This is a genomic window from Janthinobacterium sp. SUN137, from assembly GCF_030587265.1.
Taxonomy (GTDB): domain Bacteria; phylum Pseudomonadota; class Gammaproteobacteria; order Burkholderiales; family Burkholderiaceae_D; genus Janthinobacterium; species Janthinobacterium kumbetense.
The window spans coordinates 772718-830388 of sequence record NZ_JAPWHZ010000003.1 but is presented as its reverse complement, the minus strand read 5'-3'; the positions used below and the strand labels follow the sequence as shown (position 1 = coordinate 830388).

Annotated in this window: 41 protein-coding genes (2 of these 41 running past the window's edge); 34 read left to right on the top strand and 7 right to left on the bottom strand. The window is 63.0% G+C overall.

The window, feature by feature from the left end; translation table 11 throughout:
• The 6 genes from O3298_RS18640 to O3298_RS18615 form a co-directional block, all read left to right on the top strand.
• A protein-coding gene (locus O3298_RS18640) for a D-amino acid dehydrogenase (RefSeq protein WP_305060229.1) crosses the window boundary here: on the top strand, positions 1 to 238 show its end. Its footprint begins 1067 nt before the window's first position; only the last 238 of its 1305 coding nucleotides appear in the window; its start codon lies beyond the left edge, outside the window; its stop codon occupies positions 236 to 238.
• On the top strand, positions 235 to 1050 hold the full coding sequence (locus tag O3298_RS18635) for a thiazole synthase (protein WP_305053434.1): 816 nt from the start codon (positions 235 to 237) through the stop codon (positions 1048 to 1050). The genes O3298_RS18640 and O3298_RS18635 overlap by 4 nt, the downstream gene beginning before the upstream one ends.
• An 81-nt stretch (positions 1051 to 1131) precedes the next feature.
• Positions 1132 to 2142 carry a porin gene (locus O3298_RS18630; RefSeq protein WP_099664802.1) on the top strand — a complete coding sequence of 337 codons (1011 nt, stop codon included), beginning with the start codon at positions 1132 to 1134 and terminating at the stop codon, positions 2140 to 2142.
• 225 nt (positions 2143 to 2367) lie between these two features.
• The gene (gene xsc / locus O3298_RS18625; protein WP_305060228.1) at positions 2368 to 4182 is read left to right on the top strand and encodes a sulfoacetaldehyde acetyltransferase; all 1815 of its coding nucleotides are present in this window, start codon (positions 2368 to 2370) and stop codon (positions 4180 to 4182) included.
• 125 nt (positions 4183 to 4307) lie between these two features.
• Positions 4308 to 5309, top strand: coding sequence for a phosphate acetyltransferase (gene pta / locus O3298_RS18620; RefSeq protein ID WP_305060227.1), 1002 nt, complete (start codon positions 4308 to 4310; stop codon positions 5307 to 5309).
• A gap of 1 nt (position 5310) precedes the next feature.
• Entirely contained in the window at positions 5311 to 6072 is a 762-nt protein-coding gene (locus tag O3298_RS18615; RefSeq protein WP_257218679.1) for a sulfite exporter TauE/SafE family protein, read from the top strand.
• Here the strand turns inward: O3298_RS18615 and O3298_RS18610 are convergent.
• Positions 6069 to 7466 (bottom strand): RtcB family protein, encoded by a 1398-nt coding sequence (locus O3298_RS18610; protein ID WP_305060226.1) that lies wholly within the window; start codon positions 7464 to 7466, stop codon positions 6069 to 6071. The two genes, O3298_RS18615 and O3298_RS18610, sit on opposite strands and share 4 nt — an antisense overlap.
• Positions 7467 to 7912: 446 nt before the next feature.
• On the opposite strand from O3298_RS18610, the gene O3298_RS18605 reads away from it, so the two are divergent.
• From O3298_RS18605 to O3298_RS18595, 3 genes are all read left to right on the top strand, one after another.
• On the top strand, positions 7913 to 8800 hold the full coding sequence (locus tag O3298_RS18605) for an RNA ligase family protein (RefSeq protein ID WP_305060225.1): 888 nt from the start codon (positions 7913 to 7915) through the stop codon (positions 8798 to 8800).
• Complete coding sequence (locus O3298_RS18600) at positions 8797 to 9936, top strand: AAA family ATPase (protein WP_305057832.1); 1140 nt, start codon at positions 8797 to 8799, stop codon at positions 9934 to 9936. The genes O3298_RS18605 and O3298_RS18600 overlap by 4 nt, the downstream gene beginning before the upstream one ends.
• Before the next feature lie 219 nt (positions 9937 to 10155).
• On the top strand, positions 10156 to 11064 hold the full coding sequence (locus tag O3298_RS18595) for an NAD(P)H-binding protein (protein ID WP_305060224.1): 909 nt from the start codon (positions 10156 to 10158) through the stop codon (positions 11062 to 11064).
• A 3-nt stretch (positions 11065 to 11067) separates the two neighbouring features.
• Here the strand turns inward: O3298_RS18595 and O3298_RS18590 are convergent, their stop codons facing one another.
• Genes O3298_RS18590 through O3298_RS18580 form a run of 3 tightly spaced genes read right to left on the bottom strand, consistent with a single transcriptional unit; the run spans position 11068 to position 14645 of the window.
• Positions 11068 to 12798: a cobalt chelatase gene (locus O3298_RS18590; protein ID WP_305060223.1), complete on the bottom strand. Its 1731-nt coding sequence runs from the start codon at positions 12796 to 12798 to the stop codon at positions 11068 to 11070.
• Positions 12795 to 13769 carry an AAA family ATPase gene (locus O3298_RS18585; RefSeq protein ID WP_289911903.1) on the bottom strand — a complete coding sequence of 325 codons (975 nt, stop codon included), beginning with the start codon at positions 13767 to 13769 and terminating at the stop codon, positions 12795 to 12797. Before O3298_RS18585 ends, O3298_RS18590 begins: the two co-directional genes overlap by 4 nt.
• 39 nt (positions 13770 to 13808) lie before the next feature.
• On the bottom strand, positions 13809 to 14645 hold the full coding sequence (locus O3298_RS18580) for an IclR family transcriptional regulator (RefSeq protein WP_369811606.1): 837 nt from the start codon (positions 14643 to 14645) through the stop codon (positions 13809 to 13811).
• A 224-nt stretch (positions 14646 to 14869) separates the two neighbouring features.
• On the opposite strand from O3298_RS18580, the gene xsc (O3298_RS18575) reads away from it, so the two are divergent.
• From xsc (O3298_RS18575) to O3298_RS18510, 14 genes are all read left to right on the top strand, one after another.
• Positions 14870 to 16678 (top strand): sulfoacetaldehyde acetyltransferase, encoded by a 1809-nt coding sequence (gene xsc / locus O3298_RS18575; protein WP_249153524.1) that lies wholly within the window; start codon positions 14870 to 14872, stop codon positions 16676 to 16678.
• 198 nt (positions 16679 to 16876) lie between these two features.
• A complete protein-coding gene (locus O3298_RS18570; RefSeq protein WP_305060222.1) occupies positions 16877 to 17284 on the top strand; it encodes a nuclear transport factor 2 family protein in 408 nt (135 codons plus the stop codon).
• Positions 17285 to 17342: 58 nt separating this feature from the next.
• Positions 17343 to 18752 carry an FAD-binding oxidoreductase gene (locus O3298_RS18565; RefSeq protein ID WP_217495227.1) on the top strand — a complete coding sequence of 470 codons (1410 nt, stop codon included), beginning with the start codon at positions 17343 to 17345 and terminating at the stop codon, positions 18750 to 18752.
• Positions 18753 to 18873: 121 nt separating this feature from the next.
• The gene (gene tauA, locus O3298_RS18560) at positions 18874 to 19926 is read left to right on the top strand and encodes a taurine ABC transporter substrate-binding protein (RefSeq protein ID WP_369811605.1); all 1053 of its coding nucleotides are present in this window, start codon (positions 18874 to 18876) and stop codon (positions 19924 to 19926) included.
• Between the two features lie 84 nt (positions 19927 to 20010).
• The gene (locus O3298_RS18555; RefSeq protein ID WP_071324509.1) at positions 20011 to 20826 is read left to right on the top strand and encodes a taurine ABC transporter ATP-binding protein; all 816 of its coding nucleotides are present in this window, start codon (positions 20011 to 20013) and stop codon (positions 20824 to 20826) included.
• A 79-nt stretch (positions 20827 to 20905) separates the two neighbouring features.
• Positions 20906 to 21700, top strand: coding sequence for an ABC transporter permease subunit (locus tag O3298_RS18550; RefSeq protein WP_058049276.1), 795 nt, complete (start codon positions 20906 to 20908; stop codon positions 21698 to 21700).
• 279 nt (positions 21701 to 21979) lie between these two features.
• The gene (locus O3298_RS18545) at positions 21980 to 23413 is read left to right on the top strand and encodes an amino acid permease (protein ID WP_305060221.1); all 1434 of its coding nucleotides are present in this window, start codon (positions 21980 to 21982) and stop codon (positions 23411 to 23413) included.
• Positions 23406 to 24632, top strand: a complete 1227-nt coding sequence (locus tag O3298_RS18540; protein ID WP_305060220.1) for a molybdopterin-dependent oxidoreductase — start codon at positions 23406 to 23408, stop codon at positions 24630 to 24632. The genes O3298_RS18545 and O3298_RS18540 overlap by 8 nt, the downstream gene beginning before the upstream one ends.
• 10 nt (positions 24633 to 24642) lie before the next feature.
• Positions 24643 to 25275: a c-type cytochrome gene (locus tag O3298_RS18535; protein WP_305060219.1), complete on the top strand. Its 633-nt coding sequence runs from the start codon at positions 24643 to 24645 to the stop codon at positions 25273 to 25275.
• A gap of 657 nt (positions 25276 to 25932) precedes the next feature.
• Positions 25933 to 27606: a ShlB/FhaC/HecB family hemolysin secretion/activation protein gene (locus O3298_RS18530; RefSeq protein ID WP_369811604.1), complete on the top strand. Its 1674-nt coding sequence runs from the start codon at positions 25933 to 25935 to the stop codon at positions 27604 to 27606.
• Positions 27607 to 27640: 34 nt separating this feature from the next.
• Positions 27641 to 36187 carry a YDG domain-containing protein gene (locus tag O3298_RS18525; RefSeq protein ID WP_305060217.1) on the top strand — a complete coding sequence of 2849 codons (8547 nt, stop codon included), beginning with the start codon at positions 27641 to 27643 and terminating at the stop codon, positions 36185 to 36187.
• Between the two features lie 155 nt (positions 36188 to 36342).
• Positions 36343 to 37185, top strand: a complete 843-nt coding sequence (locus O3298_RS18520) for a sulfotransferase (protein WP_289911894.1) — start codon at positions 36343 to 36345, stop codon at positions 37183 to 37185.
• Between the two features lie 288 nt (positions 37186 to 37473).
• Complete coding sequence (locus O3298_RS18515) at positions 37474 to 38931, top strand: glycoside hydrolase family 19 protein (protein WP_305060216.1); 1458 nt, start codon at positions 37474 to 37476, stop codon at positions 38929 to 38931.
• A 112-nt stretch (positions 38932 to 39043) separates the two neighbouring features.
• Entirely contained in the window at positions 39044 to 41410 is a 2367-nt protein-coding gene (locus tag O3298_RS18510) for a glycosyl hydrolase family 18 protein (protein ID WP_289911892.1), read from the top strand.
• Positions 41411 to 41489: 79 nt separating this feature from the next.
• On the opposite strand, the gene O3298_RS18505 is transcribed toward O3298_RS18510, so the two are convergent.
• Complete coding sequence (locus O3298_RS18505; protein WP_305060215.1) at positions 41490 to 42758, bottom strand: carbohydrate porin; 1269 nt, start codon at positions 42756 to 42758, stop codon at positions 41490 to 41492.
• A gap of 310 nt (positions 42759 to 43068) precedes the next feature.
• On the opposite strand from O3298_RS18505, the gene O3298_RS18500 reads away from it, so the two are divergent.
• From O3298_RS18500 to O3298_RS18465, 8 genes are all read left to right on the top strand, one after another.
• The gene (locus tag O3298_RS18500) at positions 43069 to 44373 is read left to right on the top strand and encodes a sugar ABC transporter substrate-binding protein (protein ID WP_305060214.1); all 1305 of its coding nucleotides are present in this window, start codon (positions 43069 to 43071) and stop codon (positions 44371 to 44373) included.
• Positions 44374 to 44474: 101 nt separating this feature from the next.
• The gene (locus tag O3298_RS18495; protein WP_305057008.1) at positions 44475 to 45335 is read left to right on the top strand and encodes a carbohydrate ABC transporter permease; all 861 of its coding nucleotides are present in this window, start codon (positions 44475 to 44477) and stop codon (positions 45333 to 45335) included.
• A 10-nt stretch (positions 45336 to 45345) separates the two neighbouring features.
• On the top strand, positions 45346 to 46164 hold the full coding sequence (locus O3298_RS18490) for a carbohydrate ABC transporter permease (RefSeq protein ID WP_034777945.1): 819 nt from the start codon (positions 45346 to 45348) through the stop codon (positions 46162 to 46164).
• Between the two features lie 23 nt (positions 46165 to 46187).
• Complete coding sequence (locus O3298_RS18485; RefSeq protein WP_289916111.1) at positions 46188 to 47237, top strand: ABC transporter ATP-binding protein; 1050 nt, start codon at positions 46188 to 46190, stop codon at positions 47235 to 47237.
• The gene (locus tag O3298_RS18480) at positions 47237 to 48718 is read left to right on the top strand and encodes a mannitol dehydrogenase family protein (protein ID WP_305060213.1); all 1482 of its coding nucleotides are present in this window, start codon (positions 47237 to 47239) and stop codon (positions 48716 to 48718) included. The genes O3298_RS18485 and O3298_RS18480 overlap by 1 nt, the downstream gene beginning before the upstream one ends.
• A 16-nt stretch (positions 48719 to 48734) precedes the next feature.
• Positions 48735 to 49652: an AraC family transcriptional regulator gene (locus O3298_RS18475; protein ID WP_305060212.1), complete on the top strand. Its 918-nt coding sequence runs from the start codon at positions 48735 to 48737 to the stop codon at positions 49650 to 49652.
• 55 nt (positions 49653 to 49707) lie between these two features.
• Positions 49708 to 50634, top strand: a complete 927-nt coding sequence (locus O3298_RS18470; RefSeq protein WP_305060211.1) for an AraC family transcriptional regulator — start codon at positions 49708 to 49710, stop codon at positions 50632 to 50634.
• Positions 50635 to 50706: 72 nt separating this feature from the next.
• Positions 50707 to 52761, top strand: coding sequence for an esterase-like activity of phytase family protein (locus tag O3298_RS18465; RefSeq protein WP_305060210.1), 2055 nt, complete (start codon positions 50707 to 50709; stop codon positions 52759 to 52761).
• An 82-nt stretch (positions 52762 to 52843) separates the two neighbouring features.
• Here the strand turns inward: O3298_RS18465 and O3298_RS18460 are convergent, their stop codons facing one another.
• Positions 52844 to 54928, bottom strand: coding sequence for a prolyl oligopeptidase family serine peptidase (locus tag O3298_RS18460; RefSeq protein WP_369811603.1), 2085 nt, complete (start codon positions 54926 to 54928; stop codon positions 52844 to 52846).
• Between the two features lie 118 nt (positions 54929 to 55046).
• Entirely contained in the window at positions 55047 to 55754 is a 708-nt protein-coding gene (locus O3298_RS18455) for a glutathione S-transferase family protein (protein WP_305060209.1), read from the bottom strand.
• 115 nt (positions 55755 to 55869) lie between these two features.
• Here O3298_RS18455 and O3298_RS18450 point away from each other — a divergent pair, with 115 nt between their 5' ends.
• The 3 genes from O3298_RS18450 to O3298_RS18440 all read left to right on the top strand — a co-directional run.
• Positions 55870 to 56235, top strand: coding sequence for a helix-turn-helix domain-containing protein (locus O3298_RS18450; RefSeq protein WP_099380591.1), 366 nt, complete (start codon positions 55870 to 55872; stop codon positions 56233 to 56235).
• A gap of 61 nt (positions 56236 to 56296) precedes the next feature.
• Complete coding sequence (locus tag O3298_RS18445; protein WP_305060208.1) at positions 56297 to 56893, top strand: hypothetical protein; 597 nt, start codon at positions 56297 to 56299, stop codon at positions 56891 to 56893.
• A 248-nt stretch (positions 56894 to 57141) separates the two neighbouring features.
• Positions 57142 to 57671: the 5' end (the start) of a PAS domain-containing methyl-accepting chemotaxis protein gene (locus O3298_RS18440; protein WP_305060207.1), read on the top strand. The gene runs 1123 nt beyond the window's last position; 530 of the gene's 1653 nt are visible here — the first part of the coding sequence; its start codon is at positions 57142 to 57144; its stop codon lies off the right edge, out of view.

Below are 57671 nucleotides of genomic sequence, written 5' to 3'. Positions count from 1 at the left end.
CTGGGCTGGCCTGCGCCCCCTGACGCCGTCGAACGTGCCCTACATCGGCACCACGCGCTACCGCCAGCTGTTCCTCAACACGGGTCACGGCACCCTGGGCTGGACCATGGGCTGCGGCGCGGGCAGGGCGATCGCCGACCTCGTGTCGGGACGCCGGCCCGACGTCGATTTTGCGTTTTGCGGCGAGCCGCCCCGGCAAGAGACCGCTTTGGTTCAACTTAGGAGAGCACCACGATGAGAGACGACGCCACCCCCAGCCAGCCACCCAGCGGCCTGACCCTGGCCGGCACCACCTACCAGTCGCGCCTGCTGGTGGGCACCGGCAAGTACAAGGATTTCGAGGAAACGCGCCTGGCCATCGAAGAGAGCGGCGCCGACATCGTCACCGTGACGATCCGCCGGGTCAACATCGGCCAGGAAAAGGGCGAGCCGAACTTGCTCGACTTCATCCCGCCGTCGAAATACACGATCCTGCCCAACACGGGCGGCTGCTACAACGCGCGCGACGCCGTCTACACCTTGCAGCTGGCGCGCGAGTTGCTGGGCGGCCACCCGCTATGCAAGCTGGAAGTGCTGGGCGATGAAAAGACCCTGTTCCCGAACATGCCGGAAACCCTCAAGGCGGCCGGGGAGCTGGTGCGCGACGGCTTCCAGGTGATGGTGTATTGCAGCGACGACCCCATCCAGGCGCGCATGCTGGAAGACCTCGGCTGCATCGCCGTCATGCCGCTGGCGTCACTGATCGGCTCGGGCATGGGTATTTTGAATCCGTGGAACTTGTCGCTGATCATCGAGCAAGCCCGCGTGCCCGTACTGGTCGACGCGGGCGTGGGCACGGCGTCGGACGCGGCCATCGCCATGGAACTCGGTTGCGACGGCATTTTGATGAATACCGCCATCGCGGCGGCGCGCGAACCGATACGCATGGCGCGCGCCATGAAACTGGCAGTGCAGGGCGGACGCGAGGCTTACCTGGCCGGACGCATGCCCCGGAGAGCGGACGCCATGAGCGCTTCGCCCTCGTCGCCGATGGCCGGGCTGATCGCCTGAGCGGCCGCATTTGCAGCATTTGCAGCACCGTTGTTGATTCTTGTTGAAGTACCCATAAAAACCACAATACCTGGAGATGACATGAAACACACACTCGTAGCGGCAGCCATCCTGGCTTCCTTTCTTGCCGGCAACGCCAGCGCCCAATCGTCCGTCACCGTGTACGGCTTGCTCGACGCGGGCCTGACGTCCGAACACGGCGGCGCGGACGGTTCCGTCACCAAGCTGGCCACCGGCGTGCAGTCGGGCAGCCGCATCGGCTTCAAGGGCACGGAAGACCTGGGCAATAATTTAAAGGCCAACTTCTTGCTGGAAAACGGCCTCGACGTGGATACGGGCGCCAACCGCCAGGGCGCCTTGTTCGGGCGCAAGGCTTACGTGGGCCTGTCGGGCGGCTTCGGCGCCGTGAACCTGGGCTTGCAGCACAACCCGCTGTTCACCGCGCTGGACAATATCGACCCGTTCGAGACGGGCATGACGGGCGCCTCGATCAACCTGATGAGCGTGGCCAGCCTGCGCACGAAAAATTCCATCATGTACGAGACGCCGAAGGTGAACGGCTTGTCGGCCGCCGTCATGTACGGCCTGGGCGAAAAGCCGGACAGCAACACCCTGGGCCGCACCATCGACTTTTCCATCGATTACGCCAACGGTCCGCTCGTGCTGACCCTGGCCCACGACAACCGCAAGGATACGCCGCTGAACACGGCGAAAGTCACCTTGCTGGGCGGCACCTACGACTTCGGTCCCGCCAAGCTGCACGCCGCGTATGAGACGGACAAGGACGATGCGGGCACGGATTTCCGCAACTACATGCTGGGCGCATCGGCCCCCGTGGGCGCGGCGGGCAGCGTGATGGCTTCGTACATCCGCAAGGATGACCGCACGAATGCGCGCCGCGGCGGGCGCCAGCTGGCCATCGGCTACACGTATGCCTTGTCCAAGCGCACGAATCTGTACACCTCGTACGGCCGCATCAGCAACGATGGCGCGGGTACCAACTTCGTCGGCGATGCATCGAGCGGCGGCAGCGTGCCCTTGCCTGGGCATAACTCGAGCGCCTTTACGGCCGGCATGCGCCTGAAGTTCTAAGCGCGACGGCGCGGCGAGGGATGGCGGCTTGTCTGTTGCGGATAAGCCGCCATTGTTGTTTCAGGAGTGGGGCAAAGTCACGGATTCCGGATTCAGGAATGAAACAGTCCGATTTTTCATGAAATTTCATTGACAGCGCATTTCGCAACCGTTAAATTGAACACGCATTTCAAATATCGGAACAAAATATACCGATTTTTCATAAAACCGTAAGGAGACTGAGCCATGACCGATTTGTCCGACCAAAAAGCCGCCGCCGCAGCGATACCTGTAGGCCCGCAAAAGATGACGCCTTCCGAAGCGTTCGTGGAAACCCTGGCCGCCAATGGCGTGACCGACATGTTCGGCATCATGGGCTCGGCCTTCATGGATCCGATGGATATCTTTGCCCCCGCCGGCATCCGCCTGATCCCCGTCGTGCACGAGCAGGGCGCCGGCCACATGGCCGACGGCTATGCGCGCGTTTCGGGCCGCCACGGCGTCGTCATCGGCCAGAACGGCCCCGGCATCAGCAATTGCGTGACCGCCATCGCCGCCGCCTACTGGGCGCACACGCCCGTCGTCATCATCACGCCCGAGACGGGCACGATGAGCATGGGCCTGGGCGGCTTCCAGGAAGCGAACCAGTTGCCGATGTTCGAGGAATTTACGAAATATCAAGGCCACGTCACCAATCCCGCCCGCATGGCCGAATTCACGGGCCGCTGCTTCGACCGCGCCATGTCGGAAATGGGTCCGACGCAATTGAACATCCCGCGTGACTATTTCTATGGCGAAATCAAGGCAGAAATCCCGAAACCGAACCGCCTGGACCGCGGCGCCGGCGGCGAGCAAAGCCTGAACGATGCGGCGGAACTGCTGGCGAAGGCCAAGTTCCCTGTGATCATCTCGGGCGGCGGCGTCGTCATGGGCGAAGCCATCGAAGAGTGCAAGGCCCTGGCCGAGCGCCTGGGCGCACCCGTCGTCAACAGCTATCTGCACAATGACTCGTTCCCCGCCAGCCACCCGCTGTGGTGCGGCCCGCTCGGCTACCAGGGTTCCAAGGCGGCGATGAAACTGATCGCCCAGGCCGACGTCGTCGTGGCCCTCGGTTCGCGCCTGGGACCGTTCGGCACCTTGCCGCAGCACGGCATGGATTACTGGCCGAAAAACGCCAAGATCATCCAGATCGACGCCGACAACAAGATGCTGGGGCTGGTGAAAAAGATTTCGGTGGGCATCTGCGGCGACGCCAAGGCGGCCGCGAAAGCGATTATTGCCCGCCTGGATGGCAAGACGCTGGACTGCGACGCCACGCGCGACGCACGCTATGCCACCGTGCAAGCGGAGAAGGCCGCGTGGGAAGAGGAGCTGACCAACTGGACGCATGAGAAAGATGCGTACAGCCTGGACATGATCGAAGAGCAAAAGAAAGAGCCGGGCAACTACCTGCACCCGCGTCAGGTCTTGCGCGAGCTGGAAAAAGCCATGCCGGAAGACGTGATGGTGTCGACCGACATCGGCAACATCAACTCGGTGGCCAATAGTTACTTGCGCTTTGAAAAGCCGCGCAGCTTCTTTGCGGCGATGAGCTTTGGCAATTGCGGTTATGCCTTCCCGACCATCATCGGCGCCAAGGTTGCCGCACCGCACCGTCCGGCCGTGTCGTATGCAGGCGACGGCGCATGGGGCATGAGCTTGATGGAAACGATGACGTGCGTGCGCCACAACATTCCCGTGACGGCCGTGGTGTTCCACAACCGCCAATGGGGCGCAGAAAAGAAAAACCAGGTGGATTTCTACAACCGCCGCTTCGTCGCCGGGGAACTCGACAACCAGAGCTTTGCCGAGATTGCGCGGGCCATGGGCGCCGAAGGCATCACGGTCGACAAGCTGGAAGACGTGGGCCCGGCCCTGAAAAAGGCCATCGACATGCAGATGAATGAAGGCAAGACCACCATCATTGAAATCATGTGCACGCGCGAGCTGGGCGACCCGTTCCGCCGCGATGCGCTGAGCAAGCCGATCCGCCACCTGGACAAGTACAAAGACTACGTGTAATCAGTCTGCCCGATCCTTGTATGACCCCGGTAATCGCGCCGGGTTTTATGTGCCGGAATCATGTTTCATATCTCATGCTTCATGCTTGCGTGGTTCCGGCATTTTTTTACCGAATTGGAGTCGCCATGAAAGCCCTGCACCGCATCATCGCGCAAGCCCGCGCCGTGCCGAAAAACATCGTCTTGTGCGAGGGCGGCGACGTGCGCGTGCTGCAGGCGGCCGCGCGTGCGGCCAGCGACGGCCTGGCGCACATCACCATCGTCGGCAAGCCGGCCGCCATCCTGGCCCTGGCGCGCGAACAGGCGCTGGACCTGGATGCCGTGCGCCTGGTCGACCCGGAAACGTCCGACGAGTCGGAACACTATGCCCAGCAATTGTTTGTGCTGCGTCAAGCCAAGGGCATGACGGTGGAGCAGGCGAGGATCGCCGTGCAAGACCCCTTGTGTTACGCCAACCTGATGGTGCGCCTGGGCGACGCGGACGGTTGCGTGGCGGGCGCGGTGCACACGACGGCCGACGTGGTGCGCAGCGCCATCCAGATCATCGGCATCGACCCGGCCTTCAAGCTCGTGTCGAGCTTTTTCCTGATGATGCTGTGCGAGCCGTTCCACAGCCTGAAGGGCGGTTTCATCTTTTCCGACTGCGCCCTCGTCGTCGACCCGAAGGCGGAGGAATTGGCCGACATCGCCATGGCTGCCGCCGACAGCGCGCAAGCCCTGCTGATGGAAGAACCACGCGTGGCCATGCTGTCGTTTTCCACCAGCGGCAGCGCCCACCACGCGGCCGTCGACAAGGTGCATGCGGCCACGGACCGGGTCAAGGCCCAGCGTCCGCTGCTGGCCATCGATGGCGACGTGCAGCTCGATGCGGCCATCGTGGCCGAGATTTCGCAAAGAAAAGTCAAGGATTCCGTCGTCAACGGCCGCGCGAACGTGCTGGTGTTCCCGAATCTGGACGCGGGCAATATCGGCTATAAATTGGCCGAACGCATGGGCGGCGCCGTCGCCATCGGCCCCTTGCTGCAAGGCTTGAACAAACCGGCCAACGACTTGTCGCGCGGTTGCTGCGCCGACGACGTGTATAACGTGATTGCCGTCACGTCCGTGCAGGCCCAGGGTGGGCGCTGAGTTGTTCAGCCTGCCCGTGCTGGCGCTGCTGGGCGTGGTGGCGGCGGGCACGTATTTCCAGACCGTCACGGGTTTCGGACTGGGCATGATCGTCATGGGCGTGGCCAGCGGCCTGGGCCTGGCGTCCGTGCCCGCGCTGGCGGCCCTCGTCAGTTTGTTGTCCCTGGCCAATTGCCTCGTGGCCTTGCCGGGCGCCTTGCACCACCTGGACTGGCGCGCCATCCGCGCCGCCAGCATCGGCTTGCTGCCGGCCATGGCGGCCGGTGTCTTGCTATTGGGATACCTGGACCAGGCGTATGCGCCCATCCTGAGACTCTTGCTGGGCGCGGCCATCGTGTATGGCGGCGTCAGCATCCTGCTGCAGGCGCCGCCGGGACCGGGCGCGGCCGACAAGCGCAGCTTTTTCATCAGCGGCGTGTGCGGCGGCCTGTTCTCGGGCCTGTTTTCGCTGGCGGGACCGCCGCTCGTGTACCAGTTTTATCGCCAGGAAATGAGTCTGACCACCATCCGCTACAGCCTGATCTTCCTGTTCGCCATCAGCGCGGGCGGGCGCTCGCTGATGGCGGGCAGCCAGGGCCAGCTCGATGCGAAAGTCTTGCTGCTGTGCACGCTGGCCTTGCCCGTGGGCGTGCTGGCCACGATGGCCGGCAAGCGCTATCCGCCACCGATCGCCCAGCGCGGCATGCGCCGCATCGCGTTCGCCGTGCTGACCGCCATCGGCATTTCGCTGATGGCGGCGGCCGTGCCGCAATTGCTGGCCTAGGCCTTGAACGTCAATAAAGGTTTCAGGCGGGCCACCGATTGCAGCAAGCCCGCTTCCTCCTGCGCGGCGATGACGGGACCGATCTTTTTATACGCCCTCGGCGCTTCCTCGACGCGGCGCTCTTCGCGCAAAGTCACGCACTGGAACGCCATTTCGTCGCCGCCCACCGTGGGCCGCATGGCGCGCATGGCCTGGCGGCGGATGCTGCGTCCCGCGCCGTGCGAGCACGACCACAGCCAGTCGGGATTGCCCATGCCCGTGGCCACATAGGAATAATCGCCCATGGAACCGGGGATCAGCGCCAAGTCGCCTTCGCGCGCGGGCGTGGCGCCCTTGCGGTGGATGTTCATGCCGTGCTCGCGCAGGATGACGTTGTGCGGCACGTCCACCACCAGGCGGGATTGATCCTGCGCAAACACCTGCGCCAGGCTGTCGCGCACCAGCTCGGCCAATACCATGCGGTTGACCCAGGCATAGCGCGACGCCACGCCCATGGCGTCCATGTATTCGCCGGCCAGTTCGCCCGTCAAGCCGTACAGGCCGGACTTCGGGTGGCGCACGCCTGCCGGCCACGCTTCTTTGGCGCGGTCCATCCAGCGGCTGCCGACAAAAAAGCCCACGTCGCGGCTGCCGCTGTGGATCATGACGACCACTTCGCCGGGCACCAGTCCGTGCCGGTACGCGGCATGGCGGTCCATGACGGCATCGACCAGCTGGATTTCCACGAAGTGGTTGCCCGATCCCGTGGTGCCCAGGCTGGGATCGCGTATCACTTCGCGCGTGCCCACCAGCGCTTCGGGCGCATGGCGCAAGCCCCCGCCCAGTTCGCGCAAGGCGATGCAATCGTCGAGCTCGCGCAACAGGCGCTGCTTGTCGACGCGTGGCCACAAGCCATCATTGTGCAGGCTGTCGATGAACGCTTCCGGCCCCACGTCGAACAGGGCGGCAAACGCTTTCGAGCGCAGCGGCACGTTGCGGCCGTCTTCCAGCAGCACATGTTTGAGCTTGGCGAGCAGCTGCGGCTTGCGCGCCTCGAACTGCGCCAGGGTCAAACCCGTCGTGATCAGGCGCATGCCGCAGGCGATGTCCGTGCCGGGGATGGCGGGGATCACCATGTCGGGGCTGGTGGCAACGATGCTGCCCACGGGGGCGATGCTGCCCGGGTGAAAGTCGGGCGTGGCGCACGCTTTGCACACATGGCCATCCTGGCCGGGCACGGCGACGGCGGCAAACTCCATCAGCTGGCGCACGGCTTTTTCCTCGAGGGGAAAGTTGTGGGGCAGCAGCACGGACGCCTGGGCGTGCGGATTGCTGAGTGTATAAATGCCGTCGGCATAGGCGACAGCGATGCCCTGGCGGCGCAGGGCTTTTTGTAATCTGGATAGGGGAAACACGATTCTGCTCCGGAAATAACGAATGCACGGCCCTTTTGCAAGGGCCATGTTTGTTTTCCACGCAGCAGCGACAGGAAGTGCCGCCAGCTTAGCAAACTTTGTGCCGCTTGCAAAGCCGCCGGCCCCGACAGTGCACACAAGAGTGCGCACGATACGCAGCGCCACTTGCAAAATAATCAAACAGCCTTTATATTCGCGGTTCTTTCTCGAACCTCTTCCTTATTGGAGCCAAAAGTGCCTCGCTTCTTCGCCATCACCTGCTAACGCTGACGAAATGCTCTCTGCAGCATCGTTCGGCGCGTTGATGCCCCCGATTGCTGCGGCACTGTTTTTGCTCTCTCCGCACACGTATCCAGGACCACCGTCCTGATCGTCCACGCCCGAACACGTCGTCAGCACCCCTGACCCTGTATGGACACGCCCCGGTGAACGCGGCGTGGGACGCTATGTTTTTACAATCTTTGCCCTTATTTAAATACCCGCGCACGCCGCACCTGGAAGGTTCGCGCCTGCAGGATGGCGACGACAGTTCCGACCAGATGCCCCTGAAAAAGCTGGCCGGCCAGTACGTCGTCATCGAGGAAAAAATCGATGGCGCCAACTCCGCCGTGTCGTTCAGCGACGCGGGCGAGGTGCTGCTGCAGTCGCGCGGCCACTACCTGGCGGGCGGCGGCAGCGAACGCCAGTTCAACCTGTTGAAACCGTGGGCGCATGCGCATGAACACGCCTTGCTGCACCTGCTGGAAGATCAATTTGTGCTGTTTGGCGAATGGTCTTACAGCAAGCATTCCGTGTTTTACGACCGCTTGCCCCATTACTTCAACGAGTTCGACGTGTATTGCCGCCGCACGCAGATGTTTTTGTCGACGGCGCGCCGCCACGCCATGCTGGCCGGTTCGCCCGTGCTGTCCGTCCCCGTGCTGTATGCGGGCAAGATGCCCGCGTCGCCGAAACAGCTGTGGCAGCTGCTGCGCCATTCGCTGGCCAAGTCCCGCCTGTGGCGCGACGCTTTCGAAGGCGTGGTGGCGCGCGAACGCCTGCCGCTGGACCTGTGCTGGAAGCAGACGGACAAGTCCGACCATGCGGAAGGCTTGTACCTGAAAGTGGAAGACGACGAGCAGGTGCTGGCCCGCTACAAGCTGGTGCGGCATGACTTTACGCAAACCATCCTCGACAGCGGCTCGCACCACAGCACGCGTCCATTGATCCCGAATCTGCTGGCCGAGGGCGTCGACCTGTACGCGCCGCAGCCGCTGGTGACTTGGGAGAGCCTGGGCTTGCACACCTGCCAGTCGCTGGACGAACTGGCAACATTTTCAAGGAGTACTAGATGAACTGGAAACAGTTACAACAACTGGTGCCGCCAGCGGGCCAGTCGCCCGATTTCAACGCCTGCCTGGCCGCCTTCCCGCAGCTGGAGCTGGCGAAGACGACGCCGCAAAACCCCGTGTACCACGCGGAAGGCGATGTGTGGACGCATACGATGATGGTGGTGGAATCCCTGCTGGCCATGCCCGACTACCAGCAAGCCACGCGGGCACAGCAGGAAATCGTGTTCCTGGCCGCCTTGCTGCACGATGTGGCCAAGTGCAGCACCACCGTGATCGACCCCGTCACGGGCGCCATCGGCCAGCCCGGCCACTCGCGCAAGGGCGCCCTCGATGCGCGCATCGCCCTGTGGGATGTGGACGTGCCGTTTGCCGTGCGCGAGGAAATCTGCCGCCTGATTAACGTCCATCAAGTGCCGTTCTTTGCGCTGGAAACTTCGCGGCGCGGCGTGACGCCCGAATTCACCGTGCGCGAACTGTCGTGGCAAGTCGATATCCGCTTGCTGGCCATGCTGGCCGAGGCCGATATCCGCGGCAGGATCTGTCCCGATCCGCAGCGCATTTTAGATGCCATCGAGCTGTTCCGCGAACTGGCGCGCGAGGAGGGCTGCTATGGCCAGCGCAGGGTGTTTGTCGACGATCACACGCGCGTCAAATACTTTCGCGGCGCCGAGGCGCATCCCGATTATTCCCTGTTCCAGGAGCCGGGCTCGCACGTGATCGTCATGTCGGGCTTGCCCGCGTCCGGCAAGAATACGTGGGTGGACAAGCACCATCCGCGCTTGCCCGTCGTCTCCTTCGACGATGCGCGCATCGCCTTGGGCTTGAAGCACGGTAAGAACGAAGGGCAGGTGGGCGACTATGCGGAAGAGCGGGCGCGCGAGCTGCTGCGCAAGGGCGAACCGTTCGTGTGGAACGCCACGCATCTGTCCAAACTGATGCGCGAAAAGACGCTCAACCTGCTGTACAAATACCATGCGCAGGTGGAACTCGTGTACCTGGAGCAGCCGCGCAAGGAGCTGCTGCGGCGCAACGGCCAGCGCGACACGTCGCTCAGCAACAAGAAGTTGCAGTCTATGCTGTGGAACTGGGAAATCCCGCTGCCCATGGAAGCGCATGCCGTGCGTTACTGCGTCGACTAGCCCTGCCGCCGTCAAGCGCTCCGAAAGCGCTTGACCGGGCGGGCGCCACGCGCCATGCTGGGCGCATGACACTTGTTTCCCCTTCTTTCCTATAAGCCAGTCGCAGTTTCGCCCCGCAAGGGGCGGGCTGCCGCATGGCCGCCTTTGATTCCCCTACATCATCGTCGCGCGTTGCCGCCCCATCCGGGGTGTGCCTGCGTGCGCCACAAGGAAAAGAACATGAAAACAATGCATCTCGCCGTCGCCGGCGCCTCCGGCCAACTGGGGTCCCTCGTCGTCAATGAGCTCATCGGGCATCGCGCCGGCCGGCCCGGCATGGCCCTCACGGCCATCACCCGCACGCCAGGGCGCCACGCGGCGTGGCAACAGCAGGGCGTCGGCGTGCGCTGCGGCGACTTTGACCAGCCGCAAGGCCTGGCTAGCGCCTTCCACGGCGTCGAGCGCCTGTTGTTGATCAGCACGAATACCCTCGACGGTACGGGCCGCCGCGTGGCGCAGCACCAGCACGTGATCGAGGCGGCGCGCCAGGCGGGCGTGGCGCATATCGTCTACACCTCGTTCCTGCAGCCGCAGGAGGGCAAGCACTCGCTGCTGAACGACGACCACCGGGCTACGGAAGCGCTGCTGGCCGGCAGCGGCATAGCCCATACGATCTTGCGCAACGCGTTTTACCAGGATTTGCTGCTGGTGGTGCTGGGCACTGCCGCCGTGGATGGCCGGCTGCAAACGGCCATGGGAACAGGCCATGTGTCGTACGTGGCGCGCGAGGATTGCGCGCATGCGGCGGCTGCGGCGCTATCGGATGGCTATCTTGGCAGCCGCATCTTGGACATCACGGGGCCTGCAGCCCCCGATGCGCCGGCGCTGGCCACCATGGCCGCCTTGCTGTCTGGCAAGCCTGTCGAGGTCGTGAATCTCGATGCGGAGGAACGGGCGCGCCATTTCATCGCCACCGGCATGCCGGCGCCGATGGCGCAGATGCTGGCAGGCATCGAGCGCTGGCTGGCCACCGATGCGATGCACATCGTCAGCGATGACTATCGCGCGCTGACAGGCCGGCAGGCGTCACCCGTGCCAGCCTTCCTGCACGCGCATCGCCGCCAGTTGCTGGCGCTTCCGCCGGCATAGCGACTACTTTTTGCGTCCACCGAGCAACTGCGCGATCTCGCTGAACAGCTCATTGTTCAGCGAGGCGGGCAGGGTGGTGGCCAGGCTGCGGCTGTAGTAGGCGCCCAGGTCCAGGCCCAATCCCAGCCCGCAGATTTCCACCGCGCCCTGCGCTTCGCGGCGCGCCACCACTTGCTTTAAATGTTGCGCCAGATAAAACTCGTCGTTGGCCAGGTTCGTGGCTGTATCCATCGGGCAACCGTCGGATACGACGAGCAGGATGCGCCGCCGTTCCGGGCGCGCCAGCATGCGCGTGCACGCCCAATCCACGGCTTCGCCATCGACGCCTTCGCGGTACAGGTCCGCTTTCAGCAAGGCCGCGATGTCGGGCCGCGCGCGGCGCCAGCTCGTATCGCCATCCTTGAAGACCATGTGCACGAGTTCGTTCAAGCGGCCCGGCTGGGCGGGCGAACGGGCGCGCATCCAGTCGCGCTTGACTCGTCCCCCGTTCCACGCGCCCGTCGTAAAGCCCAGCAACTCCGTGGCGATGCCGGCCTGGTCCAGCGCGCGCAGCAGAATGTCGAGCAGCACGGCCACGGATTCCGCATGCGTCTTCATGGAGCCGGAACAATCGACGAGGAAGGTGACGAGGCAATCGGCTTGCGGCAGGAATTGTTCCTTGCGGAACAGCCGGCGTTCGGACGGCGAACTGATCAGCTGAGCCAGGCGCCGGCCATCGATATAGCCCTCTTCCTCGCCGAACGACCAGCCGTCGCGTTGCGGCACGGCCAGCAATTGAGTGAAACGCCGCGCCAGGCGGGCCGTGTTGATGCCCAGGCTGGCGATGCGCGCATCCATGCGTTCGCGGTATTCGAGCAACAGGGCGCGGCGCACCAGTTCGCCCGCTTTTTCTTCGCGGTCATATGCCGTGGAGTACGCCTTGTAGGCGCCCTTGCCATCGCTGAAGGTGCGGCTGTCGCCCAGCGGTGCGGCATCGGGCAGGTGGTCGTTGTCGCTGTCGAAATCGAGCAGCAGCTTGAAGGCCGCCTGCGCCCTGGCGTCGCCGGCGTCGTCCTGGTCGCCTTCGCGCTTCGCCTGCGCGTCTTGCAGCATGGCGTCGACGGCGTGGGCGATGGCCAGCGCGTGGCGCGCAAAGGCCGCCTGGTCCGTTCGGTGGCGGCGCAAGCCCGCCAGGTCGCCGCTCAGTTGCGAAGACACGGACCAGCGCGTGGCCTCGATGAAATCTTCCGTCCTTTCCAGCACGGGTCTGGCCGTCAGGCGCGACCAGCACATTTGGAACACCGTGTACAGCAGCAAGCCCGACACGCCTTCGGCCAGGCCGGAATCGTAGAACGCGTGTGACCAGGCCGTGAAACGGTGGCGCAGGTTGTGCGCCACGCCCGCATGTTGATCTGGCGCAAGCGTTTCCACCCTGAGCTGTTCCAGCAATTCGAAGACGAGGCGCGCCACGGGTTCCACCGGACACAAGGACTTGTGCAGGGCCGCATCCGTGTGCAGCAGGCGCAGGGCCACGCTGTCGGCCGCGCCCCGCAGCGATGGCAAATCCTGCAGCGCGGCATCGGGCTGCAGATGGGCGGAGTGGATGGGCAGGGGGCGGTGGCCGTCGTGCAGGCGCCGGCCCCGGTAGCGGATGGAGGCAACGCCGCTCAGCGCGCGGATGGCGCCCGCGCACAACTCGTCCGTTTCCTGCTGCTCGCGCGTGTAGGGCGCAGGCGCGGTCGTTTCCGTGCTCATGCCTGGCTCGCCAGCAATTCCTCATTGAAACAGCGCTGGTAATACTCGGCCACCATGGGGCGCTCGGCCTCATCGCATTTGTTGAGGAAGGACAGGCGGAAGGCCAGCGCCGGGTCGCGGAATATCTGGCAATTTTCCGCCCAGGTAATCACCGTGCGCGGCGACATCAGGCACGCCAGGTCGCCCGCCGCATAACCGTGGCGCGTCAGGCTGGCCACGGCCACCATGGCGGCTGCCAGCTGGCGGCCCGCCTCGTCGTTCATGGCGGGCACCCTGGCCAGCACAATCTCGGCTTCCTCCGCCTGCGGCAAATAGTTCAGGGTGGCAACGATGTTCCAGCGGTCGATCTGCGCGTGATTGAGTACCTGCGTGCCGTGGTACATGCCGTTCAGGTTGCCGAGTCCCACCGTATTCGACGTGGCGAACAGGCGGAAGTGGGGATGCGGCGTGATGACCCGGTTCTGGTCGAGCAGGGTGAACTTGCCGTCGCGCTCGAGGATGCGCTGGATGACGAACATCACGTCGGGCCGGCCCGCGTCGTACTCGTCGAAGATCAGGGCCACGGGGCGCTGCAGCGACCAGGGCACGATGCCTTCCTGGAATTCAGTCACTTGCTGCTGTTCGCGCAGCACGATGGCGTCCTTGCCGACCAGGTCCAGGCGGCTGATGTGGCCATCGAGGTTGACGCGCACGCAAGGCCAGTTCAGGCGCGCCGCCACCTGCTCGATATGCGTGGACTTGCCCGTTCCGTGCAAGCCTTGCACCATCACGCGGCGGTTGTGGGTGAAGCCGGCCAGGATCGCCAGGGTGACATCCTTGTTGAAGCGGTAGGCGGGGTCGATGTCGGGCACGTGCGGGTCGCGTTCCGTGAAGACGGGCACGAGCAGGTCGCTGTCGATGTGGAACAGGCTGCGCACGGACTGCAAGGTTTGCGCCGCTGCGGCGGGGGGATGTTGGCGTGAATCTGGCACCTTGTTCTCCTGTGATACCGCAGCGGGGGCGCTACGGGGTTATGAATTACCTGCCTGCAATGCGTCGTCGTCCCCGCCCGTCGTCGGCATGGTTTCCGATTCGATGGCGGCCAGGGCTTGCGCCGCGCGTTGCAATGCTGGCAAGAAATGTAAAGCCTTGTCGTGCGTCAAACGGATGATGGGCGCCTGGATGGCCACGGCCAGGTTCGAGCGGCCGTTCGGGTTCGGCACCAGCACGGCCACGCACAGCAGGCCGGGCAGGAATTCCTCGTCGTCCAGCGCATAGCCGTTGCGGCGCACCAGTTCCAGTTCGCGTTCCAGCTTGACGGGGTCCGTTTCCGTCTTGTCCGTAAAGCGCGTCAATTCCATGTGACCCAGCAGGCGGCGCCGTTGCACGGGCGTCATTTGCGCCAGGAACAGCTTGCCGCTGGACGAGCAGTGGGCCGGCACCCGCGAACCGGGATGCAGGTAGAAGCGCAGCGGGGCCGCCGTTTCCACCCGGTCCAGGTACACGACTTCGCTGCCGCTGAAGGCCGTCAGGTTGCAGCTCTCGCCCACTTCCTCGACCAGCTGGCGCAAGACCATGCGGCGGGCGCCATGGAAAGTGTTGTTAATCAGTAGGTTCGATGCGAGGCGGCGCAGGCGCACGCCCGTGCTGTAGTGGCGGCCATCGCTTTCGCGCTGCAGCACGCCCACGCTTTCCAGCTGTTGCAGCATGCGGTGCAGGGTGGGCTTCGGCAAGCCCGTTTCTTCCACCAGCGCTTGCAGCGACAGCAACTGGTCTTTTTCGGCAATCACTTCCAGCAAGGCAAACAAACGCATCGTGGGCGTGTCGCCTTCCAGTTTTTCCGGCTCAAGTTTTGGGGATGAAATCATGTCCATGGTGGCCTCGGTTGGGTAGCTCTGAGTGTGACGTCAGCTTATTTCATTTTCGAACTCAAATTGTACCGTTTCCTTGAAAATCTGTTTGACTTTTGATTGCTGAACGCTTAAATTGAATTGTATATCAAATTTCGGAACAAAATATACCGATTTTTGATAAATTATTTGATAATTCGCTGCACTTCATCACCACAGACCAGGAGACACCCATGAATGACATGACCGAGCAAAAAGCCGCCGCCGCAGCGGCCATCCCCACCGGCCCGCAAAAGATGACGCCTTCCGAAGCGTTCGTGGAAACCCTGGCCGCCAATGGCGTGACCGACATGTTCGGCATCATGGGCTCGGCCTTCATGGACCCGATGGATATCTTCGCGCCCGCCGGCATCCGTTTGATTCCCGTCGTGCACGAGCAGGGCGCCGGCCACATGGCCGACGGCTATGCCCGCGTTTCGGGCCGCCACGGCGTGGTCATCGGCCAGAACGGCCCCGGCATCAGCAATTGCGTGACGGCCATCGCCGCCGCCTACTGGGCGCATACGCCCGTCGTGATCATCACGCCGGAAACGGGCACCATGAGCATGGGCCTGGGCGGCTTCCAGGAAGCGAACCAGTTGCCGATGTTCGAGGAATTTACGAAATATCAAGGCCACGTCACCAATCCCGCCCGCATGGCGGAATTCACGGGCCGCTGCTTCGACCGCGCCATGTCGGAAATGGGCCCGACGCAGCTGAACATTCCGCGCGACTATTTTTATGGAGAAATCAAGGCGGAAATCCCGAAACCGAACCGCCTGGACCGTGGCGCCGGCGGCGAGCAAAGCCTGAACGATGCGGCGGAATTGCTGGCGAAGGCCAAGTTCCCCGTGATTATTTCTGGCGGCGGCGTCGTCATGGGCGAAGCCATCGAAGAGTGCAAGGCCCTGGCCGAGCGCCTGGGCGCCCCCGTCGTCAACAGCTATCTGCACAACGATTCCTTCCCCGCCAGCCATCCGTTGTGGTGCGGCCCGCTCGGCTACCAGGGGTCCAAGGCGGCCATGAAACTGATCGCCCAGGCCGACGTCGTCGTGGCCCTCGGTTCGCGCCTGGGACCGTTCGGCACCTTGCCGCAGCACGGCATGGATTACTGGCCGAAAAACGCCAAGATCATCCAGATCGACGCGGACAACAAGATGCTGGGCCTGGTCAAAAAGATTTCGGTGGGCATCTGCGGCGACGCCAAGGCGGCCGCGAAAGCGATTATTGCGCGCCTGGATGGCAAGACGCTCGATTGCGACGCCACGCGCGAGGAGCGCTACGCCACCGTGCAAGCGGAGAAGGCCGCGTGGGAAGAGGAATTGACGAACTGGACGCACGAGAAGGATGCGTACAGCCTGGACATGATCGAAGAGCAGAAGAAAGAGCCGGGCAATTACTTGCACCCGCGCCAGGTCTTGCGCGAGCTGGAAAAAGCCATGCCGGAAGACGTGATGGTGTCGACCGACATCGGCAACATCAACTCGGTGGCCAATAGTTACTTGCGCTTCGAAAAGCCGCGCAGCTTCTTTGCGGCGATGAGCTTTGGCAACTGCGGCTATGCCTTCCCGACCATCATCGGCGCCAAGGTTGCCGCGCCGCACCGTCCGGCCGTGTCGTATGCAGGCGACGGCGCCTGGGGCATGAGCTTGATGGAAACGATGACGTGCGTGCGCCACAACATTCCCGTGACGGCCGTGGTGTTCCACAACCGGCAATGGGGCGCAGAAAAGAAAAACCAGGTGGATTTCTACAACCGCCGCTTCGTGGCAGGCGAGCTGGACAACCAGAGCTTTGCCGAGATCGCACGGGCCATGGGCGCCGAAGGCATCACGGTCGACAAGCTGGAAGACGTGGGCCCGGCCCTGAAAAAGGCCATCGATATGCAGATGAATGAAGGCAAGACCACCATCATCGAAATCATGTGCACGCGTGAGCTGGGCGACCCGTTCCGCCGCGATGCGCTGAGCAAACCGATCCGCCACCTGGACAAGTACAAAGACTATGTTTAATTAAGTGAGCCAGCCTGTGGGAATGGGCTGTGACCAAATTCTCACAGATTGTCACGAAAGCATCATAATTTCATTAAAGAATACAAGGCGTCCCGTTTTTTGAATTATTTGATTTGACAAGGCCATGCTTAAGGCTTAAATTCAATAAAAGACAAAAAACGGAACGTAGCGTATCAAAAACGATTTACGGAGACAACCATGAACCACCCTGTACCGCACACTGACGCCGTCACCACGGACTTCCTGCAAGCGTTCGGCGATGCCTGGAACCGCCACGATATCGAGGCCCTGATGGCCGCCATGGCCGACGATTGCGAATTCCACGCCGTCGCCGGTCCTGAACTGCTGGGCAAGAGCTTCATCGGCCGCGACGCCGTGCGCGCCGGCTTCGAGCTGGCCTGGCAAACCTTCCCCGACGCGGCCTGGCTCAACCCCGTGCATTTCGTCAGCGGCGAACGCGGCGTGACGGAGTCGACCTTTGCCGGCACCAAGGCGGACGGCATGCGCATCGAAGCGCGCATGGTCGATATCTTCACTTTCCGCGACGGCAAGATCGCAGTCAAGAATGCTTTCCGCAAGGATCGCCCACCCGTCGTCACAGTCTGAGCCAGCACGTTCACCAGGAATGACCATGAACAAACCTGTCGACACCCCGCCTGGCGTAATGGGCAACAACAGCACCGCCGCCCGCACGCCCTACGACCCCGCCTTCGATCCGCTGGTGGCCCAGCGCCCCGGCCATGGCAATGCCTACGCGCCCACCTACTGGATCGGCACGGCCGGCGAGCCGCCCGCCGACGACGGCCCCATCACGCATGACATCGACGTCGACGTGGCCATCATCGGCTCGGGTTTTACGGGCCTGTCCTGCGCCATTTTTTTGGCCCAGGAACACGGCATCAAGGCCACCGTGCTGGAAGCGAACCGGGTCAGCTGGGGCTGCAGCACGCGCAACGGCGGCCAGGCCCAGTGCACGACGGGCCGCCTGAAGCGCTCGCAGTGGATAGACCGTTATGGCCTGGACACGGCCCTGAAACTGCACGCGGAAGTGTGCGACGCAATGGAAACGTTCAAGAAGATCACGGCCGACATCGATTGCGACCCGCAGCCGGGCGGCCACCTGTACATCGCCCACAAGGCGAAAGCCATGCCTGCGCTGGAAAAAGAAGCCAAGGTCATGCGCGAGATCTTCAAGTACGACGCCCGCATCCTCGACGCCGACACCGTCAAGCGCGAATTCGTCGACGACAAGGAAGCGGCCGGCGCGCTGCACGAGCCGGAAGGCATCGGCATCCATGCGGGCAAGCTGGCCTTCGGCTACCTGCGCAAGGCGCGCGCGCTGGGCGCCAAGGTGCATCCGTCCAGCCCCGTAATGGGCTGGGAAACGCGCAATGGCGTGCATTATCTGCAAACGCCGGGCGGCGTGGTGCGTGCCCGTTCCGTGGCCGTGGCCACGGGCGGCTACACCTCGCCCCATCTGCATCCGCAAGTGAAGAACCGCTTGCTGCCGATCCTGTCGAACTCGCTCGTCACGCGCCCGTTGACCCCGGCGGAAATCGAGGCGTGCAACTTCCGCACCCATCAGGTGATCACGGATACGCGCATCTTGCGCCACTACTACCGCTTGATGCCGGACAACCGCGTGCAGATCGGCAGCCGCAGCGCCATCACGGGCGCCGACGCGCCGGACGACAAATACAAACAGTTTTTGATCAACGATCTGCACCGCAAGTTCCCCGCGCTGACGGGCATCGGCATCGATTACTCGTGGTGGGGCTGGGTCGACGTCAGCCACGACATGATGCCGCGCATCGTGCAACCGGACCCGAAGCAATCGATCTTCTATTCGCTCGGTTACGGCGGCAACGGCGTCATGTACTCGGCGCAGGCGGGCCGGCGCATGGCCGAGCGCATCGCGGGCAAGGCCAGCGACACGGGCTTGCCGATCTTCAATTCCAAACTGCCGTATCCCAACATGATGGAACTGGTCGAGTCGCAAGCGTTCGCCCCGTTCCGCCGCCTGGGCCAGCGCTTCCTGTACCGCTGGTATCACCTGAAGGATGAAGTGTTTTAAATAGTAATAGCAGTAGCCGTACTAAGCCGCCGTATGAGTTGACATAGAGCAACCAACGGCGCCTCCCGCAAGGGATGAGATTGCCCGCACGTTCACACATAACAATAACTTGGAGTGAGACATGAACACATACACGAGCAAAAACACGGTATTTTCAACGATGCGCCGCGCCGTCCTCGGCACCCTGGTGCTGGGTGTCGTTGCCGCCTCCAGCGGCACGGCCTTCGCGCAAGGCAAGGAAGTGACGATTGCCTACCAGGAAATCAACGGTCCCTTCCTGGTGGCCATCGCCAGCGGCGAAGTGGAAAAAACCACCGGCTATAAAATCAACTGGCGCAAATTCGATTCGGGCGCCAAGGTGGCCACCGGCATGGCGTCCGGCGACGTGCAGATCGGCGTCATCGGTTCCAGCCCCCTGACGGCGGCCGTCAGCCGCGGCGTCGACCTGCAGCTGTTCTGGATCATCGACGACATCAACGAAGCCGAAGCGATGGTGGCGCGCAACGGCGCCGGCATCAGCAAGCCCACGGACTTGCGCGGCAAGAAGATCGCCGTGCCATTCGTTTCCACCACGCACTTCCACACCATGTTCGCGCTGGAAACGTGGGGCATCAAGCCCACGGAAGTGAAATTGCTGAACATGCAGCCGAACCAGATCGCCGCCGCCTGGGAGCGGGGCGACATCGACGCGGCCTTCGTGTGGGACCCGGCCTTGAGCAAACTCAAGCAAAACGGCAAGGTGCTCGTCACTTCCGGCGAACTGAGCAAGAAGGGCAAGGCCACGTTTGACGGCATGGCCGTCGAGCGCGCCTGGGGCGAAGCGAACGCGGACTTCATGGCCAAGTTCGTCAAGGTGATGGCCGCTGCCGACGCCGACTACCGCGCCAATCCGAAGGCGTGGACCATCGATTCCCCGCAAGTGAAAGCCAACGTCAAGCATTCGGGCGCGGCCGCCAAGGACGTGGCCGCTTCCGTGGCCCTGTACGCCTACCCCTCGCTGCAGGAGCAGGCGTCGCCGGCCTGGCTCGGTGGCGGCGCGAAGGGCGGCGTGGCGCAAGCCTTGCTGGCCACGGCGCAATTTTTGAAGGGCGAAGGCAAGATCGACACCCTGGCAAGCGATTACGCCAAATATGTGACACCCAAGTATGCACAGGCCGCCGGCCTGCTGAAGTAAACGTTGTGCGATGGCGCGCCTGCGGGCGCGCTGACTGAACAGAATGCGTTGAACTGAAGTGACTACACCTATGCGGGGCACACGATGGAAAATCTCTACGTCAAGGATGTCAGCGTGATTTATCCGGGCAAGACGGCCGGTGAACGCGTGCATGCCTTAAATAATATCAATCTGACCATCAATAGCGGCGACTTCGTCGTAGCGCTGGGCGCCTCGGGCTGCGGCAAGACCACCTTGCTGAGCCTGATGGCGGGCTTTATCGCCCCGTCCAAGGGCGAGATCATGTTGGGCAGCAATAAAGTGGAAGGGCCGGGCGCCGACCGTGGCGTCGTATTCCAGAAACATGCCTTGCTGCCGTGGCTGAACGTGATGGAAAACGTGGAATTCGGCTTGAAGCTGCAAGGCGTGCCGAAAGCCGTGCGGCGCGAACAGGCGGCGAAAAACCTGGCGCTCGTCGGCTTGAAGGACTTTCACGACAATATGATTTATCAATTGTCGGGCGGCATGCAGCAAAGGGTGGGCATCGCCCGGGCCCTGACCAGCAATCCCGCCATGCTGCTGATGGATGAACCGATGGCGGCGCTCGACGCGCTGACCCGCGAAACCATCCAGGAGTTGCTGCTCGATATCTGGGCCAAGTCCAGCACCATGTTCTTCTTCATTACCCACAGCGTCGACGAGGCGCTGTTCCTGGCGAACCGGCTGATCGTCATGTCGCCCCGTCCGGGCCGCATCACGCACACGTATGAACTCGATTTCAACAAGCGCTTCCTCGAGTGCCGTGATGCGCGCGCCGTGAAATCGAGCCCGGACTTCATCAAGATGCGCGAAACGGTGCTCAACATCATTTATGGCGACGAACGCGCCGTCAATAAAGAGCTGGAGGTGTCCCATGCATAGCCCATCCGTCGTGGGATTTCCTCCCACCACCGCCAAGCGCGCCGGCTTCTTCGGCCGCCTGTTCGCCCCCCGCTGCGCCATGCCCGGCGAAGCGTTCGGCGCGCCGGGGCAGGGCAATTCCAGCCGCATCGCCACCGTCACCGTCATCGCCGTGCTCTTGCTGTGGTTTGGCGTGACGGCCAGCGGCATGGTGAAACCCTTGTTTTTACCTTCGCCGCAAGCCGTGTATGAAAAATTCATCATGGCGGCCACCACCGGCTTCGGCGGCGCCACCCTGTGGGAACACACGGTGGCCAGCCTGGTGCGCGTGTTCGGCGCCTTTGGCCTGGCTTGCCTGTTTGCCATTCCCGTCGGCGTGATGATGGGCGTCAACCGCGTGGCGCGGGGCATCTTCGATCCCTTGATCGAGTTCTACCGTCCATTGCCGCCGCTTGCTTACTTGCCACTGGTCATCATCTGGTTCGGCATCGGCGAATTCTCGAAGGTCTACCTGATCTTCCTGGCCATCTTCGCGCCGATGGCGATCGCGGCCCGCGCCGGCGTCAGCTCTGTTTCACTGGAGCAAATCCATGCGGCTTACTCGATGGGCGCTACCCGTTTCCAGGTGATCGTGCACGTGATTTTGCGCGCGGCGATACCGGAAATCCTCACCGGCATGCGCATCGGCATCGGCGTGGGCTGGACCACCCTGGTGGCGGGCGAGATGGTGGCAGCCACGCGCGGCCTCGGCTACATGGTGCTCAGCGCTTCCGAGTTCCTGGCCAGCGACGTGGTGATCATGGGCATTATCGTGATCGGCTTCTTTGCTTTCCTGTTTGATTTGATGATGCGTTACCTCGAACGTACCCTCGTGCCATGGAAGGGCAAGGTGTAAGACGTTCCCGGGAGTGGCGCGCACGCCACAAGTGTTGCCGCCGCTCCTTTTTTTAATCCGCAATAAGCCGTACTTACCCTCCAGCGCGCTTGCCCCTCGGGCGCCGCGCCGGGCCGCTGCATTTCCAGATTGACTTATGGAATGCGGCCAACCAGACTGATTCACACGATGTATCGATGCTGCTTGACGGTGTTGCCTAAATAAAACAAAGCCGCGCGGCAAGAACAAGCCGCAGCAGGCAGGGCGCACCGAGCTTCAGAGATTTTCAGGAGACAAAACATGATTAGCGAATCGCATAACAGTACCGGCTTGCAGCACTCGCTCAAGCAACGCCACATGAGCATGATCGCCATCGGCGGCGTGATCGGCGCCGGCCTCTTTGTCGGCAGCGGCGTCATCGCCAAGGCCGCCGGCCCGGCCGCCATCCTTTCCTTCCTGCTCACGGGCGGCCTCGTCGTCCTGATCATGCGCATGCTGGGCGAGCTGGCCTCGTCCCTGCCCGTGGTCGGCTCCTTCTACGAATATGCGCGCCTGGCCTTCGACGACAAGCCGAAAGTGTCGAAATTCCTCGGCTTCATGAGCGGCTGGATGTACTGGTATTTCTGGGTCGTCGTCGTGGCCCTGGAAGCCATTGCCGGTGCGAAATTGGTCAACTTCTGGCTGCCCGACGTGCCGTCGTGGTCGATCAGCCTAGTACTGCTCGTGTCGATGACCATCCTGAACCTGTTCTCCGTGAAGGCGTTTGGCGAATTCGAGTTCTGGTTCGCCTCGATCAAGGTGGTCGCCATCATCGTCTTCCTGTTCGTCGGCGCCTTGTTCATCACGGGAAGCTTGCCTAACAGCATCCCGACCCTGGGCTTTTTGACCAGCAACGGCGGCTTCATGCCGCATGGATGGGGCCCCGTGCTCAGCGGCGCCGTCGCCGCCACGGCCTTTTATTCGGGCGCCGAAATCGTCACCATCGCCGCCGCCGAAACGTCGGACCCGGCAAAGGCCATCGCCCGCGCCACCAATTCCGTCATCACGCGCGTGCTGATGTTCTATGTCGGCTCCATGTTTGTCGTCGTCTGCATCGTGCCCTGGGATTCGCCGGCCATCGCCACGCCTTTCGTCAGCGCCCTGACCGTCATGAATATCCCGTTCGCGGCCCACATCATGAACGCCATCATTTTGACGGCCGTGCTGTCGGCCTTGAATTCCAGCCTGTACGCCTCGTCGCGCATGATCTTTGCGCTGACGCGCCGCGGCGATGCGCCCACAGGCCTGGTTAAGCTGAGCAAGAACGGTGTGCCGATCCGCGCCATCCTGTTCAGCACCTTGTTCGCCTACTTTGCCATTGCCGTCTCGTATGTGTCGGCCGACCTCGTGTTCCCCTTCATCGTCAACTCTTACGGCATCCTGATCCTGTTTGTGTACCTGCTCATTGCGATATCTCAATTGCGTCTGCGTCGCCGCCTGGAACGCGAATGCCCGGAACGCATCAAGGTGCGCATGTGGCTGTTTCCTTACCTGACGTATTTCACCATCATCGCCATGCTGGTGATCCTGGGCGCCATGAGCGTGTCGTCCGATACGGAGCAGCGCGTGTCGTTCTGGTTTGGCCTGTTGAGCGTGGTCATCCTGAGCGTCATGTATTACATCAAGAAGCTGGTCAACGACGACCGCAACGGCGGTGAGGCGGCCGACACCAAAGTGGAGCTCAAACATGTCTGACCCGACCTTGTTGCCCGCAGGCCGGCGCCGCTTCCTGCGCACGACGGCCGCCCTGGGCGCCGTCGCAGTGGCGGGGCCTGGGTCAGCCTTGGCCGCTTCCGTCACCTTGCCGTTTGAAAACGGCGAGCGCGAACTGGTGGCCTTCCCGCAAAAGCGCCCGCTGATCCTGCTGACCAGCCGTCCGCCGCAGCTGGAAACGCCGTTCGGCGTGTTCAATGAAGGCGCGATCACGCCCAACGATGCGTTTTTCGTGCGTTATCACTGGAGTGGCTTGCCCACCAGCATAGACGGCGACAGCTACCGGCTGCGCATCGCCGGCCTTGTCAAGACGCCCTTGGAACTGTCGCTGGCGGAACTGAAGCAGCTGGCCGAGCCCGTCGACGTGGTGGCCGTGACGCAATGTTCGGGCAACAGCCGCGGCTTTTTTGCCCCCCGTGCGAATGGCGGGCAGCTGGGCAATGGCGCCATGGGCAATGCCCGCTGGACGGGCATCCCCCTGAAAACCGTGCTGGAAAAGGCCGGCATCGCGGCCAATGCCGTGCAAGTGGCCTTCAATGGCCTGGAAACGCCGCCCGTGGGCGACGGTCCCGACTTTCAAAAGGCCCTGTCCGTCGAGCACATCATGGCGGGCGACGTCATGCTGGCCTGGGCCATGAATGGCGAGGACATTCCTTTCCTGAACGGTTACCCGCTGCGCCTGATCGTGCCCGGCTATTACGGCACCTACTGGGTCAAGCACCTGAGCGACATCACGGTGCTGGACAAGCCGTTTGACGGCTTCTGGATGAGCACGGGCTACCGCATTCCCGACAATGGTTCCGGCTTCATCGAACCGGGCGCGCCCGTGGGCAAGACGACGCCGATCAGCCGCCTCAACGTGCGCTCCTTCATTACCAGCGTGCAAGATGGCGCGCAAGTGAAGGCGGGACGCGACCTGGCCCTGCGCGGCATCGCGTTTGATGGCGGCCAGGGCATCAGCGAGGTGACCGTCTCGGTGGATGGCGGCCAGACCTGGCAGGAAGCCAGGCTGGGCAAGGACCTGGGGCGCTTTTCGTTCCGCGAGTGGACGATGGTCATGAAGGCGCCGCGCAAGGGCAAGCATGTGCTGATGGTGCGCGCCGTCAACCGCATCGGCCAGAGCCAGCCCATGAAAGCCCTGTGGAATCCCATGGGTTATATGCGCAACGTGGTGGAAACCACGCGCATCCAGGCAGTCTGAGGAGAACCATATGAAGAGATTACTTGCCGCGCTGGCACTGTCGGCGGCGGGCGGCGCGTGCGCGCTGGACATCCACTTGCCGCCGGAAACGGCGACCTATAAACCCAGCGAATTGCCTGGCTACCAGCTGGTGCAGCGCAACTGCATGACGTGCCATGCGGCCCAGTACGCATCGACCCAGCCGCCCGCCTCGCCGCGCGCCTACTGGGAAGCGACCGTCAAGAAGATGAAAAAGCCGTTCGGCGCCCAGTTTGACGACGCGGACGTGCCGGCCATGGTCGATTACCTGGTGAAAACCTATGGCGCGGAGCGGGGCGCCGCCATGCCTGCCGCCGCCGTCGCCAAACCCGTGGCAGCCGCCGTCCCGGCTACGGGCGGCAAGGATGTCAAAACCTTGCTGGCGGCGAATGGCTGCATGGCATGCCACGCCCTCGACCAGAAAGTGGTCGGCCCCGGCTTTGCGGAAGTGGCGGCCAGGTACAACGGCAAGGATGGCATTGGGGGCAAGGATGGCATTGCCGCCGTGGCGGCCAACATCCGCAGTGGCGGCGCGGGCAAATGGGGCCCCGTGCCCATGCCGCCGTTCAGCCAGCTCAGCGAAGCCGATGCGGCGACCCTGGCGAAATACGTGCTGTCCAGGTAACGCCTGGCCGGGTCCTCCCGGCACCATCCCTCATCTCCCCGCTTTTTTCGCAGCCATCCGCCATGCCAGCTTCATGCTGACGTGCCGGGTGGGCCTCCCATCTTCTTCGCAGCGCTGGCCGTCGCGTGCCAGCAGTGGCATGGTCAAGGGACGGATTTGCAAGTTCGAAATATCTTTTTCACATCTCATTTTCATAAGTGTGTGACATGCCAGCGTGCGACACAAAAGTGCGGCTTTGGAGGTATATCTCCATATCGGAAAAATAACATTGTTTTATATTGCGATAATAATAATTCACCATCCATTTTTTCCCATACCGGCCTGCGTGGAATAGCATTTCGCCAGTGGCAGACGGTCAACATTGTTGCACAAAGACAACGATTTTTTCTTTGAAATGCAGCATTTTTACGCTACTTCGCGGATGTTGGCGCTGCTCGTATCTAAGCTGCACCAAAACGGTGAATGAGGCCTTCGGATAGGTATTTCCCTGTTCAATGGCGCGCTAAAATGGATCAATGTTGCTGGTGGGAATTTTATTTTTTCATTATCATTGTATTTAACATTGATATCAAAAAAGTATTTTTCCATTCAGCTCTTGTATTCCCCGTCAGTGCAGCCGCAAGCGGCGAGCCTGGCGCGGGCGCGCCGCCTGAAAGGATGATCTTGAACACCAAATTACTTCCGTTGACCCTGCTGCCCTTGCTGGCGTTGATACAGACCGCCTGGGCCGTCGATCCTCCCGGTGCCGGCAGCCAGCTGCAGCAGATTCCCGTGGCGCCCTCGCTGCCGAAAGCGCCGCCGGCCATCCGCGTGCAGCAGGGCAATGTGCCCGCCGCCACGGTGGGCGACACGACGCGCATCGCCGTGCAGCGCCTGCAGATCGCGGCGCCGCCAGTCTTCACCGAGAGTGAACTGGTGGCCGCCTCGGGATTTACTCCGGGCAGCGAGCTGACCCTGGGCGAGTTGCGCGCCATGGCGTCCAACATCGCCAGCTATTACCAGAACCGCGGCTATTTCCTCGCGCAAGCCTATTTGCCCGCGCAAGATATCCAGGATGGTGTCGTCACGATCAGCGTGTTGCCAGGCCAGTATGGCCAGGTGCAACTGCGCAACCAGAGCAATCTGTCCGACGGGCTGGCCGGCACCGTGCTGGCGGGCCTGGACGGGCAGGTGATCGCCACGGCGCCGCTGGAACGCCGCTTGCTGCTGCTGTCGGACTTGCCGGGCGTGCAGGTCAGCTCGACGCTGGCGCCGGGGGCGTCCTTGGGCGCGTCCGACCTGATCGTCGACGTGCAGCCGGGCTCGCGCTTCAACGGCAGCATCGACCTGGACAACCAGGGCAACCGCTACACGGGCCGCAATCGCATCGGCGCCACCCTGAATATCAATGAACTGGCCGGCATCGGCGACGTGGCCACCGTGCGCGCGTTCACCTCGGCCGACGGCTTGAACTATGGCCGCCTGGCCTATCAGGGACAGGCGGGCTTGCTGCGCCTGGGCGGCGCCTACACCTATATGGACTACAAGCTGGGCAAGGAATTTGCCGTGCTCGACGCCAAGGGCACGGCGAAGATCGCCAGCGCCTACGGCAGTTATCCGCTGATCCGCTCGCGCAGCAACAACCTGTATGCACAGGTCAGCTATGACGACAAGACCTTCCAGGACCGCACGGAATCGACGGGCAGCGTCAACGACAAGAAGGCCAGGGTGTGGATGCTGAATCTGAATGGCGACAGCAAGGATGGCTGGGGCGATGGCGGCGCCAGCACGTATTCGCTGACCTTCACCACGGGCAAGATCGATATCGGGACGCCGGCAACCTTGGCGCTTGACCGCGCGACGGTGAACAGCAATGGCCACTTCAACAAGCTGGCCTTCAATGGCGCGCGCGTGCAAAGCCTGGGCGGCGAGACGAGCTTGTTCGGCACCGTCAGCGGCCAGGCGGCGTCGAAAAACCTCGATGTGTCCGAAAAGATGGGCATCGGCGGCGTGGGCGGCGTGCGCGCCTATCCGGGCGGCGAGGCGTATGGCGACCAGGGCTATGTGCTGAATGTGGAACTGCGTCAGAACGTGACGGCGTTCACGGCCTTTCCCGGCCAGCTGCAAGTGCTGGCGTTTGCCGACACGGGTACCGTCAAGCTGAACCGCGATGCCTGGAGCGCCGGCGAGAACCGCCGCACCCTGAGCGGCGCGGGCGTGGGCGTGACGTGGACGGGCGCCAACGCGCTCGTGCTGAAGGCGTATTACGCGCACAAGCTGGGCAATGCCAAGGCGACCTCGGCACCGGATGCGGCAGGCCGCTTCTGGCTGCAAGCCGTCAAGTATTTCTAAATTACTACATCAATAAAAACATCAGGACACTGCCATGAACCGCATCTACCGCTCCATCTGGAACCAGGCCACCGGCGCCTACGCCGCCGTTTCCGAAAACGTCAAATCCGCCGGCAAGCGCTCGATGCCGGGCAGCAGCGGGGGCGGCGCGCATTTCGCCCTGACCGGCATGGCGGCGGCGCTGATGCTCGGTTATGGCTCCCTGGCCCTGGCGGGGCCGGCGGGCGGCACGGTGGTGGCGGGCCAGGCGACGATCAACGGCGCGCCGGGCAATACCGTGATCCAGCAGGGCAGCCAGCATGCCGTCATCAACTGGGCCAGTTTCAATATCGGCAAGGGCGAATCGGTGCAGTTCCAGCAGCCCAACAGCAATGCGGTGGCCCTGAACCGCGTGCTGGGCAGCGACGGCACGACCATCCTGGGCAAGCTGTCGGCCAACGGCAAAGTGTTTATTGTCAATCCGAACGGCGTGCTGTTCGGCCACGGCGCGTCCGTGAACACGGCCGGCCTGGTGGCTTCCACGCTGGATATCAGCAATGCCGACTTCATGGCGGGCAAGTACCAGTTTTCCGGCAATGGCAGCGGTAAAGTCTTGAACCAGGGCAACATCAGCGCGCCGGGCGGCTATGTGGCCTTGTTGGGCGCGAACGTATCGAACGAAGGCACGATCCAGGCGCGCCTGGGCTCGGTGGCCCTGGCGGCGGGCCGCGCCATCACGCTGGACGTGGCGGGCGATGGCTTGCTGAACGTGGCGGTGGACCGGGGCGCCGTGGGCGCGCTGGTGAATAACGGCGGCTTGATCCAGGCCGATGGCGGCAGCGTCGTCCTGACGGCGCAAGCGGCGGGCGACTTGCTGAAAACCGTCGTCAACAACACGGGCGTGATCGAGGCGCACAGCATCGACACGCGCGGCGGCACGATCAAGTTGCTGGGCGACATGCAAAGCGGCACGGTGAATGCGGCCGGCACCCTGGACGCCAGCGCGCCTGCGGGCGGCAATGGCGGCTTCATCGACACCTCGGCCGCGCACGTGAAGATCGACGATGCGCTGAAGGTAACGACGGCGGCAGCCAAGGGCTTGTCCGGCACATGGCTGATCGATCCGACCGACTTCAATATCGCCGTTTCCGGCGGCGACATGACGGGCGCCTTCCTGAGCAACTCCTTGAAGTCGGGCAATGTGCAGATCCAGAGCGTGTCGGGCGGCAGCGGCACGCAAGGCAATATCAACGTCAACGACAATATCAACTGGACGGCCAACAAGCTGACCCTGACGGCGCAAAACAATATCAACATCAACAAGGCCATGCGCGGCGCGGGCACGGCCAGCCTGGCCCTCGAATATGGCCAGAGCGCGCTCGCGGCCGGCAATCTGTCCACCTATAACGTCAAGGCGGAAGTCGATTTGCCATCGGGCAATAATTTCAGCACCAAGCTGGGCAGTAACGGCAGCGTGACCGTGTATCAGGTGATCAACAGCCTGGGCGCTTTCAACAGCACGAGCGGCAACGATGTACAGGGCATGCAGGGCAATCTATCCGGCAACTATGTACTGGGCAGCAATATCGATGCCAGCGCCACGGGCAGCTGGGACAGCGGCAAGGGATTTGTACCCATCGGCAGCGCCGGCACGCCGTTCACGGGCAAGTTTGACGGCCTGGGGCATGAGCTGTATGGCTTGACCATCAACCGCCCCGAGACGCCGGTGGGGATGTTCGGCAACATCGGTGCCGCCGGCAGCGTGCGCAACCTGAGCTTGAGTAATGTCAACATCACGGGTTCGCAAGCCGTGTTCAGCGCCGCGTATACCGACATCGGCGCGCTGGCGGGGCGCAACAACGGCACCATCGAGAACGTGTCCAGCAGCGGCGCCGTGCATGGTTCCGGCTATATCAACATGGGTGCGCTGGTGGGCACCAATGCCGGCACGCTCAGCAACAGCCGCGCCGCCGGCACCGTCGTTGCCGGCGCGTATGGCGCCGCCGGCGGCCTGGTGGGCGTGAATGCGGCAGGCGGCTTGATCAAGGGCAGTTCCAGCGCCGTGGCCACCACCTCGGCCAATTATTTCGCCGGTGGTCTGGCGGTCTTCAACCGCGGCACGATCAGCGACAGCTACGCCACGGGCGCCATCAGCGTCGGCAGCGCTGGCGGCAGCTATGGCGGCGGCCTGGCCGCCATTAACGACGCCACCGGCGTGGTGACGAACAGCTATGCCACGGGCAATGTCACGGGTGTATCCGGCCTGGGCGGCCTGCTGGGCCGGATAGAGTCGGGCGGCACGGTCGATAACAGCTATGCCACCGGCAATGTGACAGGCACTGGCAATAACATCGGCGGCCTGGTCGGCTTGTCGTATGGCCCGATACGTAACAGCTACGCCACCGGCAATGTGACTGCCAATTCCACCGTGGGCGGTGTCGTCGGCTACAACCTATCGACAATGACGAACGTCTATTACTCTGGCAAGCTCACGGCGGGGGGCGCCAGCGTCGGCATGATCGTCGGCGATAACAACGGCGGCACGGTGACGAATGCCTATTTCGACAAGAGCTTGAATGGCGCGATCGCCGCCATCGGCGTGACTGGCAACGCGGCCACTTCGAACGCGCTGGGCCTGACCAGCGCGCAGATGTTGCAAGGCAGTAATTTCGCAGGTTTCAATTTCACCAACACGGCCGGTGCGGCGGGCAACAACTGGGTGATCGTCAGCGGCGACGGTTCCATCAATGGCGCGAGCGCCGGCACGCGCCCCATGCTGGCGTCGGAATGGTCGAACACCATCAATTCCACGCACCAGCTGCAATTGATGGCAATGAACAAGGCAGCCAGCTATACGCTGGGCAGCAGCTTCAGCGCAGCCAGCACGGCGGCGAACGGCAACGACGTGTGGGGCAGCACGGGCTTTATTCCTGTCGGTACGGCAGGTTCGGCCTTCACGGGCAGCCTCGACGGCACCGGGCATATTGTTTCCAACCTCAATATTATCAAGTCGGGCGTGGCGGGCGTGGGCTTGTTTGGCGTCGTCGGTAGCGGCGGCGTGATCGCCAATGTGGGCTTGTCTGGCGGCGCAATCAGCGGCGGCGACAATACGGGCGCCCTGGTCGGCATGAATGGCGGCAGCGTCAGCGGCAGCTTTGCCACCAGCGCCGTCACGGGCGCCAACAACGTTGGCGGCCTGGTGGGCACGAGTACGGGCACGCTCAAGGATAGCTATGCCAGCGGCGCGGTGACTGGCAGCAGTGGCGCGGGCGGCTTGGTGGGCAGCAACAGCGGCACCGTCGCCACCAGCTATGCGAATGGCAGCGTGAGCGGCGCGGGCGGCGGCCTGGTCGGCGCGGGCGCGGGCAGCGTCACGGGCAGTTACTGGGATACCACGGCCAGCGGCAAGGCAACGAGTGCGGGCGGCACGGACCTGACCACGAGCGGGCTCAAGACGCTGTCGAACTACACGGGCGCCGGCTGGGAACTGGCGCAGATGTGGGTGGTCTACGATGGCCAGAGCGCGCCTTTCCTGCGCTCGTTCATGAAGCAGATCACCGTGCGCGTTTCCTACGACAGCAAGGTGTATGACGGCGTGGCCTACGCGGGCGGCAGCAATAGCCTTACCTACTCGAACACGGTGGCAGGCGCCAGCCTGCTGGGCACGCCCATCTATGCGGGCAATGCCGCTGGCGCCGTGAATGCGGGCACGTATGGCGTGTCGGCCAGCGGCCTGTACTCTTCCGGCGGGCAGTCCGGCTATGCGATCAGCTATATCGATGGCGGTCTGGTGATCACGCCCAAGTCCGTCACCCTGAATGGCGCGGCCGTGACTGGCAAGGTGTACGACGGCACCACCACGGCTTCCATCAGCGGCACCCTGAGCGGCGTGCTGGCCGGCGACCTGGCCAATGTGAGCTCGGCCGTGAATGGCACGTATGCGAGCAAGAATGCGGGCAACGGCATTGCCGTGACGATCGACGCCGCCCTGGGCGGCAGCGCCGGCGGCAACTATGCGCTCGCGCCTGTCGTTGGCTTGACGGGGGATATCAGCAAGGCCACCATCAGCGCCGTGACCGGCATCGTCGCCGGCAACAAGACGTATGACGGCAGCGCCAACGCCAGCCTCAACACGACAGGCGCCACGTTTGCGGGCATGGTGGGCGGCGACAGCCTGAGCGTATCGGGTGCCAGCGGCAGCTTCGGCGACAAGAATGCGGGCACTGGCAAGACGGTCAGCATCAGCGGTATCGTTCTGGGCGGCACGGACGCGGGCAACTACAACCTGACCGGCACCACGGCCAGCAGCACAGCCGATATCAGCAAGGCCACCATCGCCAGCGTGGGCGGCATCGTGGCCGGCAACAAGACGTATGACGGCAGCGCCGCAGCCAGCCTGAACACGGCAGGGGTCACGTTTGCGGGCATGGTGGGCGGCGACAGCCTGACGGTGTCGGGCGCCAGCGGCAGCTTCGTCGACAAGAATGCCGCCAACGGCAAGACGGTCAATATCAGCGGCATGACCTTGGGCGGCACGGACGCCGATAACTATACTTTGACCAGCAGCACGGCCAGCACGACGGCCAACATCAGCAAGGCCACTATCAATGGCGTGACCGGCATCGTTGCTGAAAATAAAGTGTATGACGGCAATGCCACTGCCAGCCTGAACGCGGCGGGCGCCGCATTTGCCGGCATGGTGGCCGGCGACAGCCTGACGGTCTCGGGCGCCAGCGGCAGCTTTGCCGACAAGAATGCCGCCAGCGGCAAGACCGTCAGCATCAGCGGCATCGCGCTGGGCGGCACGGACGCGGGCAACTACAACCTGGCCAGCAGCACGGCCAGCGGCACAGCCGATATCGGCAAGGCCACCATCAGCGGCGTGGCCGGCATCGTAGCCGGCAACAAGGTGTATGACGGCAGCGCCGCCGCCAGCCTGAATACGGCGGGCGCCTCGTTTACGGGCATGGTGGGCGGCGACAGCCTGACGGTGTCGGGCGCCAGCGGCAGCTTCGTCGACAAGAACGCCGCCAACGGCAAGACGGTCAATATCAGCGGCATCACCTTGGGCGGCACGGATGCGGGCAACTACAACCTGACCAGCAGCACGGCCAGCAGCAGCGCTAATATCAGCAAGGCCACCATCAATGGCGTGACCGGCATCGTTGCTGAAAATAAAGTGTATGACGGCAATGCCACTGCCAGCCTGAATACGGCGGGTGCCGCATTTGCCGGCATGGTGGCCGGCGACAGCTTGAGCGTGTCGGGCGCCAGCGGCAGCTTTGCCGACAAGAATGCGGGCAATGGCAAGACGGTCAGCATCAGCGGCATCGCGCTGGGCGGCACGGATGCAGGCAATTACAACCTGACCGGCAGCACGGCCAGCAGCAGCGCCGACATCGCCAAGGCCACCATCGCCAGCGTGAGCGGCCTGGCGGCCGGCAACAAGGTGTATGACGGCAGCATGGCCGCCAGCCTGAACACGGCAGGCGCCGCTTTCAGCGGCATGGTGGCCGGCGACAACCTGACGGTGTCCAACGCGGTCGGCACGTTCAGCGACAAGAACGCCGGCAATGGCAAGGTCGTCAATGTCAGCGGCATCGTGCTGGGCGGCACGGATGCCGGCAATTACAACCTGGCCAGCGACACGGCCGCCAGCAGCGCCAATATCAGCGCCAAGGCGTTGACGTTGACGGGCTTGAGTGGCGGCAATAAAGTCTACGACGGCACGGCCAATGCGAGCCTTGCCGGCGGCGCCTTGAATGGCCTGGTCAACGCGGAAACCCTGGCCTTTATCGTCCAGGGCGCCAGCTACAGCGACAAGAACGCGGGCACGGGCAAGACCATTACGGTTGGCGGCGTGACCTTGAGCGATGGCACTGGTCTGGCCGGCAACTACACGCTGAGTGCGCCTGCCAGCCTGACGGGGGATATCGCGAAGGCAACGATTTCCGGCATTAGCGGTTTGACTGCCCTGGACAAGGTCTATAACGGCAACCTGAATGTCAGTCTCAGCCCCAGCTCGGCCGTGATTAATGGCAAGATTGCCGGCGACGATGTGCAGCTGTTCAGTGCGAACGGGGCGTTCACGGATAAGAACGTGGGCAGCAACAAGGCCGTCAATATTAGCAATATCGCCTTGTCCGGCAGCGACGTGGGAAATTATATTTTCACCAATAATTCTGCCACTGCCACGGCCAGTATCACGCCCAAGGCCGTCACGCTCTCCGGTGTGACTGCCGGCAATAAAGTCTACGATGGAACGACGGCGGCAATCTTGTTGGGCGGCACCTTGAGCGGCATGGTCGCGGGTGAAACGCTGGGCTTCAGCGGCGGCGTCGGCACGTTCAGCGACAAGAACGCGGGCACGGGCAAGCTGGTCACGATCAGCGGCACTGTCTTGCAGGACGGCACTGGCCTGGCCAGCAATTACACCTTCAGCAGCCCGGGCAATGTGAATGCCGACATCAGCAAGGCAAGCATTAGCGGCGTGACGAACGTGGGCGTCAATAACAAGACTTACGACGGCCTGGCGGATGCCACGCTCACCGGCGCGGCGACCTTCAATGGCAAGATTGGCAACGACAGCCTGACGTTGGCCGGCAATGGCGCCTTCAGCGACAAGAATGCGGGTACCGGTAAGACTGTCAATGTGAGCGGCATCACCCTCGCTGGCGCCGATGCGGGTAACTACAACCTTGTCAGCACTGTTGCCAGCAGCACGGCCGACATCGCCAAGGCGGACATCAGCAGCGTGACGAATGTGGGCGTCAACAACAAGATCTACGATGGCTTGACCACGGCCACGCTCAATGGCGCGGCTATCTTCAACGGCAAGATCAGCGGCGATGTGCTGACGTTGGCCGGCAGCGGCGCCTTCGGCGACAAGAATGCGGGCACGGGCAAGACGGTGACGGTCAGCGGCATCACCCTCGGTGGCGCGGATGCGGGCAACTACAATCTTGTCAGCAATGCTTCCAGCGGCACGGCCGATATCGGCAAGGCAACTATCGGCAGCGTGACGGACGTGGGCGTGAACAGCAAGACCTACGATGGCTTGAGCACGGCCACGCTGAACGGCGCGGCGACCTTCAATGGCAAGATCGGCGGCGATACGCTGGCGCTGGCCGGCACCAGTGCCTTCAGCGACAAGAATGCGGGCACGGGCAAGACGGTGACGATCAGCGGCATCACGCTCGCTGGCGCCGATGCGGGCAACTACATTCTTGTTAGCAATACCGCCAGTGGCACGGCCGATATCACGCCAAAAGTCCTGACGGTCGTGGGCCAGCTGGCGGCCGACAAGGTGTATGACGGCAATGCGGTGGCGCAGCTGAGCGGCGGCAGCCTGGCCGGCCTGGTGGCGGGCGAAACCCTGGCCATCGCCGGACAGACGGCAGCGTTTGGCGACAAGAACGCGGGCAATGCGAAAGCCGTGACGGTCAGCGGCACCACCTTGCTGGACGGCTCCGGCTTGGCCAGCAACTACACGGTCAGCAATCCCACAGGCTTGACGGCCAACATCACGCCGGCGTCCATCAGCGCCATTTCCGGCATCGTGGCAGCGAACAAGGTGTACGACGGCGGCACGGCAGCCAGCCTGAACCTGGCGGGCGCCAGCTTCAATGGCATGGTGGCCGGCGACGCCCTGAGCCTGGCTGGCGGTCCCGTCCTTGGTACATTCGGCGACAAGAATGCCACAACGGGCAAGACCGTGACCATCAGCGGTCTGGGCCTGGGCGGCGCCGATGCAGGCAACTATGTGCTGGCCAGCAACCTGGCCAGTACCACGGCGGATATCACGCCAGCCACCCTGACGGTGAGCGCCAGCGGCGTCAACAAGGTGTATGACGCCACCACGAATGCCCTTGTCTCCCTGCGCGACAACCGTATCGGCAATGATCAGCTGAGTATTGCCAGCAATGGCGCCAGCTTCGGCGACAAGAATGCGGGCGTGGGCAAGACGGTGACGGTGGCAGGCATACGCCTGAGCGGCGCGGACGCGGGCAATTACGTGGTCAACGGCACCGCCAGCACCACGGCCACGATTACGCAGGCAGCGCTGACGGTGAAGGTCGATAACGCCGAAAAAGACCAGGGACGCGCCAATCCCGACTTCAGCGCCGGCTACAGCGGCTTGCTCGGTGGCGATACGCTGGCCGCTGAAGTGAGCGGCAAGCTGGCGTTCGGCACGCCGGCGACGATGGCTTCCGCGGCAGGCAGTTATCTGGTGTCGGCATCGGGCCAGGCGTCGACCAACTACGCGCTGAACTATGTTGACGGCGTGCTGACAGTCAAGCCGACGGAAGCGCTGCAAAGCGCGGTCGCGAGCGTGATCGCGGCTGTTGCCGTGGCGCCGTCGCAGGGCAATATGGTGCAGGCCGACATGATCGCCAGCGGCGAGGCGGCGCCAGGCAAGTCCGCCGCCACGCAGGATGCGCCGCGCGAGGCAGAGCAGGGCGCCGCGGGCAGCGCACCGGTGGTGCAGCTGGCGGGCAATGTCGTCAACAATGTCCTGCCCGGCTTGCGCCTGAGCGTGGTCGATAGCGGGCTGCGCCTGCCGGTCGAAGCTGGCGGCAACACGCGCCAGGATAGCCAGTAAGGCACGTGGCGTCTCCCTGCGGGGACGCCGGAGATGCCGCTTCGTGTTTCGAAGCGGCATTTTTTATGCCGGCGCGCCGTTGCAACGCTCATATAATTGCTGCACCATCGTTGTTTTCCATCAGAAGCGCAGCGCTGAACTGAAAGTACAATCGCATGACATCCAATTTCATCGGCGTGGCCGGCCTGCCGCGCGCCGGTTCCACCTTGCTGTGCCAGTTGCTGGCGCAGCATCCCGACCTGCATTGCGAAGGCAATAGTTCGCCTCTGTGCAACGCCTTGCTGGGCATGCGGCGCATGGTCAGCGACGATGCTTTCTTCCTGTCGCAACTCGATACGACATTCGAGACCAGCTACGGTCACCTGAAAACGGCCATGCAGGGTTTCTTGCGTGGCTGGTACCAGGACTGCGGCAAGCAGGGCGTGGTCGACAAGAACCGCGCCTGGCTGCACTGCGTGGAAATGCTGCTGCAACTGGCGCCGGAAGCGAAAATCATCGTTTGCGTGCGCGAACTGGGGCAAGTCTACGGCTCCATCGAAGCCCAGCACCAGCGCACCATCCTGCTCGACTTCGTCGATCACCTGGCCGATTTCGACCGCCTGGGGCGGGCCGACATGCTGTTTGCCAAGGACCGCACCATCGGTGCCCCATTGAGTTCGCTGCATGCCGTGCTGGACCTGCCCATCGAGGTGCAGCAGAAACTGTATTTCGTGCGCTTCGAGGACTTGATGGCGCGGCCAGTGGAATGCATGTCGCACTTGTATACATGGCTGGGGCTGGCGCCCTTCCAGATCGACCCGCAGGCGCTGGCGGTCGGCATCCAGGAAAGCGACAGCCACTACCGCATGAAATACACGCACCGCCAGCAAGCCACCATCAGTGCGCCCAAACAGCATGCGATTCCGCCGCGCATCCAGGCGCAAATTGAAAGTGCGTACGGCTGGTTTTATGAGCTGTATTATCCGGAAAGAGTGCAGGCGGCACCGAAACCGGCCTGATTCTGGCGCGGCAGTGCTAATACCACTTGCCGCGCCATCGCTTGCGCGGTATTGCCTGTACCGCTCGCGGAATCTTCTTTTTTTCCTTTCCTCATTCTTCGTCTGCCACAGCGTGGCCAGACCGCCTGAAGTCACTGGTATTGTAAAAAACACCGTTATATAAAACCACTTGACTACCAATTTTTAGCGTCGCATTCTCTGTGCAGAAAGCCGACGCTTCGCTGTGCTTTCTTTACGTACAACATAAAAGCTACTTCGATAGTTTTCGTATAACGTTCAGGAGACATTGTGAAGACACGGCAAATTAGCCGGCTGGCCTCGCCTTTGATGGCTGGCCTGCTGGGCAGCGCGCTGCTCGCTTGCGGCGGCAATTCCACCACCGAACCCCCATCGACCCTGCTGGCCGCCACGGCCGCCAGCGACAGTTGCGCGGCCTGGAGCGCCGCTGCCGTCTACACGGCGGGCCAGTGCGCCGTCTACGACGGCAAGGTGTACCGGGCCAAATGGTGGGTGCAGGGCACGGCGCCGAACAACGACCAGTGGGGGCCGTGGAGCCTCGATAGCACCACGCCGACACCGACTCCCACGCCGACCCCGACACCGACTCCCACCCCGACGCCCACTCCAACACCCACGCCTACGCCTACGCCCGGCATTCCCACCAAGGCCCAGGCCGAAGCGAACGAGGCGGCGCTGACGAATAACGATTTCTTCCGCAAGGTCAAGGCCTCGATCCGCACCCTGGGCAATGCGGCCGTCGAAGCCGTGCAGCCCGGCCTGACCAGCAATCCCCTCAATGTCAAGCGCGTCGAGCGCCTGTTGCCGGCGGCGAAGTGGGATTACTATTTTGCCGCGCGCGACGCCAGCTATACGTATCAGCGCTTCCTGCAAGCGGTGGCCAAGTTCCCCGCCGTGTGCGACGACTACAGCGACGGGCGCAATGCGGACGCCATCTGCCGCCACAGCCTGGCGACCATGTTTGCCCACTTCGGGCAGGAAACGGGCGACCACAACGCCAGCAGCCCGCTGCCGCAATGGCGCCAGGGCTTGAAGTATTTGCGCGAACTGGGCTGCGACGAAACGGGCGCCGGCTGCGGCTACAACATCGAGTGCGCCGACCCCGTCTTCAACAAGGTGTGGACCTGCGGCAAGAATGCCGACGGCAGCTTCAAGAAATATTTCGGCCGTGGCGCCAAGCAGCTGTCGTACAACTACAACTATGGGCCGTTTTCGCAAGCCATGCATGACGGCGATCAATCCGTGCTGCTGAAAAATCCGGACCTGGTGGCCTCGACGTGGCTGAACCTGGCGTCGGCCACGTTCTTCTTTGTCTATCCGCAACCGCCGAAACCGTCGATGCTGCATGTGCTCGATGGCACGTGGGTGCCGAACGCGGCCGATACGACGGCTGGCGCCGGCAATAACTTTGCCACCACCATCATGATCATCAACGCCGAATGCGGGCAGGGCACGGAAAAGCAGGCCGCGCAAAACCGCATCGATTACTACAAGCAATTTGCCGCCGACATGGGCTGGGATTATTCCGGCGAACAATTGTCATGCGCCAATATGCAGCGCTTCACCCCGGCCAGTTCCGCCTCCTACAACATCTATTGGGAAAAGAACTGGAGCGCGGGTGGCGAGAACCAATGCCAGCTGGTCAGTTACCAAACCCCGTACAGCGCCTTGCTGGCCGGAAACTACGTGAAATGCGTGGAAGCCAACTGGAATGTGAAGTTGCAGTAGCAGTAAATGCAGGAATAGCCGGCCAGGGATAACAGTTGACAAGAGCCCCTTCAGGGGCCTGCAACAGCTCACAACGTACAACCTGTACAACCATAACGGAGACCAATACAACATGAAATCGAATGCATTATTGATGGCCCTGCTCAGCGGCGTGCTCGTCGCTTGCGGCGGCGGGCAGGAAGGCACGACCGCCACGCCCAACACCTTGCTGGCCGCCGCGGAAGCGTGCGCCGTCTGGGATGCCGCCACCGTCTACACGGGCGGCCAGTGCGTGCTGTACCAGGGCGTCACCTACAAGGCCAAGTGGTGGACGCAGGGCAATGTCCCCAGCGCCACCGACCAGTGGGGCCCATGGGCCGTGACGGATACCCCGACGCCAACGCCGACCCCGACACCGACGCCAACGCCAACGCCGACACCGACGCCAACGCCGACACCGACACCGACACCGACCCCAACGCCGACCCCGACCCCGACCCCGACCCCGACACCGACGCCAACTCCCACGGCTTGCCGTCCGGACGGCTTGATCTCGGCCGTGCCGAATGTGCCGTATTGCAAGGTGTACGACGCGAATGGCCGTGAAGTGCTGGGCAATGGCTTGAACCGGCGCATCGTCGGCTATTTCGCCAGCTGGCGCACGGGCGCCGATGGCAGTCCGACTTACCTGGTGAACAATTTGCCGTGGGACAAGATCACCCACTTGAACTATGCGTTTGCCTCCGTCGATCCGGCCACGTCAAAAATCGCCATCGGCAGCGGCGCGGCCAATCCCGATACGGGCCTCACGTGGCCGAACGTGCCTGCCGCCGCCATGGACCCGTCGCTGCCGTACAAGGGCCACTTCAACTTGCTGTCGCAATACAAGAAGAAGTATCCGGGCGTGAAACTGATGATTTCCGTGGGCGGCTGGGCCGGCAGCGGCGGCTTCTATACGGCCACGACGAACGCGGACGGCAGCATCAACACGGCCGGCATCAACACCCTGGCCGATTCCATGGTGGCCTTCGTGCGCCAATACAACTTCTTCGATGGCGTCGATGTCGATTACGAACATCCGACCACCAACAATGAAGCGGGCAATCCGAACGACTTCGCCGTCTCGAAACCGCGCCTGGCCGGCCTGATGACGAGCTACAACGTGCTGCTGAAAGTGCTGCGCCAGAAGCTCGACGAAGCGGCCGTGCAGGACAATAAATATTACCTGCTGACCATCGCCGGTTCCGCCTCGGGCTGGGTCTTGCGGGGCGAGGAAAACATGTCGGGATTGAAATATCTCGATTACGCCAGCCTGATGTCGTATGACTTGCACGGCGCGTGGAACCAGTACGTGGGACCGAACGCGGCGCTGTTTGACGACGGCAACGACGGTGAGTTGCGCGCCGGCAACGCCTACCAGTTCCAGAATATCGGCTATCTGAATACGGACTGGGCCTACCGCTATTACCGTGGCGCCATGCAGGCGGGGCGCATCAATATCGGCGTGCCGTTCTACACGCGGGGCTGGAAGGATGTGACGGGTGGCACGAATGGCTTGTGGGGCACGACGCCGTTGATCAGTTCCACGGTCACGTGTGCCGGCACCAAGACGTGCGGCACGGGCGCCACCGGCATCGACAACGTGTGGTACGACCTGGATTCGCAGGGCAAACCGACGCCAGGCGGCGGCAACCCCATCTGGCATGCGCTGAACTTGCAGAACGGTATTGTGCCGAGCTACCTCGATGCCTATAAAGTCACGGACAAGGCGCTGGTGGGCACCTATGTGCCGTATTACAGCAGCACCATGGTGGCGCCGTGGCTGTGGAATGCGACCAAGAAAGTATTCATTTCCACGGAAACCACGCAGTCGATCGCGGCCAAGGCCCAGTACATCGTCAACAACAATATCGGCGGCGTAATGATCTGGGAAATGGCGGGTGACTATGCGTGGGATGCCACGCGCAACGGCGGCAAGGGCGAGTATTTCATGGGCACCACCCTGACGGACGTGCTGTACCAGGCTTTCCGCACGGCTGGCGCGTATGGCAACAAGCGCGCCGAAATCGCCATGCCGGGCACGGCGGCCAATGTCAGCATCACCCTGGGCGGCTGGAAACTGGGCGACAACAACTTCCCCATCAATCCGGTGATGACGGTGAAGAACAACACGGCGTCGACCTTGCCGGGCGGCACTGTGGTGGAGTTCGACTATCCCGTCTCGGCGCCGTCGGACATGAGCGACCAGTCCGGCTTCGGCTTGACGGTGATCAATGCCGGCTACACGGGGCCGAACAATATCGGCGGCTTCACGAAGAACTACAACCGGGCCCGCTTTGCGATTCCCGCCTGGCAATCTCTGGCGCCGGGCGGCTCCGTGGCGCTGACCTTGAATTACCGCTTGCCGATCTCGGGACCGGCCAACTACACGGTCACCGTGGGCGGCACCAAGTATGCGCTGACGCAAGAGTATCCGGAATTGCCGGTGGCGCTGCCGTAAGTTGAATCCGGTAATGTAAACAGAGAAGGGCGGAACCGCGGTTCCGCCCTTTTTGGTTTCTGGCGTTAGCTAAGCTGGCTTAGAACCACGTCTCGACCTGGAAGCCGTACGAGGTGCCGCTGGTATTGTTGTTGTAGATCGGGCCGCCGTTGTTCGACGCGTTGACCGAGGCGGTGGCCGCATCGTTCCATTTGCCGTAGGTCACGAAAGCGCGCAGCTCAGGACGCGACCACAGGCCAGGACCAGCCGAGATCGTCGGCGCGATGGTCAGCTTGGTCAGGCGCTTGGCCGGCAGGCCGCCCGCTTGCGTCACGCGGTCCGTGCCCAGTTCGCCCACCAGCTTGAAGTTGTCGGTGAATGCGTACACAGGGCGCACGCCAACCGAGGTCCAGGTCGAGGAACCGTTGGCGTTCGACTCGTCTTTTTGCCACAGGGCGACGAATTCCATGCCGAAGTTGGCCATCGGCTGGATCGCCATGTCATTGAAGATACGCGTGCGCTTGACGTCCGAACCGAAACTGGTGTCGCCCGAAGCGCCGAACTGCGCGCCCTTGCCCGTGCCGGGACCGACGCCGTACTGCACGCCGAAGGTGTTGCCGCCGCCAAACACTTTACCTTGACGGTGGAAGGCCGACAGCTGCCAGCCATTATTGCGCTTGCCAGTGGCGACGTCATCCTTGCCTTCGCCGATGATGTAGGTCGCGGCCAGGTCCAGGGTACCGTTTTCATTGACGGGAATCTCGCCGTAGATGAAGTTCTGGCGCACGGCCGATTTGGTGTTGACGCCGCCGTTCGGCAACGCGACCTTGACGTCGTTGTCCTTGAAGAAGGCGTACGAGAATTTACCCGGGCCAGCGGGAATGCGGTCCAGGCCGGCGCCCGTGCCATTCATATTGATGTATTGCAAGTCCAGCATGTGGATGTCAGGACGGTAGTAGAAGCGTTTGCCGATCCAGGCCGTGCCGCCGTTCAGGAAATCGAGTCCCTGCGCTTCGACGTAGGCCTTGACGATGCCCAGCTTGTTGTCGCCGAAATCCGAGTTTGGCGCATAAGCGTTGACCCAGATGGTGGCCAGGTAGTTCACGCCGCCGGACTTGGCGACGGACTTGGTGTAGCCGAATTCCGTGTAGGCGTCGCACTCATTGCCCAGACGGTATTTCATGGTATTGCCACCCAGGCCGAAGCAGCCTTGCGAACCGCCGTCGCCCGACGTATTGCTGCCGGCGCCGGCGCGCAGGTAGCCGTGGAAGCCTTCGGAGTCGGATGGGTACATCGGGTCGGCCATGGCGGAAGCGCTGGCGATGGCGAGGAGCAGGGCAGGCAAGGTTTTCAAGGCAGTGCGGTTCATGCGGTCTCCAGAAAAATGTAGGTGGTAGCGGTAGCGCCCCGGAAGGCTGTCACCGCACACGGTCTAATGCCGAAAACCAAGTCTAGCAGCGCTTTTTTAACCACCCTGATACAAAACGAACAAGTGACGATACTTTCTTTCAAAGTGTTGTTTTTATCCAATGTCGATACTCCTGCGCATAGTGGGCTTGCAAAGGAGTATCGAATTGCGGTTTTGGAGTATCAGAAAGTATCAAAGTCTGGTGCTACATTGTGGTCGTGGTGCTAAGTACCTGAGCATTGCCAACGACAAAAAACACTGGAGACACACAATGAAACGTTCCGCCATTGCCGCGCTGTGCGCCGGCTTCCTCAGTTCGTCCGCCTTCGCCGCAACCGACCTCGTCATCGCCACCGTCAACAATGGCCACATGATCGAAATGCAAAAGCTCAGCAAGTTCTTCGAGCAGGCCAATCCCGACATCAAGCTCAAATGGGTGACCCTGGAAGAGGGCGTCTTGCGCCAGCGCATGACCACCGATATTGCCACCAAGGGCGGCCAGTTCGACGTGATGACCATCGGCCTGTATGAAACGCCCATCTGGGGTAAGAAAAACTGGTTGATCCCCATCAAGCCTGACGCCAAATACGATATCGACGACTTGCTGCCCGCCATACGCGAAGGCCTCTCCGGCGACGGCAAGCTGTACGCGTCGCCGTTCTATGGCGAAAGCTCGATGATCATGTACCGCAGCGACCTGGTGAAAAAAGCCGGCGTGACGATCGAGGACCGTTCTTCCTGGAACCAGTTGCGTGACGTGGCGGCCAAGCTGCACGATCCGGCCAACGGCGTGTACGGCATCTGCCTGCGCGGCAAGCCGGGTTGGGGCGACAACATGGCGCTGATCACCACCATGGCCAATTCCTATGGCGGCCAGTTGTTCGATATGCAATGGAAGCCGCAATTTACCAGCAAGCCGTGGAAAGACGCGGTCAATATGTATGTCGACCTGATGAAGAAATACGGCCCGCCGGGCGCGGCCGCCAACAGCTTCAATGAAAACCTGGCGCTGTTTAACCAGGGCAAGTGCGGCATCTGGATCGACGCGACCATCGCCGCTTCCTTCATCACCGACCCCAAGCAAAGCAAGGTGGCCGACAAGGTGGCGTTCGCCCAGTCGCCCGTGGGCGTGACGGAGCGGGGCGCCAACTGGCTGTGGATCTGGTCGCTTGCCATCCCGTCCAGCTCGAAGCACCCGAACGAGGCGCAGCGCTTCATCAACTGGGCCACCTCGCCCGACTACGTGAAACTGGTTGCCAAGGAAACGAGCTGGGCCAACGTGCCGACTGGCACGCGCAAGTCGACGTATGCGAGCCCCGAATTCCAGAAAGTGGCGAAGTTTGCCGCCGCCGAAGGCAAGGCCCTGGCCACCACGCGCGCCGTGCAAAGCACCTTGCCGCCGTCGCCGTACGTGGGCGTGCAATTTGCGTCGATTCCCGAATTCCAGGTGATCGGCGTGGCGGCCGGCCAGCAGATGGCGGCGGCGCTGCTGGGCAAGGTGACGGTGGACCAGGCGCTGGAATTGTCGCAGCAGACGGCTGAAAGAGAAATGCGCAAAGGCGGGTACTACAAATAAGACGTCTCCGGTCTTGCTGTGCCATTTGCTTTGTCAACAGGTGATGTGATCGGCCTTGCTGTTCAGCGGGCCGTCACTCCCTCACGTCCCAAGAGTATCCTATGAAACGCATTATCCCCCGGACTTTGCTGACGCCGGCCGTGGTCTCCGTCTCCGTCATTTCCGTGATCCCGCTGCTGATCACCCTGTATTACTCGTTCGTGCGTTATTCCATGCTCGATCCCAGCGGCCATCCTTTCCATGGCCTGGCCAATTTCCACTTTTTCTTTACGGATGCCTCGTTCCTGCCGGCCCTGCAGAACACGTTTACCCTGCTGTTTTCCGTCATGCTGATCACGGTGGTGCTGGGCACGGCGCTGGGCTTGCTGATCAATGAAGCGTTTCCGGGGCGCGCCGTCGTGCGCGTGCTCTTGATTTCGCCGTTCCTCGTCATGCCGGCCGTCAATGCCCTGATGTGGAAGAACATGCTGCTCAACCCGATCTACGGCCTGTTCGCGCAGATCAGCCTGTTCTTTGGCGCCACGCCCGTCGACTGGCTGTCGGCCCACCCCCTGTTTTCCATCATCATGATGGTTTCGTGGCAATGGCTGCCGTTTGCCTGCCTGATCTTCATGACGGCGCTGCAATCGATGGACCGGGAACAGCTGGAAGCGGCGCGCATGGATGGCGCCACGTATCTGCAGCAGTTGCGCTACCTCTACATTCCCCACCTGGGACGCGCCGTCTCGGTGGTGCTGATGATCGAAATGATCTTCTTGCTGTCGATCTTTGCGGAAATCTTTACCACCACGGGCGGCGGTCCCGGCTTCGACACGACCACCATCACTTTCATGATTTACCAGCAGGCACTGCTGTCCTATGACGTGGGAGCGGCCTCGGCCGGCGCCCTGTTCGCCGTGCTCATCGCCAACATCGCCGCCTTCTTCCTGATGCGCGTCATCGGCAAGAATCTGTCGAAATAAGGAGACCTTGATGCATAGCAAACTTAACTTATATGGCCGCACGGCTGCCGCCTGGCTGTTCGCGCTGCTGCTGTTCTTCCCCATCTTCTGGCTGGGCCTGATGGCCTTCAAGACGGAAGGGCAAGCCATTTCCACGCCGCCGCTGCTGTTCTTCACGCCGACGCTCGACAGCTTCCGCGAAGTGCTGGCGCGCGACAATTACTTCGGCTACGCGTGGAACTCGCTGTTTACCAGCGTGCTGTCGACGGCCATCGGCCTCCTGATTGCCATCCCGGCCGCGTATTCGATGGCTTTCTTTCCCACGGGCGGCACCATCGGCTTGCTGAAATTCATGCTCAGCTCGCGTTACATGCCCGGCGTGGGCGCCTTGATGCCGATCTATATCTGCTACCAGTACTTCGGCCTGCTCGACACGCGCATCGGCCTGACCATCATGTTCATGCTGATGAATTTGCCCATCATGATCTGGCTGTTGTACACGAGCATGAAGGAGTTGCCGCGCGAAATCCTGGAAGCGTCGCGCATGGATGGCGCCACCGTGTGGGACGAATTCCGCCACGTCGTGCTGCCCCTGTCCGTGGGCGGCATCGCTTCCACGGCCCTCGTGTGCATGGTGTGGTCGTGGAATGAATCGTTCTGGTCGCTGAACCTGGGCGCGTCCAACGCGGGCACCCTGGCCTGGCTCATCGCCTCATATTCGAGCCCGGAAGGCTTGTTCTGGGCGAAATTGTCGGCCGCTTCCCTGATGGCCATCGCGCCCATCATGGCGCTGGGCTGGTTCTGCCAAAAACAGCTCGTGCAGGGCATGACCTTTGGCGCAGTCAAATAAACTACAGAATAGAGATACACATCATGGCTTACCTTCAACTGAGCAATATCGAGAAATTCTTTGGCGAGCACCGCGCCATCAAGGGCATCGACCTGGAAATCCGGCAGGGCGAGTTCGTCGTCTTCGTGGGGCCGTCGGGTTGCGGTAAATCAACCCTGCTGCGCCTGATCGCGGGCCTCGAACCGATCGACGGCGGCAAGCTGTCGCTCGACGGGCGCGACATCACGGCCCTGCCATCGTCCAAGCGCGACCTGGCGATGGTGTTCCAGTCGTATGCGCTGTACCCGCACATGACGGTGTTCCAGAACATGTCGTTCGCGCTGAAACTGGCCGGCGTCGATCCGGCCATCATCCGCGAAAAAGTCGACAAGGCGGCCGCCATCCTCGACCTGGGGAAGTACCTGGAGCGCACGCCCAAAGAATTGTCGGGCGGCCAGCGCCAGCGCGTGGCCATCGGCCGCGCCATCGTGCGCGACCCGAAAGTGTTCTTGTTCGATGAACCGCTGTCCAACCTCGATGCGGCCCTGCGCGTGCAGACGCGTATCGAGATCGCCAAGCTGCACCGCGAGCTGGGCGCCACCACCATCTATGTCACGCACGACCAGGTCGAGGCGATGACCCTGGCCGACCGCGTGGTGGTGCTGCGCGACGGGCAGATCGAGCAGCATGGCTCGCCCCTGGAACTGTACGACCGTCCCGCCAACCGCTTCGTCGCGCAATTCATCGGCACGCCCAGCATGAACGTGGTGCCGGCCGACGCGGCGCCGCAGCTGCTGGCGCAGGCGGGCAGCGCGGCGCAGGCCGATGGTTTTGTCGGCATCCGCCCCGAGCACGTGCACCTGGGGGCGGCACAGCCGGGCAGCGTGCCCGTCACCGTCGACCTGGTCGAATCGCTGGGCGTGGAAACCCTCACCTATGTGCGCCTGCCGAACAATGTGCAGGTGGTGTCGCGCGGCGCGGAGCGCAGCAGCCTGCAGCCGGGCCAGCAGACGCACCTGACGTTCGAGCCGGGCTTCGTGCATTATTTCGACCGCGCCGGCAAGACCTACGCGGCGGCGAAAGGAGTGCTGTAATGGACGCCATCGCCTTGAACCAGGCAAACCTGGCGCAGTTGCCAGGGACCGTGGCCGTGCCAGCGTTTGCGCGCGGCGCGCTCGTGCCCAGCATCGTGCATATCGGCGTGGGCGGTTTTTTTCGCGCCCACCAGGCCGTGTACCTCGACGACTTGCTGGCGCTCCAAGGCCAGGAGCATGCGCAGTGGGGCTATTGCGGCGTGGGCTTGCTGGCGCATGACGCGGCCATGCGCGACGCCATGCAGGCGCAGGATGGCTTGTACACGGTGGTCGAGCGCAGCGCGGCCGGCGATAGCGCGCGCATCATCGGCAGCATCGCCGAATACCTGTATGCGCCCGACGAGCCGCAAGCCGTGCTGGATAAGCTGGCCGACCCCGGCACGCGCATCGTCGCGCTGACCATCACGGAAGGCGGTTATTACGTGAACCAGGGCACGGGCGAGTTTGACGCCGGTCATGCCGACATTGCGTACGAACTGGCGCACCCGGAGGCGCCGCGCTGCTCGTTCGGCTACCTGGCCGCGGCGCTGGCCCTGCGCCACCAGCGTGGCCTGGCGCCGTTTACCATCATGTCCTGCGATAACCTGCAAAACAATGGCGACGTGACGCGCAAGATGCTGCTGGCCTTTGTCGCCCTGCGCGACGTGGAGTTGGCGCGCTGGCTGGCCACGCATGGCAGCTTCCCCAACAGCATGGTCGACCGCATAACGCCGGCCACCACGGACGAACACCGGGCGCTCGTGCGCGAGACCTTCGGCATCGTCGACGCCTGGCCCGTCGTGTGTGAGCCGTTCCGCCAGTGGGTCATCGAAGACGAATTCCCGCAGGGCCGGCCGGCCTGGGAACAGGTGGGCGCGCAGATGACGCACGACGTGCTGCCGTATGAAAAGATGAAGCTGCGCTTGCTCAATGCCAGCCACCAGGCCCTGTGCTACATTGGCATGCAGCTCGGTTACACGTTTGCGCATGAAGCGATGGGTGATTCTGGCATCCGCGCGCTCGTGCGGCGCATGATGGATGACGAAGTCACGCCCTTGCTCGACGAAGTGGAAGGCATAGACCTGGACAGCTACAAAGACACCCTGATCGAGCGCTTTTCGAATCCGGCCGTGCGCGACCAGCTGGCGCGCATCGGCACGGAAGGTTCGGCGCGCATCCCGAAATTCGTGCTGCCGTCCGTGCGCGAAGCGCTGGCCCGGGGCGGCGCCATCACGCTGCTGGCGTTTACCGTGGCGTGCTGGTTCCGCTACCTGGAAGGCCACGACGAGCAGGGACGCGAGATGCCGCTGAACGATCCGTACGCGGTGCGCCTGCGCGCGCTGGCGCTGCAGGGCGGCGCGGACGCCGCGGCGCTGCTGTCCTTGCGCGAGCTGTTCGGCGACCTGAGCGACACACCCGCCTTCACGCAGGCGGTGGGGCAGTCGCTGGCCAGCCTGTACGGGCTGGGCGCGCGCGCGGTGCTGGAACAGATCGTCGCCTGACGGGGGAGGGCGCGCCATGCAACGCAAGGCAGAGTATCCACAGCCGCAGATGGAGCTGGAACAGCAGCGCGACGCCACGCCCGGCTTCGAGCCGAAAGGCAGTTTCGGCTTCATCCGCTACCTGGAGCACGGCTTTCCGAATTCGCTGGTGCGCTGGCATTACCACGACGAGTATGAGCTGCACCTGATCGTCGAGAGCAGCGGCAAGGTGTTTGTCGGCGACTACATCGGCCAGTTCGCGCCCGGCCACCTGGTGCTGACGGGGCCGCGCGTGCCGCACAACTGGGTGTCGCTCGGCACGCCCCCGGGAGGCGTGGCCTTGCGCGACATGGTGATCCAGTTTTCGCACGCGCCGCTGGCGTCGATGGCCGCCGCCATGCCCGAGTTGAAGGATATTTTCCCGCTGCTGCAGCGCGCCCTGCACGGCGTGGAATTCTTTGGCGTCAGCGAACAGTCGCTGCGGCGCTTCCGGCGCATCCGCGACTGCAGCGGCTTGCCGCGCCTGATCGAATTTTTGAGCCTGCTGGGCGAACTGGCGCAGACCAGCGACTACCAGCTGCTGTCGATGGTGCCGATGCAGTCGAGCGACGACGACGTGGCCCTGGCGCGCATCAGCTCCGCCATCAACTTCATCGTGCACAATTACAGCAGCCAGTTTTCGCTGAAACAGCTGGCCGAGCAGGTGGACATGCCCGAGCGGACGTTTTCGCGCTTCTTCCGCCACGCCACGGGGAACAGCTTCACGGACTTCGTCAACCGCCTGCGCATCAACAAGGCGTGCCAGCTGCTGATGGAGACGGAGCGCTATGTCAGCAACATCTGCTACGAGGCGGGATTCAACAACGTGGCCAATTTCAACCGGCGCTTCCTGGAATTGAAGGGCATGACGCCGAAGGAGTTTCGCCAGCAGGCGCTGGGCCGTTTTGGCGAGTGAGGCTTTTTGAGGTACATTGGATGGCACAGGCGGGGACAGCCTGGGAGAGACGAGCATGGAACACCTGTGGCAGAAGGACAGCGAGCGCAAGGCGCCCGAACTGGAACGCGAAAGCTATGACGGCATCATCAATTACCTGGAACACGGCTATCCCAGCTCGCGCGTGCGCTGGCACTGCCATGAAGAGTACGAGCTGCACCTGATCGTCGCCACCAGCGGGCGATTGTTCGTGGGCGACTATATCGGCGAGTTTTCGCCCGGCCACCTGGTGCTGACGGGCCCGCGCCTGCCGCACAACTGGATTTCCAACGTGATGCCGGAAGGCGGCGTGGCCCTGCGCGACATGATCGTGCAATTCGCCCACGCGCCGCTGGCGGGCGCCGCGCGCGTCATTCCCGAATTGCGCGAGCTGTTGCCGCTGCTGGAGCGCTCCAGCTATGGCGTGGAGTTTTTCGACATGGGCGCGGAAGCGGAGCGGCACCTGGCGCGCATCCGCGTCACGCATGGCGCCGAGCGTTTCGCCGAATTCGTGCAACTGATGAGCAAACTGGCGCGCACGGCCAACTACCGCTTGCTGTCGAGCGCCTCCCTGCGTTCGTACGACGACGATGCGACTCTGGCCAAGGTCAATTCCGTCCTCAACTACATCACGGACAATTACCGCGAGCCGATTTCGGCGGAAATGCTGGCCGAGCAGGTGGGCATGTCGCTGAGCAAATTCTCGCGCTTCTTCCGCAAGGCGACGGGTAACAGTTTTACGGATTTCATCAGCCGGCTGCGCATCAACAAGGCGTGCCAACTGCTGATGGATACGGACCAGTATGTGTCGAACGTCTGCTACGACGTGGGTTTCCAGAACGTGGCCAACTTCAACCGCCGCTTCCTGCAGGTGAAGGGCGTCACGCCGAAGCAATTCCGGCGCCAGGCCGATGGCCGTTTTGGCGGCATCGGCGGGCCCGTGGCGGATATGCCACAGGCCTAGCCGCTGTCATTGCCTTGTCACTTTGATTAGTTATGCTCCACGGCTACTCCACCCACCTTAGCCGAGGAATGCATGAATACTGCCGTAACGCCTATCCCGAAACTGACCCTGTTGGCCATCGCCGCCGGCCTGGCCCTGGCCGCGTGCGGCGGCAGCGACAATCCGCCGGCGGAGCCTTCCAAGCCCGTGGCGCAGACGGGCGTGTTCCTCGATGGCGCGGTGGAAGGACTCGATTACGTGGCGGGCAGCGCGGCCAAGGCCAGCACCAATGCCAAGGGCGAATTCGTTTGCAATCCGGGCGAGACGGTCGCCTTCAGCGTGGGCGGCCTGGCCCTGGGCTCGGCGCCGTGCGGCGCCGTCGTCACGCCGCTGGCGCTGGCCGCCAGCACGAATGTGGCGGACGACAAGGTCGTCAACCGCCTGCTGGCGCTGCAATTGCTGGACGATGACAGCGATCCGTCGAACGGCATCAGGCTGACGGCCGAAGTGAAGGCTGCGCTGGCCGGCAAGACCCTGGACTTCGCCGCCGCCCCGGCAGCTTTCAACGCGGCCCTGGCCGCGCATCTGGCAACGGTGGGCGCGAAATTCGCCGGCCGCACGGTCGATGCGGAGCGCCGCGCCCTCGTGCGCGAGCATTTCGAAGACACTTTGGCTTCGAAAGCGGGCGCGCCCGTCAATGAAGCGCTGACGCAAGCCAATCCGGTGGGCGAAGTGAAAGTGACCGTGACGCGCTACCAGATCCAGGCGGCCGATAAATTCTACGTGCCGTACGAAGGCGCGAACGCGAAGATCAAGGGCGAATTCCCGAACGGCTTCCTGCCGTCGTACGGCTCGGGCCTGGCCTACAAGGGCAAGAATGCGGCCGGCGACCTGGAATTCTATGGCTTGACGGACCGCGGCCCGAACGGCGACGGCCCGCTGGTACCCGACCCTTCTGGCAAGGGCACCATCGGCAGCAAGATCTTCCCGTCGCCCAGTTTTACCCCGTCGTTTGGCGTGATCACGGTGGGCAAGAACGGCGCCGTGCTGGCATCGAGCACGCCGATCAAGGTGTCGGCCGCCGTCAACAGCTCGGGCTTGCCCGTGCCCGTGGGCGCGGTCGGCAATTCGGCCGAGATTCCCGTCATGGATGCGATGAAGTTCGATGCTAGCGGCAAGGCCGTCTTCAACGCGGGCGGCCTCGATTCGGAAGCCATCGTCGTCGATGCGAAGCGCAATGCGCTGTGGGTCTCGGACGAATACGGCCCCTTCATCATCAAGATCGATGCCGCTACGGGCGTCATCCAGGCCAAGTACGAACCGGGCAAGGGCTTGCCAACCCTGTTCGCCAAGCGCCGCGCGAACCGCGGCATGGAGGGCATGACCCTCGATGCGAGCAACGACAAGCTGTACGCCTTCCTGCAAAGCCCCTTGAGCGACGGCACGGCCATGTATTCGGTGACGAAGAAGGCGGAGCAGGTGGAGCGCTTCGCCCGCTTCACGCGCTGGATCGAATTCGACCCGGTGACGGGCACCAGCGGCAAGATGTATGCGTATCCGCTCAATGCGGCCGACTACCAGGATGGCCGCACGGGCAACGCCAAGCTGGGCGACATGGTGGCGCTGGGCGGCGGCAAATTCCTCGTCATCGAGCAGGGCGCCGCGCCGTCGGGCAAGGTCTTCAATAAACTGATGCTGGTCGAATTGAAGGGCGCCACGGACATTTCCGCCGCCGCCTTCAACGCGACGACGTCCGACCTGGAGAAGAGCAGCATGGGCGGTGCTGGCGTCAACGGCGCCGACTGGGCCGCCGTCACGCCGCTGAAGAAAACCCTGCTGCTGGACTTGAACGCCATCGGCTGGGCGGCGGAAAAGGCGGAAGGCCTGACCCTGATCGACGACTCCACCATCGCGCTGGCCAACGACAATGACTTCGGCCTGAAGACGAAGATCTTTGACGCGAATGGCGTGGAAGTCGATGGCGCTGACGTCACGAAGTGCACGGTCGATGCCAACGGCACCATCGTCACCAGCAGCGCGGCCGGCTGCAACGCCGCCAACACCATCCGCGTGGCGCGCGGCGACGACCGCGAGCGTCCTAGCCGCTTGTGGATCGTGAAGTTCGCCAAGGCGCTCAATACGTATTGATGGCGTATTGATTTGGCCTAATTGATGGATGAAAAAAAGCCGCACAGTGCGAACTGTGCGGCTTTTTTACGCTGGAACAGGCTTACTTTTTAGTGTAGGTGTTGAGCCAATCGAGCACCGTGTGATGCCACAGCAGCGAATTGGCCGGTTTCAGCACCCAGTGGTTCTCGTCCGGGAAGACCAGCAGCTTGCTCGGGATGCCCTGGCGCTGCAGCGCCGTGAAGGTGCCCAGGCCTTGCGCGGTAGGGATGCGGAAATCCAGGTCGCCCTGTACCACCAGCATCGGCGTCTTCCAGTTTTTCACGAAGTTGACGGGGTTGAACTGTTCGTGCTTGGCCGGCGCGTCGTAGTACGGGCCGCCGTTTTCCCACTCGGTGAACCACAGTTCTTCCGTCGCGTAAGCCATGCCGCGGTTGTCGAACACGCCGTCGTGGTTGACCAGACACTTGAAGCCATCCGGCCAGTTACCGGCGATCCAGTTCATCATGTAGCCGCCGTAGGACGCGCCCAGCGCGCAGCTGCGCTCGCGGTCCAGCCACGGGAACTTCTTGGTGGCCGCTTCCAGGCCCTTCTGCAAGTCGACCAGCGGCTTGCCGCCCCAGTCGCCGCTGATGGAATCCGTGAATTTCTGGCCATAGCCGGTCGAACCGTGGAAGTCGATGAAGACGGTGGCGTAGCCGGCGCCCGCATACACTTGCGGGTTCCAGCGGTAGCTCCAGCTGTTGCCAAAGCTGCCTTGCGGGCCGCCGTGCACCAAAAAGGCGACCGGATATTTTTCGCCGGCCTTGGCGTTCCATGGCTTCATGACGTGGCCGTAGACGGTTTCGCCATTCGCGCCCGCGAACGAGAACTGTTCATATTCGCCGAAACGCACGTCGGCCAGTGCCGCCGCATTCTGCTTCGTCAACTGCACCATCGGCGCGTTTTCCGACTTCGCGTCGAGCTTGCGCGTGTACAGCTGCGCGCCCGAGGCCAGGCTGGCTTGCGCCAGCACGATGGTATTGCCGCGCACGTCGAAGTCGCCTACGGCGCCCTTGCCCGTCAGCGCAGCGACCTTGCCGCTGGCCGCGTCGATGTGGAACAAGCGGTGCTGGCCCACGTCATCGGCGGCGACGAGGAAAGCCTTGCTGTCCGGCGTCCAGCGGAAGTCGGCCACGGAACGGTCCCAGTCATCGGCCAGGGTGCGCTTCTTGCCGGTGGCGACATCCATCAGCACCAGATGAAAACGGTCCGCTTCGAAGCCCGGCTTGGTCATGGCGACATAGGCCAGGGTGCGGCCATCGGGCGAGTAGGTGGCTTTCGCATCCCAGGCCGGATTGTCGGCCGTGAGGTTGCGCGGCGCCTGGCCGCCGGCGGCAGGAATCGTGTAGACGTCGAAGTTGGTCGACCACGATTCCGTGCGGCCGGCCACGCGCACGGAGAAGGCCACCGTCTTGCCGTCCGGGCTGAAGTGGTATTCGCCATTGTCGCCGAACGGTTTCGAGGGCGCGTCGCCGTCGAGGGTGCCGCTCAGGCTGACGGGCGCGGCGCTGACCTTGCCCGTGGCGTCGATCGGCGCCGAGTACAGCGCGTTGCGGCGGCCATCGGCCCAGGTATCCCAGTGGCGCACGAACATCTGGTCGTAGACCATGCCGCTGGCCTTGTTTTTCGCTTTGTCATCGAGGCGCTTCTTCGTGCAGGCGAGGTCCGCGCAATCGAGGAAGACGCCCATGCTGAAGGCCAGGCGGTCGCCCTGCGGCGACAGGCGGTAGGTGTCGACGTCCAGCGCCAGGTCGGTGACCTTGGCCGCTTCGCCGCCGTTCAGGGGCAGCTGCCACACTTGCGAGGAGCCGGAGCGGCCGGACAGGAAGTAGATGGCGTCGCCGTTCGGCGACCATTGCGGGTCGCTGGCGCTGGCATCGCCGCGCGTGAGCTGGCGCGGCGCAGCGTTCGGCGCGCGCAGGTCGATCATCCACAGCTGCGTGTTGCCGCGGTTCTTGTCCAGGTTGGTGGTGCGCACCGTGTAGACGACGCGCGTGGCGTCCGGCGACAGCACGGGGCTACCCACGCGCTCCATGGCAACCATGTCTTCCACGGTGAAACCGCGCGGCGCGGCCAGGGCCGGCACGGCGGCGGTGGTGGCCATGGTGGCACTGAATGCTCCCAAGAGCAGCAGACGTAAACTCATTCAAACTCCCGATTTTTATGACGACGTTATCGATATGGTATTGATGTGGCCGGCTGTACCGCCGGCAGCCCGACATCATAGCAATAAAGACGCGCCTGCTGCGGGAGTTGACCGCCGGTTAGCCGGCCGGCAGTGCCAGTTGGTCGAGCGCCACGTGGCCCAGGAAGCCGCCCTGGCTGGTGGCCGGCAAGCCGTCCTCGATGGCGTGGGCAAAGCGGATGCCGGGGTCCTGTTCCAGCGCCGCCAGCACGCGTGCCGTGTCCGGATAGTCTGCCAGGCGCGCCAGCTGCAGCGGTTCGGCCCAGCGCGCCGTGGCGGCCAGGTAGGCGTCGGCGATGGTGGGGGCGGTATCGGAAGCGAGCCAGGTGCGGCCGGCGAGCAGGCGCTCCAGGTGCGCCAGGCTTTTGTTGACCTTCTCGACGGCCATCTCGCGCCAGACGGCCGCGCGCGCGTCGGTTTCCGGCGCGCGCGACGCCTGGAAGGCGGGCATGAAGGCCGCGTGGAACGTCGTGTGCAAAAAGGAGAGCACGCTGTTCAGGCGGTCGTATTGCGGCGTGCCCTGCGCAAAGCCCAGGCCGCTATTGGGTGCGCGCGCGGCGATATGCAGCAGGATCGCCATGCTTTCCAGCAGCGGCGTGCCCGCGTGCGTGAGCAGGGCCGGCGTCTGGCCCAGGGGATTGATGGCGAGAAAGGCGGGATGCTGTTTGCTGGCCGGGTCGCGCGCTTCCACGCGGGCAAGTTGGTACGGCAGGCCGCTCCATTCGAGGGCGGCGATGGCGGCGAACGAGCAGCCGAACGGCACGCTGTAGATCAGGGTGGTTTCCAAGTCGATACTCCTTGTGGGATGGGGGAAGGGCAGTCTAATCGTGATGGTTACTATTTGGAAGAAGGCAGAATAATGTGGTATAGATACATTTTTTATACCAGGTGGGAAGCCAACCATGAAAGACAATGTCTCCGGCTGCGCCGTGGAGGAAGCCATGCGATTGCTGGGCGGGCGCTGGCGCATCGTGCTGCTCAGCTATCTGATGGCGGGGCCGAAGCGCTTCAGCGAAATCCGCCGCGCCGTGCCGAATATCTCGCAGCGCATGCTGACCCTGGACTTGCGCGCGCTGGAAGAGGCGGGCTTGCTGACGCGCACGATTTACGCGGAAGTGCCCGTCAAGGTGGAATACCGGCTGACGGACGAGGGCTTGCGCTTGCGGGAGCTGGTCGAGATGCTGCGCGCCATCGGCTTGCGCCTGCGCGGACAGGCGGACGGGGGCGGCGCCTTTCTCGCGCCCGATGGCGACGATCATTCTCAATAGAAACAACTGTCTTTATGTAAAGTGCTAGACTGCCGGCCTTTGCTCACTACTCTCGATTCCCATGCGCCTGACTTCCCTCGCCCTGACCGCCGCCGCCCTGTTTGCCGCCTTGCCGGCCCAGGCGGCCACCATGCCGACGCTCGAACAAATCCACGCCGCCGTGCAGGTGGGCGTGGCCAAGACCCGGGCCAAAATGCAATCGACTGTGACGGTACCGATCGCCGTCAAGGTCACCAGCTTGACCGGCTGCCAGGATTCGCAGGAAGTGCCGGGCGAAGTGGTGTGCCTGGTCGCCATGAGCGGGGGCATGCGCGATGCTTTCATGGTGCTGCCGTTGCGTAACGAGAACGGTACCTGGGTGGGCGTCGAGCGCAAGGATGCCAAGTTCGCGGGACCGTCGCCGGCCGAGGCGCAAGCCATGATACGCGCCTGGGCCAAGGAAGAAGTGGCGCGCAATCCGGAAGCGGCCAAGGATGTGCAGATGCAGGAAGCGCAGAGCACCATGCAGGTCAAGGCCGTCAACGAGTGCGAGGTCAAGCGCAAGACGGGCTATCTGGTGTGCGATACAGAATTGAGCGTGCCGAGCCGTCCGGAAGCCATCAAGACGGAACTGACCTTCATGCTGGAAAACGCCAACTGGCGCTACGTGCCGCGCTAAGCCGCCGCGTTGTTTGCCGCCGGGACAGTCACGCTGTTCCGGCACCGTTCCCGCCATCCCCCTGCGGCCACGCTGCCGCCTGCAATATTTGCAGATTCGCAAGGCAATTTCGCCAGTGAAAATTGCCGATTTAAATTAATAATTAGATATTAAAATTAATGTATCGGTGCAGATTGTCGCCGGCTTCCTGCCGCCTTGCATTTGCCCGCTTCCCCGTGCCTGCACGGGCTACTTTTGAGGATGTGACCATGCGACTCAATCTTCCCGTCAGCGATACCGAAATCAACCTGAGCGATACCGAGACCATCGTCTCGACTACCGACTTGCAAGGCAATATCACCTATGCCAACCCGTATTTCATCGCCGTCAGCGGTTACAGCGCGGAAGAATTGATCGGTGCGCCGCAGAACATCCTGCGCCATCCCGACATGCCGGTCGAAGCGTTTGCCGATTTCTGGGCCACCATCCGTTCGGGGCGCTCTTGGAGCGGCATGGTGAAAAACCGCTGCAAGAATGGCGATTACTACTGGGTGCTGGCGAACGTGACGCCGGTGGTGGAAGACGGCGTGGCCGTCGGCTACATGTCCGTGCGCACCAAGCCCACGCGCCAGCAGGTGGCGCAGGCCTCGGCCCTGTACGCGCGCATCAAGGCGGGGCAGGCCGACGGCATCGTCATCAGCCAGGGCGCGGCCGTGCGGACGGATTGGCTGGCCAGGTTCGCGCGCCTGCGTGACTTGCCGCTGGGCAAGCGAATCGGCTGGAATCTGGGCTTGCTGAG

Bases quoted from the DNA above. Each gene is read 5' to 3' on its own strand.
- O3298_RS18510 (WP_289911892.1), top strand. From the start codon at position 39,044: ATGAAATCGAATGCATTATTGATGGCCCTGCTCAGCGGCGTGCTCGTC.
- O3298_RS18530 (WP_369811604.1), top strand. From the start codon at position 25,933: ATGATCTTGAACACCAAATTACTTCCGTTGACCCTGCTGCCCTTGCTG.
- O3298_RS18525 (WP_305060217.1), top strand. From the start codon at position 27,641: ATGAACCGCATCTACCGCTCCATCTGGAACCAGGCCACCGGCGCCTAC.
- O3298_RS18630 (WP_099664802.1), top strand. From the start codon at position 1,132: ATGAAACACACACTCGTAGCGGCAGCCATCCTGGCTTCCTTTCTTGCC.
- O3298_RS18520 (WP_289911894.1), top strand. From the start codon at position 36,343: ATGACATCCAATTTCATCGGCGTGGCCGGCCTGCCGCGCGCCGGTTCC.
- tauA (WP_369811605.1), top strand. From the start codon at position 18,874: ATGAACACATACACGAGCAAAAACACGGTATTTTCAACGATGCGCCGC.
- O3298_RS18505 (WP_305060215.1), bottom strand. From the start codon at position 42,758: ATGAACCGCACTGCCTTGAAAACCTTGCCTGCCCTGCTCCTCGCCATC.
- pta (WP_305060227.1), top strand. From the start codon at position 4,308: ATGAAAGCCCTGCACCGCATCATCGCGCAAGCCCGCGCCGTGCCGAAA.
- O3298_RS18550 (WP_058049276.1), top strand. From the start codon at position 20,906: ATGCCCGGCGAAGCGTTCGGCGCGCCGGGGCAGGGCAATTCCAGCCGC.
- O3298_RS18460 (WP_369811603.1), bottom strand. From the start codon at position 54,928: ATGAGTTTACGTCTGCTGCTCTTGGGAGCATTCAGTGCCACCATGGCC.
- O3298_RS18475 (WP_305060212.1), top strand. From the start codon at position 48,735: ATGCAACGCAAGGCAGAGTATCCACAGCCGCAGATGGAGCTGGAACAG.
- O3298_RS18465 (WP_305060210.1), top strand. From the start codon at position 50,707: ATGAATACTGCCGTAACGCCTATCCCGAAACTGACCCTGTTGGCCATC.
- O3298_RS18445 (WP_305060208.1), top strand. From the start codon at position 56,297: ATGCGCCTGACTTCCCTCGCCCTGACCGCCGCCGCCCTGTTTGCCGCC.
- O3298_RS18555 (WP_071324509.1), top strand. From the start codon at position 20,011: ATGGAAAATCTCTACGTCAAGGATGTCAGCGTGATTTATCCGGGCAAG.
- O3298_RS18450 (WP_099380591.1), top strand. From the start codon at position 55,870: ATGAAAGACAATGTCTCCGGCTGCGCCGTGGAGGAAGCCATGCGATTG.
- O3298_RS18605 (WP_305060225.1), top strand. From the start codon at position 7,913: ATGTTTTTACAATCTTTGCCCTTATTTAAATACCCGCGCACGCCGCAC.
- O3298_RS18480 (WP_305060213.1), top strand. From the start codon at position 47,237: ATGGACGCCATCGCCTTGAACCAGGCAAACCTGGCGCAGTTGCCAGGG.
- O3298_RS18565 (WP_217495227.1), top strand. From the start codon at position 17,343: ATGGGCAACAACAGCACCGCCGCCCGCACGCCCTACGACCCCGCCTTC.
- xsc (WP_249153524.1), top strand. From the start codon at position 14,870: ATGACCGAGCAAAAAGCCGCCGCCGCAGCGGCCATCCCCACCGGCCCG.
- O3298_RS18470 (WP_305060211.1), top strand. From the start codon at position 49,708: ATGGAACACCTGTGGCAGAAGGACAGCGAGCGCAAGGCGCCCGAACTG.
- O3298_RS18545 (WP_305060221.1), top strand. From the start codon at position 21,980: ATGATTAGCGAATCGCATAACAGTACCGGCTTGCAGCACTCGCTCAAG.
- O3298_RS18535 (WP_305060219.1), top strand. From the start codon at position 24,643: ATGAAGAGATTACTTGCCGCGCTGGCACTGTCGGCGGCGGGCGGCGCG.
- O3298_RS18570 (WP_305060222.1), top strand. From the start codon at position 16,877: ATGAACCACCCTGTACCGCACACTGACGCCGTCACCACGGACTTCCTG.
- O3298_RS18580 (WP_369811606.1), bottom strand. From the start codon at position 14,645: ATGATTTCATCCCCAAAACTTGAGCCGGAAAAACTGGAAGGCGACACG.
- O3298_RS18635 (WP_305053434.1), top strand. From the start codon at position 235: ATGAGAGACGACGCCACCCCCAGCCAGCCACCCAGCGGCCTGACCCTG.
- O3298_RS18600 (WP_305057832.1), top strand. From the start codon at position 8,797: ATGAACTGGAAACAGTTACAACAACTGGTGCCGCCAGCGGGCCAGTCG.
- O3298_RS18495 (WP_305057008.1), top strand. From the start codon at position 44,475: ATGAAACGCATTATCCCCCGGACTTTGCTGACGCCGGCCGTGGTCTCC.
- O3298_RS18500 (WP_305060214.1), top strand. From the start codon at position 43,069: ATGAAACGTTCCGCCATTGCCGCGCTGTGCGCCGGCTTCCTCAGTTCG.
- O3298_RS18490 (WP_034777945.1), top strand. From the start codon at position 45,346: ATGCATAGCAAACTTAACTTATATGGCCGCACGGCTGCCGCCTGGCTG.
- xsc (WP_305060228.1), top strand. From the start codon at position 2,368: ATGACCGATTTGTCCGACCAAAAAGCCGCCGCCGCAGCGATACCTGTA.
- O3298_RS18590 (WP_305060223.1), bottom strand. From the start codon at position 12,798: ATGAGCACGGAAACGACCGCGCCTGCGCCCTACACGCGCGAGCAGCAG.
- O3298_RS18595 (WP_305060224.1), top strand. From the start codon at position 10,156: ATGAAAACAATGCATCTCGCCGTCGCCGGCGCCTCCGGCCAACTGGGG.
- O3298_RS18540 (WP_305060220.1), top strand. From the start codon at position 23,406: ATGTCTGACCCGACCTTGTTGCCCGCAGGCCGGCGCCGCTTCCTGCGC.
- O3298_RS18485 (WP_289916111.1), top strand. From the start codon at position 46,188: ATGGCTTACCTTCAACTGAGCAATATCGAGAAATTCTTTGGCGAGCAC.